This window comes from Kocuria palustris (assembly GCF_007666205.1).
Lineage (GTDB): Bacteria > Actinomycetota > Actinomycetes > Actinomycetales > Micrococcaceae > Kocuria > Kocuria palustris_A.
This window is the reverse complement of record NZ_VDOR01000003.1, coordinates 311,924-369,594: the sequence shown is the minus strand read 5'-3', so window position 1 is coordinate 369,594 and position 57,671 is coordinate 311,924. Positions and strand designations below refer to the sequence as shown.

Here is a 57,671-nt window from a genome sequence, read left to right as displayed (position 1 = left end):
TCGAGCAGGCCTCGGGCACCAGGGCGAGGTCCACGAACGGCGCGGTCAGGGAGGCGTCGTCGGCCATGACGACGAGGTCGCAGTGCAGCAGCATCGTGGTGCCGACACCCACGGCACGGCCCTGCACCGCGGCGATGAGGGGCACGGGGCAGCGGATCAGGGCCCGCAGGAACCGGGTCACCGGCCAGTCGCCGCTCGGGCGGTCGTCGCCGGCCAGCTGCGCGAAGTCGGACAGGTCGTTCCCGGCCGTGAACAGCGCGCCCTCGGCGTGCAGGACGACCACGCGGACCTCGGGGTCGGAGGCCGCGCGCTCGAGGGCCTCGGCCAGACCGGTGTACATGTCGTGGGTGAGCGCATTGCGCTTGTCCGCCCGGTCGAGCACGACGGTGAGCACGCGGTCCTCGAACGAGGCGCGGATGTCCTGGGCCATGGGGCTCCTCCTGCGGATCGGCCGTCGCGCGGGATGCGCACGATGCAGTGATGCACGCCACTATCCCACGCGCCGAGCGCGGAGGCGATCATCGGAGGCCGGAGGTGATCTACAGTCAGCAGATGCAGGACATGACGCACATCACCGAGGAGCGCGATCGCATGGCCCCCGCAGACGACCTCATCATGGGCACGCCGTCCACCATGGGCGACGACGAGCAGCTGACCACCACCCGGCTGCTGCGCGATGCCGCCCGGACCTACGGCGACCAGGAGATCCGGTACCGGACCGACGACGGGGTCTGGCAGACCACGGACTACGCGCGCACCTGGCAGCGGGTGCTGCGCATGGGCTCGGCGCTGAGCGAGCTGGGCATCGGCCCCGGCTCCAAGGTCGGGCTGCTGCTGTGGAACGGCCTGCACCACTTCGAGTCGTACTTCTCCGTGCCGCTGACCGGCGCCACCATGGTCCAGCTCAACCTGCGCCTGGCGCCGAAGGACTTGGCCTACGTGATCGAGCACAGCGGCGTGTCCGTGATCGTCATCGACCACTCGCTGCTCGACCTGGCTCGTTCGCTGCGCCAGCACGTCTCGGAGGAGATCCGCTGGATCGTCGCCTCCCACGACGACGTCGAGCCGGAATGGCGGGAGGTCGCGGAGCCGAGCAGCTACGAGCAGCTCGTGGAGCGCTCCGAGCCGCTGGCGCGGATCCCGAACATGTCGGAGCGCAGCGCATCGGGCGCCTGCTACACCACGGGCACGACGGGCCGGCCCAAGGGCGTCTACTACTCGCACCGCTCCGTGTGGCTGCATGCCGCGGCGGTGGCCTGCAACGGAGGGATCACCATGGACGACGGCGTCCTGATGCTGACCCCGATGTTCCACGTCCAGTGCTGGGGCCTGCCCTATGCCGCGACCATGGTCGGCGCGCGCGTGATCCTGCCCGGGCGCTTCGACCTGGGGGACATGGATGCGCTGATCGACTCGATCATCGAGTGCGGCGTGACGTTCTCCCCGGCCGCCCCGGCGATCCTCATGCCCATGCTGCGCGCGCTCAAGCGCCGGGAGGACCCGCCGCGGCTGGACCGGCTGCGCTTCATCAGCGGCGGCAGCGAGCCGCCGGTCTCGATGGTCCGCCAGTTCCACGAGCTCACGGGCGCCGAGGTCATGCATCTCTACGGCGCCACCGAGACCTCGCCCCTGGTGACCATCAACCGCATGAAGCCCTCGGTGGCCGCCAAGGTCTCCGAGGACGAGGCCTGGGAGATGCGCAAGTACCAGGGCCTCGTGCCGGCCGGCGTCGAGGTGAAGCTCGTGGACCCCACGGGGGAGGAGCTGGCATGGGACGGCGAGACGGTGGGGGAGTTCCGCTACCGCGGCCCGTGGATCACCCGGGCCTACGCCGACAATCCCGAGGCGAACGCATCCGCCTTCGACGAGGAGGGCTTCTGGCGCAGCGGCGACATGGGCTATCTGACGGAGCACGGCTATCTGAAGATCACGGATCGGCTCAAGGATGTGATCAAGTCCGGTGGGGAGTGGATCTCGTCGATCGATATGGAGAACCAGCTGATGGCGATCGACGGCGTGGTGGAGGCCACGGTGATCGGGGTGCCGCATCCGAAGTGGGAGGAGCGGCCGCTGGCGCTGGTGGTGCGCTCGGAGGGCTCGGGGGTGACCGACGAGTCGGTGCGCGAGCATCTGTCCGGGACGTTCGCGTCGTGGCAGCTGCCGGATGAGATCCGCTTCGTGGACGAGATCGCCCGCACCAGCGTCGGGAAGATCAACAAGCGCAAGCTGCGCGACGAGTTCTCCGACGCCTACGCCGAGCAGTCCTGAGCCCGCAACCCATGCGATCCTCCGAATCCGCTGGGCGATGAAGCGGGCTCTCATCTGCCGTCCCTAGGGTCTGGGCCGTCAGGGGGCGCCGCTGCGGCTCCCCGTCGGCAGCCTTCCGAGAGGACCCTCCCGTGCAGAGCCGCCCGCTTCCCACGACCCAGCCCCCGGCCGGGACCGAGAACGATCCGCGATCGGCCCGCAGGCCGCGGCCGGCGCGGCTGAGCATCGGCGTGCTCGCGCTGAGCCTGACGCTGGCGGGCTGCTCGGGCGGGTCGGAGGGAGCCGAGGGACGGCAGGGCGCCGCCGGGCAGGAGCCTGCTGACGCCCGGGAGACAGCCGGCGGCCAGGAGCTGACCGGCGCAGGGGACTACGAGTTCTCGCACGGCGACCAGGAGCTCGACGTGCACTACTCGAACGAGGCCGCCGACCCTGCGACCGCACGGATCGTCGTGGTCATGCACGGCACCGGCCGCACCGCCGACAGCTACCGCGATGCCTTCGCCGCCGAAGCGCAGGGCGAGAACGTCATCATCCTGGCCCCGGAGTTCGACGACAACGCCTACGAGGGGTCCGAGGACTACCAGGGCGGCAACCTGGAGGAGGGCGACGGCGACGTCAACGAGGAGGAGGACCGATCCTTCGAGCTCATCGAGCCGATGGTCGACGACGTCGTGGAGCGCGTCGGCGGCGAGCAGGACAGCTTCTCGATCTTCGGGCACTCCGCCGGCGGGCAGTTCGTCCACCGCTACCTGGCCTACGCGCCGGATGCCCCCGTGGACGCGGCCGTCGCGGCCAACGCCGGGTGGTACATGATGCCCGATGACACCATCGCCTTCCCCTACGGAACGGGCGAGGCCCCGGTGGACGTCGACACCGAGCGGTGGGTCGCCCAGGACATGCTGGTGCTGCTGGGCGAGGACGACGTGGAGCAGGACGAGAACCTGCGCGACACCCCCGAGGCCATGGCGCAGGGGCAGACCCGCCTGGAGCGGGGCAGGTCGTTCCACGAGGCCGGCGAGGAGGCCGCCGCGGGCGGCGACTTCGGCTGGGAGCTGCGCACGGTGCCGGACGCCGGGCACGACAAGGCCGAGATGGCCCCCGAGGCGAAGGACTACATCCTGAGCCACGAGCAGTCCTGAGCCGACGGCGCCCTCGGGCTGCGCTCGGGCGCCGAGCCCGGCCGGGTGGGGCGTCGCAATGCGCAAAGGCTTTGCATGCGCGGACGGCCGCGCGCTTGACTGCCGACACAGTGGGACGTGAAGCAGATCACAGGAGTGCGGCCATGAGCGCAGGGCGAGAGCTGATCCACGGGGCGCCGTCCACGATGGGCGATCACGAGCAGCTGACCACCACCCGGATGCTGCGCGATGCGGCCCGCAGCTTCGGTGACCAGGAGATCTCCTGGCGCGCCGATGCGGGGCAGTGGCAGTCCACGGACTACGCCCGCACCTGGGAGCGGGTCCGGCGCATGGGCTCCGCCCTCGGAGATCTGGGCATCGGCCCCGATGCGCGGGTGGGCCTGCTCCTGTGGAACGGCCTGGAGCACTTCGAGTCGTACTTCTCGGTCCCGCTGGTGGGGGCCACCATGGTGCAGCTCAACATGCGCCTGGCGCCGGCCGATCTGGCGTACGTGATCGGCCACAGCCGCGTGACCGCGCTGATCGTCGACCACACGCTGCTGCGGCTGGCCCAGGGCCTGAGGCAGCACATCCCTCAGGTGAGGCAGTGGATCGTGACCGGCCCGGAGGCAGCGCTGGAGGAATGGGGCGACATCCCGGACGTCCGTTCCTACGAGCAGCTCATCGCCGGGTCGGAGCCGCTGGCCGAGATCCCGAACATCGCCGAGACCACCGCCTCCGGGGCCTGCTACACCACCGGCACCACGGGTCGGCCCAAGGGCGTCTTCATGTCCCACCGCTCGGTGTGGCTGCATGCGATGGCCATCAGCTCGAACGTGGGGCTCACCGGCGCCGACCGGGTCATGATGCTGACGCCGATGTTCCACGCGCAGTGCTGGGGCCTGCCCTATGCGGCCACCGCCGTCGGGGCCCAGCTGGTCCTGCCCGGGCGCTTCACCCTCGACGACATGGACATGCTGACCGATGCCGTCGTGGAGCAGGGCGTGACCGTGGCTCCGGCCGCCCCGGCGATCCTCATGCCCATGCTGCGCGCGCTCAAGCGCCGGGAGGACCCGCCGCGCCTCGACGGCCTGCGGTTCATCTGCGGAGCCAGCGAGCCGCCCGTGTCCATGATGCGCTGCTTCCACGAGCTGACGGGCGCGGAGGTCGTGCATGCCTACGGCGCCACCGAGACCTCGCCCGTCGTGTCGATGAATCGGATGAAGCCCTCGGTGGCCGCCGTGCTCTCCGAGGAGGAGGCCTGGCAGATGCGGAGGTACCAGGGCCTGGTCGTCGTCGGCGTCGACATCAGGATCGTGGATCCGACCGGCGAGGAGGTCCCGGCCGACGGGCGGACGCCCGGCGAGGTGCGCCTGCGGGGGCCATGGATCACGGCCTCCTACGCCGAGAACCCCGAGGCCGATGCCGCAGGGTTCGACGAGGAGGGCTTCTGGCGCAGCGGCGACGTCGGCTATCTGACGGAGCACGGCTATCTGAAGATCACGGATCGGCTCAAGGATGTGATCAAGTCCGGTGGGGAGTGGATCTCGTCGATCGATATGGAGAACCAGCTGATGGCGATCGACGGCGTGGTGGAGGCCACGGTGATCGGGGTGCCGCATCCGAAGTGGGAGGAGCGGCCGCTGGCGCTGGTGGTGCGCTCGGAGGGCCCGGGGGTGACCGACGAGTCGGTGCGCGAGCATCTGTCCGGGACGTTCGCGTCGTGGCAGCTGCCGGATGAGATCCGCTTCGTGGACGAGATCGCCCGCACCAGCGTCGGGAAGATCGACAAGAAGAGGCTTCGCGACGACTACGCCGCGGCCTACACGTTCGGCTCGTGAGCGCCGCCCGCGAACCGCGACCGACCGCACCGCCAGGAAGGCACCCATGACAGCACCGGCAGAAGCCCTCATCTACGACGCGATCCGCACGCCGCGCGGCCTCGGCAAGCCGCGGGGCGCCCTGCACGAGGTCAAGCCCATCGACCTGCTCGGGGGCCTGCTGGACGCCCTGCGCGAGCGCCACCCCGATCTGGACCCTGCGGGCATCGAGGACATCGTGCTCGGCTGCGTGACGCCGGTCGGCGATCAGGGGGCCGACATCGCGCGCATCGCCGCGATCAAGGCGGGGATGCCCGAGAGCGTGGCCGGGGTCCAGCTCAACCGCTTCTGCGGATCGGGACTCGAGGCCGTCAACCAGGCCGCCGCCCGGGTGCGCTCCGGCTGGGAGTCGCTGCTGATCGGCGGAGGGGTCGAGTCGATGTCCCGCGTCCCGATGGCCTCCGACGGCGGCGCATGGGCCATGGACCCGGCCACCGCGATCGCGGCCGACTTCGTCCCGCAGGGGATCTCGGCCGATCTCATCGCCACGCGCGAGGGGTTCACGCGCCAGGAGCTCGACGAGTTCTCGGCCCAGAGCCACCGGCGGGCCGCCCGCGCCTGGGACGAGGGCCGATTCGCCGACTCCGTGATCCCCGTGCGGGATATCAACGGGCTGAGCATCCTGGACCGCGACGAGACCATCCGCCCCGAGTCCACCGCCGCGTCGCTGTCGGAGCTGCCCCCGGCCTTCGCCGAGATCGGCACGGTCGGCGGCTTCGACTTCGTGGCCGCCGAGCGGTACCCCGAGGTCGAGCGGATCGAGCACCTGCACCACGCGGGCAGCTCATCGGGCATCGTCGACGGGGCGTCGCTCGTGCTCGTGGGCAGCCGAGAGGCCGGGCGGCGACATGGCCTGCGGGCCCGGGCACGGATCGTCTCCGCGGCGGTCGTCGGCTCGGAGCCCACGATCATGCTCACCGGCCCCGCGCCCGCTTGCCGCAAGGCCCTCGAGACGGCCGGGCTCACCGCCTCCGACATCGACCTGGTCGAGATCAACGAGGCCTTCGCCGCCGTGCCGCTGAAGCTGCTGCGCGACATGGGCTGGTCGGAGGAGCAGACCAATGTCAACGGCGGGGCCATCGCCATGGGCCACCCGCTGGGCGCGACCGGCGCCATGATCCTGGGAACCCTCGTGGACGAGCTCGAGCGCCGGGACCTGGAGCACGGGATCGCGACCCTGTGCATCGGCGGCGGCATGGGCATCGCCACCGTCGTGCAGCGGGTCTGAGCCCCGTCCGGTCCCGACCACTCCGCCAGGTCCGCACGAGCCCCGAAGGAACCAGCATCATGACACAGACCGACAGCGCAGCGACCGCCGATGACCGGACCATGATCGCGTGGGAGCGCGACGACGACCTCGTCGTCCTGACGATGGACGATCCCGACGCCGGCGTGAACACCATGAACGGCCCCTACCAGGACGCGCTCGAGGGGGCCCTGGCGCGGCTGGAGGCCGAGCGCGACTCGATCGCCGGTGTCGTGCTCACGAGCGGCAAGAAGGACTTCTTCGCAGGGGGAGACCTCAAGGCCCTGCGCGAGGCCGGCCCGGGGGACGCCCAGGAGATCTTCGCGCTGACCCAGCAGATCAAGTCCCCGCTGCGCAGGCTCGAGACGCTGGGGCTGCCGGTCGCGGCCGCGCTGAACGGCTCCGCCCTGGGAGGGGGCCTCGAGATCGCGCTGGCCTGCCATCACCGCATCTGCGCCGGCGACCCCCGCATCCGGCTGGGCCTGCCCGAGGTCACGCTCGGCCTGCTGCCCGGGGCCGGAGGCATCAGCCGGCTGACCCGCATGCTCGGCATCCGGACGGCCCTGATGGACTGGATCCTGCCGGGGACGCCGCGGCGCCCCGAGCAGGCTCTGGAGGCCGGGGTCATCGACGAGATCGTCGAGTCCCCCGAGGACCTGATCCCCGCCGCGAAGCGGTGGCTGCGCGAGCACGCCGGCGACGAGACCGCGACGCTGAAGCCCTGGGACGCCAAGGGCTTCCGGATCCCGGGCGGAGATCCGTCCCAGCCGTCGTTCGCCAGGGATCTGCCGGCCTTCCCCGCCCGACTGCGCCAGCAGCTCAAGGGCGCCGACCCCGAGGCTCCGCTGGCCGCTCTGAGCGCCGCGGTCGAGGGAGCCCAGGTCGACTTCGACACCGCGTGCCGCATCGAGTCCCGGTACTTCACCCGTCTGGTGACCGGGCCGACCTCGACGGCGATGATCCAGGCCTTCCACTTCGACCTGCAGGCGGCTCGCTCCGGACGCTTCCTGGGGCAGCGGTCGTCCGAGCCGCGGACCGTGAGCACGGTGGCCGTGCTGGGCGCGGGGATGATGGGAGCGGGCATCGCCTACGAGTGCGCTCGCGCGGGCATGACCGTGCACCTCAAGGACGCCTCCGCCGAGAAGGCCGAGAAGGGCCGGCAGCACAGCGAGTCCCTGCTCGAGAAGGCGGTGCAGCGCGGACGGATGACGCAGGACCGGGCCCAGGAGATCCTGGGGCGGATCCGCCCGACCGCCGAGGCCTCGGATCTGGCCGGGGCCGATGCCGTGATCGAGGCCGTGTTCGAGGACCATGCCCTGAAGTCCCGGGTGCTCGCCGAGGTCGAGTCGGTCGTGGGCCCCGAGACCCTGCTGTGCTCGAACACGTCGACGCTGCCGATCACCTCGCTGCAGCGGGATCGCGAGAGGCCGGCGGACGTCATCGGCCTGCACTTCTTCTCGCCCGTCGAGAAGATGAAGCTCGTCGAGATCATCAGCGGCGAGCAGACCTCCGCCGAGACGCTGGCGCGCGCCTACGACCTCTCGCAGCAGATCGGCAAGGTCGCGATCAGCGTGAACGACGGGCGGGGCTTCTACACCTCGCGCGTCTTCGGAACGCTGCTGCTGGAGGCCGTGGCCATGCTCGACGAGGGCGTGGACGCACGGACGATCGAGCGGCGGGCCGCCCAGGCGGGCTTCCCCGGCACCCCGCTGGCGATGTTCGACGAGATCTCGATGAACCTCATGCGCCACATCCGCGACAGCGAGCTGGAGGCCGCGAGGGCCGAGGGACGGCAGCGGCCGCAGGCGCCGGGGGAGGCGCTCGTGGATCGCATGGTCGACGAGTTCTCCCGCCCCGGCCGCTCCGCCGGCGCCGGCTTCTACGACTACCCCGAGGAGGGCGGCAAGCGGCTGTGGCCGGGGCTGCGCGAGCACTTCGCGCGCGGCACGCAGCTGCCGGCCCGCGACCTCCAGGACCGGCTGCTCTTCCGCATGGCGCTCGAGACGGCGGCCTGCTTCGAGGAGGGGGTTCTCACGGACACCGCCTCGGCCAACATCGGGGGCCTCCTCGGCATCGGCTTCCCGCCGACCACCGGCGGGCCCGCGACCTTCATGACCCGCTACGAGGGCGGGCTGGAGGGCTTCGTCGCCCGCGCCGACGAGCTGGCGGGAGCCTACGGAGCCCGGTTCGCCCCCTCGGACTGGCTGCGGGAGCGGGCCGGGGCGGGGACCCTGGCATGAGCGGCGCACCCGGTCCCCGCACGGCGACCGAGCACGATGCCGCCGAGCCGAGCAAGGAGCGCGGGGCGCTGGAGGGCATCGTCGTCGTCTCGATCGCGCTCAATCTGCCCGGGCCCGTCGCGGCAGACCGGCTGAGGCGGCTCGGCGCGTCCGTGACCGCCGTCGTGCCCCCGTCGGGGGATCCGGTGCAGCGCCTGCTGCCCGGGCTGTTCGACCACCTCCACCGCCATCAGCAGCTGCTCACCCTGGATCTGAAGTCCCCCGAGGGGCAGCAGGACATGGAGGGGCTGCTGGCGGAAGCCGATGTGCTGCTGACCTCGTCGCGCTCGCAGGCGCTGCGACGGCTGGGCCTGGACGCCGAAGCCGTCCGCCGACGCCATCCGCGGCTGTGCCAGGTCGACATCGTGGGCTTCCCCGGGGCCGACTCGGATCGCCCCGGCCACGACCTGAACTTCCAGGCCGGCTCCGGGCTGCTCGAGCCCGATCGGCTGCCGTCGACGCTCGCGGCCGACATGCACGGGGCCGAGCAGGCCGTCAGCGCCGTGCTGGGCTGCCTGCTCGCCCGGCAGCGTGCCGACGCCGCCGAGACGTCGGGAGCCGCTGCGGACGGGGTCCACGCGGAGGTCGCCCTGAGCGAGGCCGCGCGCGACCTGGCCGTGCCGGTGCGGTGGGGGATGGTCCGCGAGGACTCGCCGCTGGGCGGGGCCAGCCCCTACTACGGGATCTATCCCGCCGCCGAGGGGCATGTGGCCGTGGCGGCCCTCGAGCCCCATTTCGCCGACGCCCTGGACCGGGAGAGCCGGATCGATGCGGACGCGGATGTGCGCCCCCAGCTGAGCCGGTTCTTCGCCCGCCGCAGCGCACGGGAGTGGGAGGAATGGGGCGCCCGCGCAGGAGTCCCGATCACCGCCCTGGCCGACCCGCGGCGGGCCGATCCCGGGGGCGCGCCCCCAGAGGCCGGCGCCAGGAGCACATGCACGGAGTCCTCCTCGACCGGGGAGGAGCCCACCCGAGAAGGAGGCCCGAGATGACGGGACAGCACGGCATCGAGATCGCGGATCTGCCGGAGGCGGACCTGCTGGAGCACAGCAGCACGCTGCCCCGGGAGCAGCAGGCGCGGCTGCGGGAGCTGCGGGAGTTCCTGGACGCGGAGATCCGCCCGCACACCGCGCAGCACTGGACGCGCGACGAGTTCGCGCCCGAGCTGGCCGCCAAGTGCGGGGAGTTCGGGCTGGGCGATCTGCGCGGGCCCGACACGGATGCGGTCTTCCGCGGGTTCGTCTCCGCGGAGCTGGCGCGCGCGGACATCTCCATGAGCGTCTACCTGGCTCTGCACAGCGATCTCGTGATGGCCACGATCGACGAGCTCGGCTCCGAGGAGCAGAAGCAGCAGTGGCTTCCCGGGATGCGGCGCATGGAGTACACGGGCTGCTTCGCCCTGACCGAGCCGGACCACGGCTCGGACGTGGCAGGTGGCATCGCGACCACCGCGCGGCTCGAGGGCGAGGAGTGGGTGCTCAACGGCGCCAAGCGCTGGATCGGCAACGCGACGATCGCGCGCATCGCGATCGTCTGGGCCCGGGACGAGGCCGACGGCCAGGTCAAGGGGTTCATCGTGGAGACCGACACCCCGGGCTTCACCGCGACCAAGATCGAGCACAAGATCGCCGTGAAGATCGTGCAGAACGCCGACATCGCGCTCGAGGAGGTCCGCATTCCCCGGGGGCACCATCTCCCCGGCGCCCGCAGCTTCAAGGACACCAATGTGATCCTGGAGCAGTCCCGGGCGGGGCTGGCGTGGCAGTCGGTCGGTGCGCAGATGGCGATCTTCGAGGTCGCCCGTCGCTACGCCGTCGAGCGGCAGCAGTTCGGCCGCCCGCTCGCGGCCTTCCAGCTGACCCAGGACCACCTGGTGCGGATCGCGGCCAACACGGCCGCGTCGATCGGGCTGGCCCACCGGACCAGCGTCCTGCGGGAGCAGGGCCGGATGTCCATGAGCCAGGCCGCCCTGGCCAAGCTGAAGACCTCCGAGATGGCCCGCGAGTCCGCCGCACTGGGACGCCAGCTCATGGGCGGCAACGGCATCCTCGCGGACCGGGAGATGGGCAAGATCTTCAGCGACGTCGAGGCGATCTTCACGTACGAGGGCGCCCATGAGGTCAACACGCTCATCGTGGGGCGGGCGCTGACCGGGGTGTCGGCCTTCGTGTGACCGCCGCCGACGGCAGAGGGGGGGCAGTGCCTCAGCCGTCGAACCCGTGGATCGCGGCGTCGACCGTCTCGGCCCACACCTCGGCCCCCTGCCGGCCGGGGTGGACGCCGTCGGGCGCCATGTCCGGGACGTCCTCGGCCGCCTCGTCCCATGCCGCCACGCGGACGCTGTCCGGATGCGCGGCCGCGTAGTCGCGCATGACCTGGGCCGCGCCGGGGATCCAGGGCCGATCGCCGTACGGGGTCACGAGGACGAAGCGATGTCCGGGGCCGGCGGCGCGCACCGCGGCATCGAGCTCGTCCTCGGTGAAGGAGCCGTTGGTCCCGAGAGCCAGCACGACGGTGCGCTTCAGCCGATCCTGCGAGGCCAGGGTCCGCACGGTGCCCTCGGCCGTGCTCATCTGCTGCCCGACCTCGGCGTCGATCACCGCGCCCGGATGCGCCTCGAGCACCTCGGGCGAGGCAGCCACCGTCACGGAGTCGCCGATGACCACGACGCCGTCCTGCGCCTCGTCCGCGGGGGCGCCGTGGTCATCGGCCCCCTGGGCCCCGGGGCCCGGGGCAGGCTCGGCGGACTCTCCCGGGACGGGATCCGGCGACCGGTCCCCGTTCTCTGCGGAGCTGTCGGCGGAGGCGTCCTCCAGGTCGTGCTGCAGCGCCTCGAGCCGCTGCTGCTGCTGGGTCTGCGTCGGCGCCGTGGCCACCGCGTACCCGGTCAGCGCCACGAGCAGGGCCGCCGACACGACCCCTGCGATCAGCAGGCCGCGCCCGCGCCGCCGGAGCTCGCCGAGCGCACCCCGGAAGCCGCGCCGCAGCACCGGTGTCTCGACCCAGCGGAAGGACAGCTCGGCGGCCAGGGCGCTGCCGCCGATCACGAGGCCCGCGCGGGCCCAGAACAGACCCGGCTCGATCGCGCCGCCGCTGCGGTCGGGCAGCCAGGCCTGCACGAGCACGATCAGCGGCCAGTGCCACAGGTAGAGCGCGTAGGAGCGCTGAGCGAGCCAGCGCACCGGCGCCATGAGCAGCTCGGGCGGCCGGGCCTCGGCGGCCGCCCCCGTCGTGCCCCAGCGCACCACGACGGCCGCGGCCAGGGTGAAGACGAAGATGCCGCCCAGCTGGGGCAGCGGCGATGTGTCCCGCAGCACGACGAGACCCGCGAGCATGACCGCCAGCGCGATCAGGACGGGGGCCCGCCGGCCGGCCGCGGACACAGCCGGGCCGGAGCGCGGCATCGCGGCCACGAAGGCCCCCAGCAGCAGTCCGCCGGCGTGGGTCAGGGTGTTGAGGTGCGCCTGGTCGTGGTCGCCGGTGAGCAGGAGGACCACGGCCATGGCGACGGCCGAGGACACAGCGCCGGCCAGTGCGAACCGGGCCGCGGCGACGGGCAGCGACAGCCTCGGGCGGCTGCCGCGGCGGAAGGCGCCGGCCAGCAGGAGCAGCACGAGCGGCCAGACGAGGTAGAACTGCTCCTCGACGGCCAGCGACCACATGTGCTTGAGCAGCTGCGGGGCGCCGTCGTCGAAGTACGTGGCGCCCGTGGCCAGCTGGACCCAGTTGGCGGTCGAGGTCAGCGCGCCGGCGACCTGCCGGCCCAGCATGACCCGGGCATCGGGCGGGGCGGCCAGCGCCAGGGAGCACACCGTCACGAGCATGACCGCGAAGGCCGGGAAGAGGCGGCGCAGCCGCTTGAGGTAGAACTCCCGCAGGAAGCCGCCGACGCCGCGCGAGCCGTCCTGCGCTCCCGGCCGCTCCCGGGCGATGCGCCCGAGCAGGCCGCGGGTGATGAGGAATCCCGAGAGCACGAAGAACAGATCGACGCCGAGGAACCCCGACGGCACCGTCGCGGGCGCCAGGTGGTAGGCGACCACCAGGACGATGGCCGCCGCTCGGACCATATCCAGGACGGGGAAGTGCGGTGCCCTCGAGGCCGGCGGCGCCGCGGCCGTCGGCCTCGAGGGCGCGAGGGCTGAGCTCATGGCTGCGCGAGGCTCCGTGCTGCATCGGGGCTGCGCCCGGGAAGGGCGCGATGACGCGAGCACGATACGACGGCCGAGCCCGATGCACTGCTGGATCGGGCGCGGCCGCTGCTAATGAGATCGAATCGATATGAACCTTGCGATCCGGATCACGTCCGGGGCGCGCTCAGGCGTCGAGGTCCACGACCTCGAACTCGAGCAGCTCGGCCTGCGAGCTCACGGGCTGCCGGCCGGTGCTCTCGTGCGACGGCTGCCGCTGGGAGCGCCACGCCTCGAAGGACTCCTCGTCGCGCCAGCGGGTCACCACGAAGTAGCGGGACTCCCCGGCGGTGGGGCGCAGCAGCTCGAAGCCCTCGAAGCCGTCAGCGCCGTCGACCGAGTGCTTCCGCGCGGCGAAGCGCTTCTCGAGCTCGGGGCCGGCGCCCTCCGGGACGCTGAGGACGTTGATCTTCACGACGGACATGCGGCGCTCTCCTTCGATCTCGCGGTGCTGCGACGACCCCAGGATAGGTCCGGCCGGGCGAGGCGGTGCGCCTGCGCCCGGCCGGTCGGCTCAGCCGCCGTAGACATTGCCGGACTCCCCGTAGGCCGGCCCTCCCTTCTCGGCGCCGGCGCCGAGCGCGAGCAGCGACATGAACTCGTAGACCACGTGGGCCGCGGCGAGCCCGGTGAGCTCGGCGTGGTCGTAGGGCGGGGAGACCTCGACGACGTCGGCGCCGATCAGGTTCAGCCCTCGCAGCCCGCGCAGGATCTCGAGCAGCTCGCGCGAGGTCATGCCGCCCGGCTCGGGGGTGCCCGTGCCCGGGGCGTGCGCCGGATCCAGCACGTCGATGTCCAGCGACACGTAGAGCGGGCGATCGCCCACCCTCCGGCGCAGCATGGCCACGACCTCGTCGGGGCCCATGCGCATCACGTCGTTGCTGGTCACGATGCCGAAGCCGAAGCGGGAGTCGTCGTCGAGGTCCTGCGTGCCGTAGAGGGGGCCGCGGGTCCCCACGTGGCACAGCGCGTCGGTGTCCAGCAGGCCCTCCTCGAAGGCCCGGCGGAACGGGGTGCCGTGGGTGTACTCGGCCCCGAAGTACGTGTCCCACGTGTCCAGGTGGGCGTCGAAGTGCAGCAGGGCCACGGGGCCGTGCTTCTTCGCGTGGGCCCGCAGCAGCGGCAGGGCCAGGGTGTGGTCGCCGCCGATCGTGATGATCGAGGTGTCGTCGGCCAGGAATGAGGCCGCGGCCTCCTGTGCGGCGCGCAACCCGTCCTCGATGTCGAAGGCGTTGATGGCCACGTCGCCGGCGTCGGCCACCTGCTTGGCGGCGAAGGGGGACACCGACTGGGCCGGGTTGAACGGCCGCAGCAGCCGCGAGGACTCCCGCACGTGCGTGGCCCCGAAGCGAGCACCGGGGCGGTAGGAGACGCCGGTGTCGAAGGGCATGCCGACCACGGCGACGTCGGCGTGATCGACGTCCTCGATCCGGGGCAGGCGGGCGAAGGTGCCCAGCCCGGCGTAGCGCGGGGTCAGAGCGGCGTTGACGGGGCCGATGCGGCCGTTCTCGTTGACGCGGGGATGATCCATGACAGGTCCTTCCTGTGGTGGGTGCAGGGCGGTTCAGTCCAGGGCAATGGGGCCGTACTCGTCGAGCAGGTCGCCCGGGCCGGGGTTCTCGGTGGCGGAGGAGCCGCCGAGGTGGCGCACGACGCCCCAGGCCGCGTTCAGCGCGGTCTGCACGGCGCCCTCGGCCCAGCCGGCCGTCCACGAGATGTCGTCGCCGGCCAGGAAGATCCCGCGCTGGTGCTCCGGCAGGTCGTCCTGCTTGAAGTGGGTGAACAGGCGCCGCTGGTAGCGGTAGTGCCCCGGCAGATTGGCCTTGAACGCGCCCATGAAGTTGGGATCGGACTCCCACGAGACCGTGATCGGCTGCCCCACGATGTGCCCGGCGATGTCGACGTCCGGGTAGATCTGCTTGAGCGAATGCAGCATCAGCTCCACGCGCTCGTCGGCATCCAGCGAGAGCCACTTCATGGCGTCGTCGTTCCAGGTGTACGACAGCAGGATCACAGCGGGCTTGTCGTCGCCGTCGTCGAGGAGGTAGGTCGCGCGGTTGAGCCGGTCCGTGAGCGTCATGGACAGGGTGTCGCGGCCCGTCTGCGGGTCGACGTCCTTCCAGAAGGGGCGATCGACCATGACGAACGTCTTGGAGGACTGCATGTAGTGCGAGCGCTCCAGGGCGGTCCACATGGGGGCGGGGAACAGCGACTCCTGGGTGTCGATCCGGGTGGAGAGCAGCCACGACTGGCACGAGGTCACGACGGCCGCGAAGCGGCGCGTGCGGCCCCAGCGCTCGGTGACCTCGAGCTCGCCCGTGGTCTCGTCGCGGCGGATCGCGCTGACGGTGCCGGCGGGCGCGCCGCCGTGCAGCGACTGCAGGCTCGTGCCTGCCGGCCAGTGCACGAGCTGCCCCGGGACGTGGCGCCACAGCCGCTCGGGCAGCTGCTGCGCGCCGCCGAGGATGCGGCGGTGGCCGTCGTCGGCATCGGTGTAGACGACGCGGAGGATCTCCAGGATGGAGTTCGGGAAGTCGGTGTCCCAGCCGCCCGTTCCGAAGCCGACCTGCCCGAAGGCCTCGCGGTGGGCGAAGCCGGCCTCCTTGAAGGCCTTCGACCCGGCGATGAAGCCGTAGAAGGTCTGCTCGTCCATGCGGGGGAGCAGCTCGTTCCAGATCTCCTTGATCCGCGCGGTGTCCCGGTCGCGGATCGCGTCCTTCATGCGCTCGGCCGCCGCGTCGTCGTCGATCGCGGACTGCCAGGCGCGGGCCACCTCGTCGAAGAACTCGGGCAGCTCGTCGGGCGTGCGGGCGTAGTGCGCCTGCCCGCCGAGCTCGATCACCGTCGACGGCGTGACGTCGGACAGCGGGTTCGGGAACGCCTCGGTCTCGAGGCCGACCAGGTCGATGTAGTGGTAGAGCGCGCGCCCCGAGACGGGGAAGCGCATGCCGCCCAGATCCGCCACGACCTCGGGGGCGGCGTCGAAGCCGGCGGTCTTGAGGCGCCCGCCGATCTGACCGGCCTCGTAGACGACGGGGCGCAGGCCGAGCTTCATGAGCTCGTAGGCGGTGATCAGCCCGGAGAGCCCGGCGCCGATCACGGCGACCTCGGTGCCGTGCATGTCCTCGGGGACCCGGCCCAGACCCGCGGGATGCTGCAGGTAGTGGTCGTAGCTGAACGGGAAGTCCGGGTTCAGCATGGTCAGGGGGCGCGGATCGCCGCCCTCCATCGGGTGCTCGGTGGCAGTGGTCACGAATCTCGTCCTTCCTGGTCGCGGCGGCGCGGTGCGCCGATCTGGGAGGGGCCGTCGGCGGCGGCGTAGTCGATGGGTCCGGTGGCGGGGTGGGGCTCGGCCATGAGCGCGCGGTACTCGTCCTCGGGCATGCGCCCCACCAGGGAGTGCCGGCGGCTGTAGGCCAGGTAGATCGCGATCCCCACGGCCATCCAGAGCAGGAACACGATCCAGGTCACGCCGCTGAGCTGGGTCATCAGCGCAGCGCAGATGAGGGCGCCCAGGACGGGGGTCAGGGGGAACAGGGGCAGGCGGAAGCTGTCACGGCTCATGGGCTCGCGCCGGCGCAGCAGGATCACGGAGATGTTCACCAGCATGAAGGCGAAGAGGGCGCCGATGCTCGTCGCGTTGGCGAGCTCGCCCAGCGGGATCAGCCCTGCGGTCACGGCCACGGCCCCGCCGACGATCAGCGTGTTGGCCACCGGCGTGGCGGTGCGCGGGGAGACGCGCTGGAAGATCTGCGGGACCATCCCGTCGCGGGACATCGACATCAGGATGCGGGTCTGGCCGTAGAGCACGGTCAGCACCACGGAGACGATCGCGACCACGGAGGAGACGGCGAAGAGGAGGCCGGGCCAGCGGGAGCCGGTGATCTCGTCGAGGATGTGCACCAGCGGGGCCTCGGAGCCCTCGAACCACTGCCAGGGGCGGGCGCCGACGGCCGCGACGGCCACCAGGACGTAGAGGGCCGTGATGACCACCATGGAGATCACGATCGAGCGCGGCAGGTCCCGCTTGGGGTTGCGGGCCTCCTCGCCGGCGGTCGAGGCGGCGTCGAAGCCGATGTAGGAGAAGAAGACGACGGCGGCCGCACCGGTCACGCCGCTGATGCCCATGGGCAGCAGGGGCTCGAAGTTCCCGGAGTCGAAGGCCGTGAAGGCCACGATGATGAAGAAGACCAGGATCGCGATTTTGATCAGGACCATCACGACGTTGGTCAGCGAGGACTCGCGAGCCCCGCGCACCAGCAGGATCGTGGCGAAGACGACCACGAGGACGGCGGGGAGGTTGATGACCCCGCCCTCGGAGGGCGCGCCGGTGAGGGCCTCGGGCAGCGAGGCGCCGAAGTCGGCCAGCGTCTCGTTGACGTACTGGCTCGAGCCGACGGCCACGGCGGCCACGGAGACCGCGTACTCCAGCACCAGGCACCAGCCGCACACCCAGGCCAGTCCCTCGCCCATGGTCGCGAACGAGTACGAGTAGCTCGATCCGGAGACCGGGACGCGGCCGGCGAGCTCGGCATAGGACAGCGCGGACAGCAGCGCGGCGAAGCCGGCGATGACGAAGGAGATCCACACGGCGGGCCCGGCCATCGGCACGGACTCGCCGAGGATCACCAGGATGCCGGTGCCCAGGGTCGCGCCGATGCTGATCATCGTCAGCTGGAGCACGCCGAAGGTGCGCGCGAGCTCATTGCCCTCCTCGTCGGCTCCGCTCTCGCGGCGGAACAGCGGCAGCGGCTTGCGGCGGCGCAGCTGGTCTCCGAGCGGCAGGCGCTCGGCTGGTGCATCGGCCATGGGGATTCCCTTCTCCGGCGGATCGAGTGCCACTCTAGGGACGTGACCCGCATCTCATGGTGGGATGATCTGTCGTGAGATCCGTCGTCCGAGGGCGATCTGCACCATAGCCGGTGGCGTGCGGCCCGGATCTCGGGTGGCCGCGACGCGTCACGGGCCGGTCGCGCAGACCGGCCCGCGGGCCGGCCGCGAGCATGTCAGGGCAGTCCGCATCAGGAGGTCGGTTCCATGGGCTCATCGTTCGAGTCCCCGCTCGTCGCCGTGACGCTGGACGGTCTGCTGCGTGCTCTGCCGGCCTCGGTGCGCGTGCTGCATCCCGGGCGCGGCGGGGCCGTCGTCACGTGGGTCGGGCCGAGCGAGCTCGACGACCCGGTGCCGTTCCTGGTCCCCGGGGAGGTGCTGCTCACCTCGGGCATGCCGTTCCGCTCGCCGGCGCAGGACGGCGGCGAGCCGCAGATCGCGGACGAGACCGCGGCGGATCGCTACGTCGCCTCGCTGGCCCGGGCCGAGGTCCGGGCCCTGGGCATCGGCCTGGCGCCGCATCACGACCGGACTCCCGCCGGCGTGCTGGCGGCCTGCCGGCGCCACGGACTGGGGCTGTTCGAGGTCCCGCCCGAGGTCTCCTTCGCGGCCATCGGCCTGGTCTTCGCCCAGCTCATGGAGTCGGCCCGGGCCCGGGTGCTGCGCGACCTGCACGACAGCACCCGACGGCTGCTCGCGGCCTCCCTGAGCGAGCGCCCGGAGCACGGCGTCGTCGCGGCGCTGGCGCGCGGCGGAGTGGACTGGGCCGTGCTGCTCGGAGCGGACGGGCAGGTGCGTGCCGGGAGCAGCCCGGCCTCCTCCGATCAGCTCGCCCCTCTGGTCGAGCGGGTGCTGGGAGGCACCGGCGCTCGGCTGGAGATCGCGCGCTTCGAGGGGCTCGACGCCCCGGTCGTGGAGGCCCATCCGCTGCGTGCCGCCGGCGGCGACACCGTGGGCGTCCTCGCAGCCGGGTCGGGACAGCCGCTGGCTCCGTCCGCGGCGGGAACGGTGCGCGCGGCCGTCACGGTGCTCGAGGTGCTGCAGCGTCGGCGCCAGGGCCGGGCGGAGGCCGTCGGAGAGCTCGCGGCCCGGATGCTCCTGCGTGCCCCGGAGGCCGACGGCGCCGCGCCGGATCCGCTGATCCTGCGCAGCGCGGGTGCGGCGGACGGGTCACGGCTGCGGGTCGTCATGGGCCTGCCGCGGGAGCGGGCCGGGGGTGCCGTCGCGGCATCGTTCTGGGGCCACCTGCTCGACACGCCTCTGGTGGTCCCCGACGGCGAGGGGTTCACGGCCATCACCCGGGTCGACCCCTCGGCGGGAGCCGTGGCCGAGGCCAGGCGCCGCGACTGGCTGCTGGCCATCGGGGACCCGGTCGATGCGGGCCGTCTGCGGGAGGCCGCTGCACAGGTGCGGGCCGTGCGGGATCAGCTGCGGCGCAGCGATCGCAGCCTCCGGGTGGGGGAGCAGCCGCTGAGCGTCGCCTCCCTCCTCGGGCCCCGGGCGGGTGCGGCCCTGGCCCGCGAGCTGCTCGGCCCGCTGCTCGAGCCGACGCCCGCGGCGGCCGAGCAGCGGCGCGTGCTGTCCGCGTGGCTGGCCCGCGGCGGGGTCTGGGAGGCCGCGGCCCGCGACCTCGACCTGCACCGCAACACGGTCCGGCGCCAGATCGAGGCCATCGAGCACGAGCTCGGCCTGGACCTGACGGACATGTCCGTGCGCACGGACCTGTGGGTCGCGCTGCGCTTCGCCGACGACGCGGCCGGCCCGCCCGGCGGGGCCCGACCTCAGCCGCGCTCCCACCGGGTGTAGAGATCGGGCCGACGCCGGTCGAGATAGGGGATCTGGTCCCGGGCCCGGCGCAGGTCCTCGAGGTCGAGGTCCGCGACGATCAGCTCGGGCTCCTCGCCCGCGCGGGCCAGGTCGCGGCCGTGCGGCCCGGCGATGACGCTGCGCCCGTCGTAGCGGATCCCGTCCTCCGCACCGGCGTGATTCGAGTAGGCGACGATCGCGTGGTTCTCCAGCGCCCGGGCCCGCAGCAGCACCTCGGAGACCTCCGGGTAGCCCTCGGACATGGCCGTGGGCACCAGGACCACCTCGGCGCCGGCCACCGCGGCCGCCCGCACGATCTCGGGGAACTCGACGTCGAAGCAGATCACGATCGCGGTGGGGACCCCCAGCAGGTCCACGACCTGCGGCGCCTGGTCGGCCGGGACGAAGGACGCGGCCTCGTCCCCGCCGAACAGATGCACCTTGTCGTAGTCGAGCAGCACCTCGCCGTCGGCGCCGATCAGCGTGGCGCGGATGCGCCAGTCGTCCCCGTCCGCGGCGTGCGGATGGCTCACGACCACCGCGATCCCGAGGTCGGCGGCCGCGCGGCGGACGCGCTCGCGGGCACGGGCGATCTCCTGGGGATCGGCCGCGGCGCGCACGGCCCGCGGCGCGTAGCCGGTCAGGAAGAGCTCGGGGGTCACCAGCACGTCGGCGCCCTGCGCGGCGGCCCGCTCCATGGCCTCGAGCACCGTGCCGAGATTGGCCGCCACGTCGTTGACGATCGCCCGGTCCTGCAGCACCGCGAGCCGCATGCGCTCCTCCTCTCGCCCCGGCCGCCTCACGCGTTCGCGGCGAACGCCTCGTCGAGCACGTCCAGGGCCTCCTGCAGGAGGTCGTCGCCGATCACCAGCGGCGGGAGGAAGCGCAGGACGTTGCCGTACGTGCCGGCGGTGAGGGTGATGACGCCGGCGGCGTGGCAGGCCGCGTTGACAGCCTTGGTCAGCTCGGCATCCGGGGTCGTCGTGCCGGGCTTCACGATCTCGACGGCCATCATGGCGCCGCGGCCGCGGACCTCGCCGATGCAGTCGTGGGCCTCGGCGAGGCGGCCCAGGCGCTGCGTGAAGATCGCCTCGATCTCGCGGGCGCGGGCGGGCAGGTCCTCCTGCTCCATGGTCTCGATCGAGCCGAGGGCGGCGGCGCAGGCCACCGGGTTGCCGCCGTAGGTGCCGCCCAGTCCGGAGGCGTGCACGGCATCCATGATCTCGGCCCGGCCCGTCACGGCCGACAGCGGCAGGCCGCCGGCGATGCCCTTGGCGGTCGTGATCAGGTCCGGGACCACGCCCTCGTGCTCGCACGCGAACCAGTCGCCCGTGCGGCAGAAGCCGGTCTGGACCTCGTCGGCGATGAACACGATGCCGTTGTCGCGGCACCACGCCGCGATCTTCGCCAGCCAGCCCTCGGGCGGGACGATGAACCCGCCCTCGCCCTGGATGGGCTCGATGATCACGGCGGCGACGTTCTTGGCCCCCACCTGCGCGCTGACCGCGCTCGCGAAGGCCTCGAAGGCGTCCTCGGCCATGGTCTCGGCATCGCCGGTCCAGCGGTACGGGTAGGCCATCGGCATCCGGTGGATGTCCGAGGCGAACGGGCCGAAGCCGTCCTTGTACGGCATGTTCTTGGCGGTCAGGGCCATCGTGAGGTTCGTGCGCCCGTGGTACGCGTGGTCGAACGCGATCACGGCGGTGCGCCCGGTGTGGTGGCGGGCGATCTTGATCGCGTTCTCCACGGCCTCGGCGCCCGAGTTGAACAGCGCGGTGCGCTTCTCGTGATCGCCCGGGGTCACCTCGTTGAGCTTCTCCGCGACCTGCGTGTACTCCTCGTACGGCGTGACCATGAAGCACGTGTGGGTGAAGTCCTCGAGCTGGGCCTGGGCGCGCTCGACGACCCGCTGGGCGGAGGCCCCCACCGAGGTCACGGCGATGCCGGAGCCGAGGTCGATCAGCTGATTGCCGTCGACGTCGACGACGATCCCGCCGCCGGCCTTCTCGACGTAGACCGGGAGCCCGACGCCCACGCCGGCGGAGACCGCCTGCTTGGTGCGCTGATGCAGCTCCTGGCTCCTGGGGCCGGGGATGGCGGTGCGCAGCTCGCGCTTCTGCGGGATGGTCATGACTGCTCCCTGAACGACTCGTCGGTGCTGGTCCCGGCGGCCGCGCTCCGGCAGGGGAGCGCGGCCGTGCGAGGACCGGTGATGGAGACCACCTTCCGGCACCCGGCCTATGCTGTCCAATACCGGTTCTCGATGATCATCATGCTCGAACGGAATAGCGGGGTGGGGACGTGGAGCTGCGTGCGCTGAGGTGCCTGATCGCCGTGGCCGAGACCGGCACGGTGACGGCCGGAGCGGCGAGGCTGGGCATCGGCCAGCCGGCCGCCAGCCGCCAGATCCAGCAGCTCGAGCGGCGGCTGCGGGTGCGGCTCTTCGACCGGGATGGGCCCCGGATGCGCCTGACGGCGGCGGGCCGGCAGCTGCTGCCCCGCATCCGGGAGCTGCTGCAGGATGCGGACGACCTGCTCGCCGGGGCCGCGGATGCCGCGGCCGGGGCCCTGCAGAGCGTGCGGATCGCCGCGGCCGGGACCACCCGCGACGACGTCCTGGCGCCGTGGCTGGCCGCCTGGTCCCCGGAGGCGCCGCTCGCCTCCGTCGTCGAGGGCCCCGTGGACGAGCTGTATCCCGCGCTGCGGCGCGGGGCCGATCTGGCCGTGGCGCCGCTGGCCCCTCCGGCCGGGCTCGCCTCGATCGTCGTGGCCGAGCTGGGTCTGTGGGCCTATGCGCCGCCCGGGCATCCATGGGCGGGCGCCGGAGCGGTGACGGTGCAGGAGCTGGCCCGGGCCGATCTGCTGCTGCTCGAGCGGTCCTTCCACGCCCGGCGACGGCTCGACGCCGCGTTCGAGGCCGACGGCCTGGGGGTCGAGCCGCTGGCGGAGGTCGGCTCGCCCGTGATCGCCCAGGCGCTCGCGGCCTCGGGCCGCGGGATCTGCGTGCTCAGCGACGACCCGCGCTTCGGCCTGGTCCCCCTGGGGATCCGCGACGAGCGCGGGGAGCCCGTCACGATCCGCCTGCACGCGGCCTGGGTCGCGCAGCATCATGCGGCCGCCGCGCTGGAGTCGCTGGCACAGGACCTGCGTCGATTCGCCCGCCGGCGCTACCCGTCGTCGCCCGCGGGGTGACGGGCGGCGCTGTGCTCAGCTCTCGGGCAGCCGCGAGGACTCGGCGCGCAGCGGGTAGCGCTTCCACTGCCCGTCGCGCCAGTACCTGAGCTGCTTGATCTGGCGCAGGCCGGCGTCGGGGCAGGTGTTGATCCGGATCTGGTCCGTGACCAGGCGGTCCAGGGTGGCCAGGGCGATGTCCCGGTCCCGCCAGTCCTCGCCGCGGCGGGGGTCGATGATCTCCAGGACCGCGTCGATCCGGTCGACGATGTAGGTCGGCACGATGTCCACGCGCGCCCACTGGATCTTCTCCCGCGTGACCTGGGACCAGATCTCCCAGGTGTCCGTGCCGGACTCGTAGGCGTCGATCTTCCGCCGCAGGTCGATCATGTCGTCGACCACCTCTCCCTTGCGGCCCAGGTGCTTGCCGTCGGAGTCCAGCAGGTTCTCGACCAGCTTGAACGGGTTGATCGAAAAGGCGGGCATGCGAGCTCCTCGGGTCATGGGGCCGGCGGGGCGGATCCGCCGGGTCCATTGTGGCGCGTCCGGCCCGCGCTGTCTGCGCTCTCGGGGCGGGAAGTCGCCGTCGGCGCCGGCCCGTTCCGCGGGCGTCGGGGCCCGGGGGAGGAGGGCGGAGGGATGCGGGCATGAACTAGGCTGTGTCGTCATGGCCACCACAGACTTTCCCACGGAGATCAGCTCCCTGCGCGCCACCTACTCGTCCATCACCGAGGTCGTCGACATCGACGCCCTGCGCGCTGAGGTGGCGCAGCTCAACGAGCAGGCGGCCGCTCCCGACCTCTGGGACGACGTCGAGGGCGCCCAGAAGCTGACCTCGCGGCTCTCGCACAAGCAGTCGCAGCTCAAGCGGCTGGATGCGCTCGCCGAGCGCATCCAGGACATCGAGGTGATGGTGCAGCTCGCCGCGGAGGAGGACGACGCCGAGACCCTCGAGCTCGCCGACGAGGAGCTCGTGGCGGTCCGCAGGGACCTGCAGCAGCTCGAGATCACCACCCTGCTCTCGGGCGAGTACGACGAGCGCGATGCTGTCGTGACCATCCGCGCGGGCGCCGGCGGCGTCGATGCCGCGGACTTCGCCGAGATCCTCATGCGCATGTACCTGCGCTGGGCCGAGCGCCACGGCTACGCCACGAAGGTCCTGGACACCTCCTATGCCGAGGAGGCCGGGCTCAAGTCGGCGACCTTCGAGGTCAAGACGCCCTACGCGTTCGGCACCATGTCCGTCGAGGCCGGGACGCACCGCCTGGTGCGCATCTCGCCGTTCGACAACCAGGGGCGCCGGCAGACGTCGTTCGCGGCCGTCGAGGTCATCCCGCTGATCGAGTCGGACGACACCGTCGAGATCCCGGAGAACGACCTCAAGGTCGACGTCTTCCGCTCGTCGGGCCCCGGCGGGCAGTCCGTGAACACGACGGACTCGGCGGTGCGCATGACCCACATCCCCACCGGCATCGTGGTGTCCATGCAGAACGAGAAGTCGCAGATCCAGAACCGCGCGGCCGCGCTGCGGGTCCTGCAGTCCCGGCTGCTGCTGCAGCGCAAGCAGGAGGAGGACGCCAAGAAGAAGGAGCTCGCCGGCGACGTTAAGGCGTCGTGGGGCGATCAGATGCGCTCCTACGTCCTGAACCCGTACCAGATGGTCAAGGACCTGCGCACGAACCACGAGGAGGGCAATCCCTCGTCCGTGTTCGACGGCCAGATCGACGATTTCGTGGACGCAGGCATCCGCTGGCGCGCAGGCGCCACGCCGGATCCGTCCGAGGGGTGATACCGCCGCATGGCGACCAAGAAGAAGAAGCAGAACGACGACGGCCGGGAGATCGTCGCCAACAACAAGAAGGCCCGGCACGACTACGAGATCCTCGACACCTACGAGGCCGGTCTGGCCCTCATGGGCACCGAGGTGAAGTCGCTGCGGATGGGCCGGGCGACGCTGTCGGACGGCTACTGCGGCTTCGACCGCCGCGGCGAGCTGTGGCTCGAGAACGTGAACATCCCGGAGTACCTGCAGGGCTCCTGGACCAACCACTCGGCCAAGCGCCGCCGGAAGCTGCTGCTGCATGCCGCCGAGCTGGCCAAGATCGAGCAGAAGACCCGCGAGACCGGGTTCACGATCGTGCCGCTGAGCCTGTACTTCCGCGACGGCAAGCGGGTCAAGGTCGAGATCGGCGTGGCCCGCGGCAAGCGGGAGTTCGACAAGCGCCAGGCTCTGCGCGAGGCCCAGGACAAGCGCGAGGCCGAGCGCGCCATGCGCTACCGCAACATGCGCTGAGCCGTGACGGCGCTCAGCTCGCACCCCGTCTCCGGCGGCCGACGGGGTGCGGGGTGTTGTCGTCCGGGCCGGGGCGGCGTAGACTGTCATGTCCGGCGACGGCGCCTCCGGGTGCCGGGCCGGAGCTGGTTGACAACCGCATACGGGGATGATCGGTTTCGACGGTGTGAGTCGACTCCGGAGAAGCGGGCCGAGAACGCACAGTCATCTCGTTAATGTCCTGTGCAAACCAATAAGTGCCGAATCCAAGCGCACTGACTTCGCTCTCGCTGCCTGATTCAGCGATAGCAGTCTGTCAGCCCGAGGCCGCCTTCGCCCCGGTGTCTGGCATCAGCTAGAAGGCCACTGCTGCAGTCGTTCGTCGCGGACGGCTGGTGAACATTCACGCGACTGAGCCTGTTGGTCATAGGTGTGCTATAGGACCAGGGCTGAGAAAATCCACAGCACACTGCGCCCGGAGAAGTACGGAAGACACTGCACCGGACGGGGGTTCAATTCCCCCCATCTCCACCCTCCGCCGCCCCGGGACGATCTCCCGGAAGCGGCCGCGAGCGCCCTCGGACCTCCGGGTCCGGGGGCGCTTCTCATTGCGGCGGGCGACATCTGTGTGACTTCTCACGTATATGCGTCCCAGATCATGGCCTGGCGACCTGACATTCCGGCTCGGAGGTGTTTCCCTGGTACGGCACCCCAACTGATGATTCTCTGAGACTCGCCTGCCAAACCGCTGTCGCGCCCCCCATGTCGCAGACGGCCCGTGCGGCGGCGGGGAAGGAATGCATGGCTCACTCGACCGAGGAGACACATACCGCTGCCGGGCAGCAGCACGACGCACCGCCGCCCGACCCGCTCGATTCGCACCTGCGTCCGCAGCACCAGATCGCCGACTCGGACAGCGACGACCAGATCGCGGAGAAGCTGAGGAACCAGGGCGTGCGGCTGGGCAAGGGCAGCGTGGCGCCCGCCGTGTTCTGGCCCGCGCTGATCGTCGTCCTGGCCGTGTCCCTGATCGCGATCATCTTCCCGGGCTTCACCGACACGGTCCTGACCGGCACCCAGAACTGGATCGTCACCCACCTCAGCTGGTTCTACATGCTGGTGATGGCGATCTTCGTCGTGTTCGCCCTGTTCATGTGCTTCTCCAAGTACGGGCGGATCAAGCTGGGACGCGATGACGAGGAGCCGGAGTTCTCCTGGCTGTCCTGGTTCTGCATGCTCTTCGCCGCGGGCATGGGCGTCGGCCTGCTCTTCTACGGCGTGGCCGAGCCGCTGACGTACGCGACCTCCGACCCCAAGCCGGGCTGGGAGGGCGACACCGCCGAGCTCGCGCAGCTCGGCATGGCGCAGACCTTCGTGCACTGGGGCCTGCACCCGTGGGCCACCTACGCCGTGATCGGGCTGGCCTTGGCCTACGCGATCCACCGCCGCGGCCGCCCGGTCTCCATCCGCTGGGCCCTCGAGCCGCTGCTCGGCGAGAAGCGCGTGCAGGGCTGGATGGGCGACATCATCGACATCCTCGCCATCTTCGGCACGGTCGCCGGCGTGGCGACGTCGCTGGGCCTGGGCGTCCAGCAGATCGGCGCCGGCCTGGTGGCCATGGGCGTCGTGGACAATGCCGATCTCACGCTGCTGATCATCCTGATCGTCGTGATCACCCTGCTGGCCACGGCATCCGTCGTCAGCGGCCTGGGCAAGGGCATCAAGTGGCTGTCGAACATCAACCTGTCCCTGGCCGCGGTCCTGCTGATCTCGGTGCTGCTGCTGGGCCCGACCCTGTTCATCTTCCAGAACTTCATCCAGTCCATCGGCGTCTACCTGGCGAACGTGCTGAACATGACGTTCGACGTCGGCGCCTACGAGGGCGAGGCAGGGGCCACCTGGGGCTCGACCTGGACCATCTTCTACTGGGGCTGGTGGGTCTCCTGGGCGCCGTTCGTCGGCGTCTTCATCGCCCGCATCTCCCGCGGGCGCACCGTGCGCCAGTTCGTGAGCGGCGTGCTGCTGGTCCCCACGATCGTCGGCTTCTTCTGGTTCTCTGTCATGGGCGGCGCCGGTCTCTACAACGAGATCTTCGGCGACGCGGACCTCGTGGACCCGGAGGAGGGCGTGATCGCCGAGGAGTCGCTGTTCAACCTCCTCTCCGGCCTGCCGCTGGGCGGGATCCTGTCCGTGCTGGCGATCGTCGTCGTCGCGATCTTCTTCATCACGTCCTCGGACTCCGGCTCGCTGGTGGTCGACATGCTGGCCTCCGGCGGCCACCCGAACCCGCCGATCTGGTCGCGCGTCATGTTCTCGGTGCTCGAGGGCCTCATCGCAGCGGGTCTGCTGCTGGCCGGCGGCCTGGCCGCCATCCAGTCGGCGGCTCTGGCGACGGCTCTGCCGTTCAGCATCATCCTGCTGGGCATGGCCTGGGCCACCGTCCGGGCGATGAACGTGGACCTGAAGAAGAAGGAGCAGGAGGAGCTGGACGCTCGCTACACCCGGGTCACCGAGCGGATCTCGAAGGACTTCGACACCGCGTTCGGCGACAAGGTGGACTCGCGCGTCGACAACCGGATCGACTACCGGCTCTCCCGCACGACCGGGCCCGGCTCCGCCGGCGGCTCGTCCTCCGTGCGCAGGTGATGATCCCCTCCGGCCCGCCGGGGCGCTCTGCGCAGCCGAGCGTCCCGCGGCCGGGAGGACCACGGCAGGGCCCGCAGCGCATGCGCTGCGGGCCCTGCCGCATCTGCGTGCAGGGGCCCCCGGCCCGACGGGGCGCCGCAGCGGGTATGGGATGATGGGATCCGGACCGAGGACCCCCATGCTTCCCCAGGAGGAGACCGTGAGCTATCAGCCGCCCCAGAACAGTGACCAGTCGTCGCCGTGGTCCGGCGGCGAGGCCGCCCGCGACGGCGGCCCCCAGGGCCCGTCGCACGACGCGAGCCAGGACGCCCCTCGCTACGGCGTGCGGTCCTCCGACGGCGCGGCCCAGGGCTCCGAGGCGCAGCAGGGCGGGATCCCCCAGTACGGCCGCCGGGACGACGCCCGGGTCGGGGCGGAGTCGGGAGCCGGACGCGACTCCTACGGCCGGCCCGTCGGCTTCGGCTCCCAGCAGGCGCAGAGCGGCTACCAGCAGGCCCAGAGCGGCGGCGGTTATCAGCCGTCGCCGTACGGGGGCGCCGGGATGCAGAACCAGGACCCGTACACCCAGGGCGGCTACCAGCCTCGCGGCAGCGTCAAGGACGGACGCGGCATGGGCATCGCCGGTCTGGTGCTGGGCATCATCAGCCTGCTGCTGTGCTGGCTGCTCGGGCTGTTCATCATCACCGCGATCATCGGCCTCATCCTCTCGATCATCGCTCTGGTGCGGGCCTCCAGGGCCCGGGCCGGCAAGGGCTTCGGCATCGCGGGCGTGATCCTCAACGGCATCGCCCTGCTGCTCAACGCGCTCATGCTGGTCTTCACCCTGATCCTCGGGGCCGGCATGGCCCAGATCTTCAGCGACCCGGACCTGCGCGCCTGCTTCGACACCCTCTCCAACTCGGAGATGACGACCCAGGACCAGGCCGACTTCGAGCAGTGCATCGACGACGGCATGGACCAGCAGCTCGAGCAGACCACGTCCTGAGCGGCGACCACAGGCAGCACGAGGGGCCGAGGCGCGATGCCTCGGCCCCTCGTCGTGCCCGGGCCGATAGGGGCGTCAGCTCCCGATCAGCTCCAGCATCTGGTCGTGGAGCAGCCCGTTGCTGGCAGCGGCATCGCCGCCGAACGGGCCGGGGGCGCCGTCGAGACCGGTGAAGCGCCCGCCCGCCTCCTCGACGATGGGCACCAGGGCCGCCATGTCGTAGAGGTTCAGCTCGGGCTCGGCCGCCAGGTCCACGGTGCCCTCGGCCACGAGGCAGTACGACCAGAAGTCGCCGTAGGCGCGCGTGCGCCAGACCCGGTCGGTGAGCTCCAGGAAGTCCTCGCGGCGGCCGCGCTGCCTCCAGCCGCTGAGCGAGGAGTACGACAGCGATGCGTCCTCGAGCCGGTCCACGCGGGAGACGCCGAGCCGCTCCGCCTTGGCCAGCGAGCGTCCGGCCCACGCCCCGGTCCCGGCTCCGGCCCACCAGCGCCGCTGCAGGGCCGGCGCCGAGACCATGCCGACGACGGGGACGCCGTCGTCGATCAGCGCGATCAGCGTGGCCCACACCGGCACGCCGCGCACGAAGTTCTTGGTGCCGTCGATCGGGTCCACGACCCACTGCCGGGGACCGGAGCCGGTCGTCCCGAACTCCTCGCCGAGCACGGAGTCGCGATTGCGCACCCGGGCCAGCTGCGCGCGGATGAGGCGCTCGGCATCGCGATCGGCGTCCGTCACGGGGGTCAGATCGGGCTTGGTGTCGACCTGCAGGTCCTGGGACCTGAAGCGGCCCATCGTGAGGGCGTCGACCGAGTCGGCGAGCACGTGGGCGAGGCGGAGGTCGTCGGTGTAGGAACCTTGAGGGCGCATGCGCCCCAGGCTAGCCGAGGGTCAGCCGCCCAGGGCCTTGGCGTCCGACTCCGCCTCGTGTCCCGCTCCGAGCAGGCGGCGCAGCGAGTCGAGCCGCTCGGCCCCGGCATCGCCTGCCCGCCCCTCGGCCACCCATGCATCCAGGGCGCAGCCCGGGGCGTCCGCGAGGTGGGTGCATCCCTTGGGGCACTCGGCGATGGCGGGGGCGAGCTCGTCGAAGGCCTCGACGATCCGGTCCGGCTCCACATGGGCGAGTCCGAAGGAGCGCACCCCGGGCGTGTCGATGATCCACGTGCCCGCGGGGGATTCCGGGATGCGCAGCGCCAGGGCCGACGACGACGTGTGCCGCCCCCGCCCGGTCACGGCGTTCACGCCGCCGGTCGCGCGGTCGGCTCCCGTCAGCGCATTGACGAGGGTGGACTTGCCCACGCCGGAGTGCCCGAGCATCACGGAGACCCGGCCGAGCAGCTGCTCGCGCAGGACCTCGACCATCCCGGGGTCCAGGGGAAGGGAGTCGTCGCGCGCCTCGGCGGACCCGGCCGCCCCGGAGGTCAGGACGGCGAGGTCGAGAGCCCCGTAGTGCTCGATGAGGGGCGCGGGGTCCTGCAGATCGGTCTTGGTGACGATCAGCAGCGGCTCGATGCCGGCGTCGTAGGCGGCCACGAGCGAGCGGTCGATGAAGCCCGTGCGCGGCTCGGGGTGGGCCGCGGCCACCACGATCACGAGCCGATCCGCATTGGCCACGACCACACGCTCGACGGGGTCGGTGTCATCGGCGCTGCGGCGCAGCAGGCTCGAGCGCTCCTCGAGCCGCACGAGCCGAGCCAGGGTGTCGGTGCCGCCGGACGTGTCGCCCACCAGGCCGACCAGGTCCCCGGCGACGATCGGCGTGCGGCGCAGCTGCTTGGCGCGCACGGCCGTGACGAGGCGCTCGTCATCGCCCGACTCGTCGACGACGGCCGTGCACCGGCCGCGGTCCACGGACACGATGCGTCCGGTCACGGCGTGGTCGTACGACGGGCGCTCCTTGGTGCGCGGCCGGGAGCCCTTCTTGTTGGCCCGGACCCGGACGTCGGACTCGTCGAGCTCGGTCCAGGACCTGGTGCCCCGATCAGCGCGCGCCACGATCGTCCTGCGGGCTCGTGCGCCCGTCGGCGGGGGCAGAGGACGAGGCGGTCCCGGGCGCGGATGCATCGCGACCTCGAGGGACCGCGGGCTGCGAGCCCGTCCCCAGGAGCGAATCGGTGACCATGTCGGCCCACAGCTGGGGGAACTGCGGCAGCGTCTTGGCGGTCGTGCCGATGTCCTCGACCTGCACGCCGTCCACGACCAGCCCGAGCACCGCGCCCGCGGTGGCCATGCGGTGGTCCTCGTAGGAGCGGAGGACGGCGGCATGCAGCGGGGCGGGCTCGATCCGCAGGCCGTCGTCGGTCTCCTGCGCCCGACCGCCGAGACGGCGGATCTCGGCGACGAGGGCGACCAGCCGGTCCGTCTCATGGCCGCGCAGATGTGCGATCCCGCGCAGGACCGACGGGGAGTCGGCCGTCGCGCAGATCGCCGCGACCGTGGGGGCCAGCTCCCCGGCCTCGGACAGGTCCAGGTCCACGCCGCGCACGGCCCGCGGGCCGGTGACCGTGAACGTGCCCAGCTCGCCGCCCCGATCCTCCGCGAGCTCCGCCGAGGCGCCGAAGGACGGGAGGATCTCGCGCCAGCGGGCCCCGCCCTGAGTGGTGCGCAGCGGCCAGCGGGGGATCGACACCGTGCCGCCGGTGACGACGGCGGCGGCCAGGAACGGCCCGGCATTGGAGAGGTCCTGCTCGACCGCCAGATCGACCGCGCCGATCGGGCCGGGGGGCACGGACCACGACGCGGGCCGGGCGGCTTCTGCCGCCACGCCGGAGCGCCGCAGCGATGCGAGGGTCATCTCCACGTGCGGCATGGACGGGACCCCCTCGCCGCCGGGCGAGTCATGGCGCAGGCGCAGGCCGCGGTCGAAGCGGGCGGCCACCAGCAGCAGGGCCGAGACGAACTGGGAGGACACGGAGGCGTCGATGCTCAGCTCGCCGCCGGGCACCGCCGCCCGTCCGATCACGGCGAACGGCAGCCGGCCCGGCTCGCCGAGCTCCTGGACCTCCGTGCCCAGGCCGCGCAGCGCCTCGATGACGGGGCCCATGGGGCGGCGCAGGGCCGCGGCATCGCCGTCGAACACGGTGCGTCCCGGAACGAGCGCGGCCAGGGCCGGGACGAAGCGCATGACGGTCCCCGCCAGACCGCAGTCGATCCGGCGCTCGGGGAGCTCGCCGCCGCGATCCGCCGCGGTCCTGCGCAGCTGCTCGAAGGGGATCGGCGTGACGACCCAGTCGTCGCCGAAGTCGCCCTGTCCCGGTGCGTCCTCGACCCCTGCGCCCAGCTCGCGCAGGGCCTGGGCCATGAGCTCGGTGTCCCGGGAGCGCAGCGGGGCGCGCAGCCGGGACGGAGCCTGCGCCGCGGCGGCCAGCACGAGCCAGCGGCAGGTCAGGGACTTGGACCCGGGGACCGTGAGGGAGGACCGGACGGGGCGGGAGCCGACGAAAGGAGCCGGCCACAGCGGTTTCGCTGCGCCCGGCTCCTCGCGGTCGTGCTCCTCGGGGAGATCGCGGGTCACGCAGTGCTCCGTTCGAGGATCATCGAGGTGATCGAGGCGGCCCCGATCAGCGGTTCTTCTTGGCCTTCTTCTGGGCCTTCTTGGCGGCCTTCTGGGCCTGCTTGATGCGCTCGGCCGAGCGCTTCTGCGCCTGCTCGGCGGCCTTCTTGGCGGCCTTGCGGGAGCCCTTGGTGGACTTGGCCGCGGTCTTCTGGGCCTGCTCGAGCCGCTTGGAGGCGTCCGAGCCGAAGGAGTTGGCGGACTTGGTCGCCGAGTTCACGAAGTGCCGGGCGCGCCAGGCCAGCGACGGGCGGCCGTTGGTGTCCACCGCGGCCAGCATGGTGGCGCCGATCAGCGAGACGTTCTTGAGGCCCGAGCTGCGGCGGGCGGCCTTCTGCTCCTTGGTGCCGTGCTCGGTGGCCTGGAAGTCCACGTAGGCGTTGAGGCTCGCGGTCACGACCAGCACCGAGGCGGCCGCCCGGGGGAACTTGCCCAGGCCGTAGGCCACGCCCGCGGCGACCTGGGTGGCGGCCAGGCCCTGCGCCACGACAGCGCTGTTGGACACGGCCGACTTGGCCTGCGGGACCGCTCGCTCGACGCCGGTCAGGACCGGGGCCAGGTGCTCGGCGGACGTGGACGAGTTGCGGAACCCGTCGATGCCGTTCACGACGAAGCCGGTGGCCAGCAGCGGGCGGGCGATGATGCGGACGATGCTCATGGGGGTCCTCCTGGATGTACTGGCGGTCCGGGGATGCTCGGACCGGTGGCCCGTTTCACCGGCCTCCACCATCCTAACCAGGCTGTCGGACGCGGCGCCCGTGCGCGTCGAAGTCGGGCGCGTGCCGCCACGGCATCGGCCGCCGGCCGTCCGCGGTCCGGCGGCGTGCGCAGCACCGCGGACGAGCCCGCGGAATAGTCGGATGTCCCCGCCCGTTGTGCTCCAGGACCGCCGGGGATCCGGCGTCCACGACCAGCGAGGGAGAGGGCAGCCGTCATGCCGACAGCCGCGGGCACCCGGGACGGCGCCGCCGTCCGCCTAGACTCGTCCGCGATGAGCGATGCAGACAACTCCGCGGCCCCGTCCCTGCGCACCCTGCGGGCCGAGCCTCCCGAGCACGGCGACGCCGCGCCGGGCGCGGACGAGCAGGTCGAGACGGTGCGCGTCGAGGACGAGACCCCCGAGCAGCGGGCCGAGCGCTTCGAGCGCGAGGCCATGGTCTACGTGGATCAGCTCTACGCGGCCGCGCTGCGCATGGCGCGCAATGCGGCCGACGCCGAGGATCTGGTCCAGGAGGCCTACACCAAGGCGTTCTCGGCGTTCCACCAGTACCGCCCGGGGACGAACCTGAAGGCCTGGCTCTACCGGATCCTGACGAACACGTACATCAACCTGTACCGCAAGCGCCAGCGCGAGCCCAAGCAGGCGGACACGGACACGGTCGAGGACTGGCAGCTGCACCGCGCGGAGCAGCACACGTCCTCGGGACTGCGCTCCGCGGAGGTCGAGGCCCTCGACCATTTGCCGGACACGGACGTCAAGCGCGCCCTGCAGGAGCTGCCCGACGACTTCCGCATGGCGGTGTACCTCTCCGACGTCGAGGGGTTCGCCTACAAGGAGATCGCCGAGATCATGGGCACCCCGATCGGGACCGTGATGTCGCGGCTGCACCGCGGTCGCCGGCTCCTGCGCGAGATGCTCGGCGACTACGCGGCCGAGCGCGGGATCGACACGACCAAGGGCGGGCGCCGCAAGTCGTCGACCACGCAGAGCGCGGGCGAGGACGCCAGGTCCGCCGCCGCCTCCCGGGCCCGCAGCGCGCACAGCACCACCGACGAGAAGCAGAAGGACTGAACATGACCGACCGCCAGCACGACGATGCCGGGGCCGCCTCGAGCTGCGGCTGCTCGGACACCCAGCTCCAGCGGATCCACGAGTACCTGGACGGCGCCCTGACCGTCGAGGACGTCCAGGAGATCGCGGACCACCTCGAGCAGTGCCCCGACTGCACCCACGAGCACGACCTGGAGCAGTTCATCCGCTCGGCCGTCAAGCGCTCGTGCACCGAGACGGCACCGGAGACCCTGCGCTCGTCGATCATCGCGAAGATCCACGAGGCCTGCGGCGAGCCGGGCTCGACCGGCGACAGCCCGGCCGATGCCGGCTCGGCGGCGGACGGCCCGGGCGCGGGGGAGCGGTCCGCGCAGCGCAGCCGCACTGGCTGAGGCACGCCGTTCCCGCACGTGCGGTGCGGGGTGCCCCCCCCCCCCCCGGCACGACGAAGGCCCCGACCGGAGTGCTCGGATGTTCCGAGCCGCCCTGGTCGGGGCCTTCGCCGTCGGCTGCGCCGGTCCTGCCCTGCGGGCTCAGGAGTTGGGGCGCTTGCCGTGGTTCGCGTTGTTCTTCTTGCGGTCCTTGCGCTTGCGTCCACGCTTGCTCATGCGTGCCTCCTCTTCGGGTCGTCGGGAGCCCGCGGGCCGGTCGGCGCTGAGGCCGCCCGTGGCCGGTCGCGGGCATCCGCCCATTGTTCCACATCCGTGCGGACCGGGTGAACGGCGCCGGATGGCCCCTCGCGGATGCGGGGGGGTCACTGGGGCTCGGGCAGATCCAGCCAGGAGTACCAGCCGCGATGCAGGACGAGCCACGCGATGAGGCCGTAGCCGGCCTGCCCGGGTCTGCCGTCGTTGGACGAGAGGTCCTTGCGCCACTGCTCGTGATGCTGCAGCGGATTGAAGGTGTCGACGTAGATGTGGTTGCGGCGCGTCACGACGTCGGCGAAGGCCGCGGACAGGTCGGCGATGCGGCGGTTGCGGTCCGGATCCAGGGTGGGCGGGGGACCGACCACGAGGACCCGGACGTTGGACTGCGCGGCGGTGTCGACCATGTTGGCCATGTGCAGGCGCGAGCGCGCCGTGGTGATGGACAGATCGACGTCGCGGGTGGACGGCGCGATCACCAGGCGGTTGTCGGCCCCGGGGGAGAACCGCAGGGAGGCCTCGCCGAACCAGCGGTCGTTGAGGGCCTCGCTGCCCTCGCCCGGAGCGGCCAGGACGTAGGACGAGATCGGGACGACGTCATGGGGCGTGCGGGCGAGCACGCGGCCGTACCAGCCCAGCGCTCGGGGGTCGCCGTCACCGGCCAGCAGCTCGTCGCCGACCGCGACCATTCTGATCCTGCGTTGCTCCACGGGGTTCCTCTTCTTGGGGTCGTCGCTGTTGATCTGTGCGGCTCCGCCCGCAGACCCGGCGACGGGGTGCTCGCAGGGCGGGGCTGCCGGGTCGAGGGCCGCGCGGGGGCGCCGCCGCTGGGCCCACGGTACATCGTGTCACGCCCGGCTCAGGCAGGGCGGGGACCACGCGCACCGGCGCCCGGCCCCGCCGGAAGCGGCAGGACCGGGCGCCGGTGCCTCTGCTGCGTGTGCGCGCGAGCCGGACGTCGGCTCAGCGCTCGTCGAAGAGCTCCTCGATGAGGGTCTCGAGCTCGAGCGCGTGGCGCTTGGCCGAACCGGCCGCCGGCGAGGCCGAGGCGGGCCGGGAGATCAGCCGGACGCGGCGATCCAGCTCGGGGACCAGGTTGACCGCCATGAAGGGCCACGGCCCCTGGTTGGCCGGCTCGTCCTGTGCCCACACGACGTCGGCCTCCGGGTACTTGGCCAGCTCGGCCCGGATCTCCTCGAGCGGCAGCGGGTACAGCTGCTCGACGCGCACGATCGCCGTCGTGCGGTCGTCGTCCTTCTCCCGGCGGGAGGCCAGGTCGTAGTACAGCCGACCCGAGGTGAGCACGACGTGCGTGACCTTCTCCGCGTCCAGCTCGGCCTGATCCTCGATCACGGGGCGGAACGCGCCGTTCGTGAAGTCCTCGAGCTGCGAGCTGGCCGCCTTGAGGCGCAGCAGCTGCTTGGGCGCGGCCACGACCAGCGGCTTGCGCGGACGGGCGTAGGCCTGCCGGCGCAGCAGGTGGAAGTGGTTGGCCGGCGTCGACGGCTGCGCCACGATCATGTTCTTCTCGGCGCACAGCGTCAGGAACCGCTCGATGCGGGCCGAGGAGTGATCCGGGCCCTGGCCCTCGAAGCCGTGCGGCAGGAGCATGACCAGCGACGAGCGCTGGCCCCACTTCTGCTCGGCCGAGGAGATGAACTCGTCCACGACCGTCTGGGCGCCGTTGATGAAGTCGCCGAACTGCGCCTCCCACACGGTCAGCGCATCCGGGCGCTCGACCGAGTAGCCGTACTCGAAGCCGAGCACGCCGTACTCGGAGAGCAGCGAGTTGTAGATCGCCAGGGACTCCTGGTCGTCGACCAGCCCGTTGATCGGGACCCACGGCTCGCCCGTCTCGTTGTCGAACAGGACCGCGTGGCGCTGGGTGAACGTGCCGCGCTGGACGTCCTGGCCCGACATGCGCACCGGGATGCCCTCCATGAGCAGCGACCCGAAGGCCATGATCTCGCCCATGCCCCAGTCGATGCCGCCGTCGACGGTCATCTTGGCGCGGCGCTCGAGCAGCTTGGTCAGCTTGCGGTGCACCGTGAAGCCCTCGGGGGACTCCAGGTGGGCCTCGCCCAGGCGGCGGGCGGTCTCCTGCGAGATCGCGGTCGAGCTCGGGATCGAGACCCCGGAGTCGGTCTGCTGGGCGGAGGGCCGCTCGATGTTCGAGATCGCGGCGGCGTCGCCGGTGACCAGCGGGGTGTCGGAGGTCTGCGCCTCGTGGGTCTCGGTGAAGACCCGCTCCAGGCGCTCCTGGTAGTCCTTGAGCGCGCGATCGGCCTCGTCCTGGCTGATGTCGCCCCGGCCCACCAGGTTCTCGGTGTAGACGCGGCGGGTCGAGCGCTTCTGGTCGATCGCGTCGTACATCACCGGCTGGGTCATCGAGGGGTCGTCGCCCTCGTTGTGGCCGCGGCGGCGGTAGCAGATCAGGTCGATCACGACGTCCTTGTGGAACCGCTCGCGGTACTCGAAGGCCAGCTGGCCCACGTGCGTGACGGCCTCGGGATCATCGGCGTTGACGTGGAACGTCGGCACCTGCACCGAGCGCGAGACGTCGGTCGAGTAGGTCGACGAGCGCCCGGCCTCCGGCCCCGTGGTGAAGCCGATCTGGTTGTTGACCACGATGTGCACGGTGCCGCCCACGGCGTAGGCGGGCAGCTGGGCCATCTGCATGACCTCGTACACCACGCCCTGGCCGGTCATGGCGGCGTCGCCGTGGACCTGGATCGGCAGCACCGGGAAGGTGCCGTCGCCCTCCGGGCCGGCGCCCAGGACGTCGGTCTTGGCGCGGGCCACGCCCTCGATGACCGGGTCGGCGGCCTCGAGGTGCGACGGGTTGGCGCCCAGGTAGACCTGGGTCTGGTTGCCGGCATCCGAGGTGAAGGTGCCCTCGGTGCCCAGGTGGTACTTGACGTCGCCGGAGCCCTCGGCGCGGGGGTCCTGCCCGCCCTCGAACTCCTGGAAGACCTGCGCGTAGGACTTGCCCGCGATGTTCGTGAGCACGTTGAGGCGCCCGCGGTGGGCCATGGCGATGGCGACGCCCGCCAGGCCCTCGTCGGCGGCGTCCGAGATCACCGCGTCGAGCAGCGGGATCAGGGATTCGCCGCCCTCGAGGGAGAAGCGCTTCTGGCCGACGTACTTGGTCTGGAGGAAGGTCTCGAAGGCCTCTGCCGCGTTGAGGCGGCTCAGGATGCGGAACTGCTCCTCGCGGGAGGGCTTGGTGTAGCCCTTCTCCAGGCGCTCCTGGAAGAACTCGCGCTCCTCCGGGGACTCGAGGTGCATGTACTCGACGCCGATCGTGCGGCAGTAGGCATCGCGCAGCAGGCCGAGGATCGTGCGCAGGCTCAGCAGGCGGGCACCGCCGAAGCCGCCCGTGGGCCACTCGCGGTCCAGGTCCCACAGGGACAGGCCGTACGTGCGGACGTCGAGGTCCGGGTGGCTGCGCTGCTCGTAGCCCAGCGGGTTGATCGCGGCCATGAGGTGCCCGCGCACGCGGTAGGCGTGGATGAGCTGCTGGATCCGGGCGACCTTGTTGACCTCGGTCTCCGGGTTCACCTGGTTGTCCACGACCCAGCGGGCCGGCTCGTAGGGGATCTTCAGCGCGCGGAAGACCTCGTCCCAGAACTCGTCGCCGAGCAGGTAGGACTCGATCAGCTTGAGGAACTCGCCCGAGCCGGCGCCCTGGATGACGCGGTGGTCGTAGGTCGAGGTCAGCGTGATGACCTTGGAGATCGCGTTGTGGGCGAGCGTGCGGGGGGAGGCCCCGCGGAACTCCGCCGGGTAGTCCAGCGCGCCCACGCCCACGATCGTGGCCTGGCCCTTGGACAGGCGGGGCACGGAGTGCACGGTGCCGATGCCGCCCGGGTTGGTCAGCGAGACCGTGGTGCCCGAGTAGTCGTCCATGGTCAGCTCGCCCTTGCGGGCGCGTCCGACCATGTCCTCGTAGGCATCCCAGAACTCGCGGAAGCTCAGGTCCTCGGCGCCCTTGATGTTCGGCACGACGAGGTTGCGCGAGCCGTCCTTGTTGGGCAGGTCGATCGCCAGGCCGAAGTTGACGTGCGCCGGGCGGATCGCGACCGGCTTGCCGTCCTGCTCGTCGTAGGTGACGTTCATGGGCGGCATGTTCTTCAGCGCCTTGACGACGGCGTACCCGATCAGGTGGGTGAAGGACACCTTGCCGCCGCGGTTGCGGGCGAGGTGGGAGTTGATGATGATCCGGTTGTCGATCAGCAGCTTGGCCGGGACGGCGCGCACCGTGGTGGCCGTGGGGACCGACAGGGAGGCCTCCATGTTCGCGGCGACGGCCTTGGCCGGGCCGCGCAGCTTCACCACCTCGTCCTGCGGCTCGTCCTGGGACTGCTCTGCGGATCCTGCCGAGGTGGACTCCACGGGGGTGCTCTCCTGGGTGCTCTTGGGGGTGGTCTTCTGGGATGAGGGCTGCGGGGCCTTCGCCGGCTTCGACGCCTGCTGCGGGGCCTCGGAGGCCGAGCGCTCGCTCTTCTCCGACCCGGCTCCGGCGCTGCCGGACGCGGCGGCGTCGTCCGCACCGGATGCCGCGGCACGGTCCATGGACTCGAACACCGGCCACCAGTCCCGATCGACCGCGTCGCGGTCCTCGCGGTAGCGCTCGTAGAGGTCCTCGACCAGCCACTCGTTGCCCGCGAACTCTTCCGGGATCAGATCTCGTGGTGTGCTTGGCACGTGCCTACGCCTCATTCTGTCGTCAAGTGTCCTGCGACCGCCGTCGGCGGCGCAGGAGAGCGGCACGCGGGGCCCCGCTCCGGCCGGCGGCTCGTCGTCGAGCCGCCCGTCCCGGCTCGCTCCGGGACGGGCCGGAAGCGCTGCGCCCGGGTGCGCTCATATGCATTCGGAGTCTAGTGGGGCGAGTCGGCCAGGGCCAGCAGGTTCGAGCCGTGCGGCCGCCCGCGCACCCGGGCCTAGACTCGGCCCGTGCGATTCCTCAACACCCCCGTCACCGACCTCACCTACGACGACGCGTTCCTGATCCCGTCCTCCTCGCGGATCACCTCGCGCTTCGACGTCGATCTGGGCGTCTCGGATCCCACCGGCTCCACCATCCCCCTCGTGGCGGCCAACATGACCGCCGTGACGGGCAAGCGCATGGTCGAGACCATGGCCCGCAGGGGCGGACTCGGCGTGCTCCCGCAGGACCTGCCGCTCGAGGTCATCGCCCGGGAGACGGCATGGGTCAAGCAGCGTCCGCAGCGCTTCCTCTCCGCGCGGACCATGCGCGCCGAGGACTCGGTGCACGACGCCCGAGCGCGCATGCACGAGTACGCGCACGGCAGCGTCCTGGTCGTCGACGGCCCCGGACAGCTCCTGGGCCTCGTCCAGGAGCCCGACTGCCGCGAGGTGGACCGGTTCACCCCGCTGCGCTCGGTGATGCGCACGGATCTGCCCGCGGTCCCCGCGAGGGATCTCGCGGGGGACGACGAGTCCGCCGCGCCGTCGGCGCTCGTGCCCGTGATGGCCGCGGTCAGCGCCCGGCTGAGCGAGGCCCGCAGCGAGGTCGCCCCGGTCGTCTCCGACGACGGGACCGCGCTGGGCGTCATCACCCGCCAGGCCGCGGTGCGCTCGACCATCTACGAGCCCAACCTCGACGCCGGCGGCAGGCTGAAGGTCGCGGCGGCGATCGGGATCAACGGGGACGTCGAGGCCCGGGCCGGGGCCCTGATCGAGGCGGGGGTCGACGTGCTCGTGGTCGACACCGCCCACGGCCACCAGCGGAAGATGATGCAGGCCCTCGCCGCGGTGCGCGCCGCGGCGCCGTCGCACCCCATCGTGGCCGGCAACGTGGTGACGGCCGACGGCGTCCGGGACCTGCTCGGCGCCGGGGCGGACATCGTCAAGGTCGGCGTGGGCCCCGGGGCCATGTGCACCACCCGGATGATGACCGCCGTGGGCCGCCCGCAGCTGTCCGCCGTGCTCGAATGCGCCGAAGCGGCGGCTGATCTGGGCGGACACGTGTGGGCCGACGGCGGCGTCAAGCACCCGCGCGACGCCGCCCTGGCGCTGGCCGCCGGGGCCGGTCAGGTCATGGTCGGGTCGTGGTTCGCCGGCACGTACGAGGGCCCCGGGGAGCTGAACCGGGCAGCCGACGGGCGCCTCTACAAGGAGAGCTTCGGCATGGCCTCGACGCGCGCCGTGCTGCATCGCACGGAGGGCCTCGAGGCCTTCGAGCGCTCGCGCCGCGCCCTGTTCGAGGAGGGCATCTCCAGCTCCAAGATGTACCTGGATCCGCGCCGCCCCGGCGTCGAGGATCTCGTCGATCACATCACCGCCGGCGTGCGCAGCTCCATGACCTACGCAGGGGCCTCCGACCTGCGGCAGTTCGCCGATCGGGCAGTGCTCGGCATCCAGAGCCGCTCGGGCTACGAGGAGGGGCAGGCGCGCTCCGAGAGCTGGAGCTGACGCGCGGGCCGTCGACGGAGCGCCGGTCTGCTAGGGTCTCCCCTGCTCATGAAAATCATTATCAACAAGACCCCCGCGGTCGGTTGATGAGACCCGCGGCCGCCTCGGCCGCTTAGATCGGATCCCGCCATGCGCTCTGCACAGGACGTCGCCCGCGCCTGCCTCTCCGCCGCGGCCCATGATGGCCGCTGCGTCGGCCCCTCCCGTCGTCGCGGACCGGGCCGTGCGCCACGGCGACTCACGACGGCCGCAGCGGCCGGGGCCGGGCTCCTGGCGCTGGCCGGCTGCTCCGCGCCCGCCGGCGGTTCCGGCGGGGACGACGAGAAGCTGCAGGTCGTGACCTCGACCTCGGTCTACGCCGAGATCGCCCGCGAGGTCGCCGGCCCCGAGGTCGAGGTCACTCCCGTGATCGACTCCGCGGCCCAGGACCCCCATTCCTACGAGGCCACGCCCCAGGACCGCCTGACGGTCGAGGACGCGGATCTCGTGATCGTCAACGGCGGCGGCTACGACGGCTTCATGGACGACCTGCTGGCCGGCTCGGCGGTGCCCGTCGTGGACGCGGTCGAGACCTCCGGTCTCCAGGACGGCGAGGGCGCGGCCGGCGGACACTCGCACGACAGCCCCGAGCACGCGCACGCCCACGAGGGCCACGACGACGGCGCGCAGCACGAGGGCGACGACCACGGAGGCCATGACCACGCCGGCCATGGCCACGGGTCCCACGGGCACGAGGGCCATGACCACGGCGGGTTCAACGAGCACGTCTGGTACGACCTGCCGTCCATGGAGGCGGTGGCCGATGCGGTGGGTCACGAGCTCGCCGAGCAGGACCCGGAGCACTCCGCGGACTACGAGGACCGGGCCCACGAGCTGGCCGGCAAGCTGCACGACCTGCACGAGCGGGCCGGGCGGCTCGAGCTCGAGGGCGACTTCCTGGCCACCGAGCCCGTGGCCGGGTACCTGCTGGAGGAGGCCGGGCTGGAGGATGCGACCCCCGAGGAGTTCACGGCAGCGATCGAGAGCGGCACCGACGTCCCGCCGCAGCTCTACCTGGAGGTCTCGCAGCTCGTCTCCGAGGACCGGATCGATCTCCTGGCCTTCAACGAGCACACCGCCAGCGGCCAGACCGAGCAGCTGCGCTCGACCGCGGAGGAGGAGGGCGTGGACGTCGCGTCCTTCACCGAGACCGTCCCCGAGGGGCAGAGCTACCTGCAGTGGATGGCCTCGAACGTCGAGACCCTGGAGGACCTGCGATGAGCGAGGAGCCCGTCGTCGACTTCCGGGCAGCGGGGCTGACCTTCGGCCGGCGGACCCTGTGGTCCGGACTGGACCTGCAGGTGCGCCCGGGGGAGTACATCGCCGTGCTGGGCGGCAACGGCACCGGCAAGACCTCGATGCTGCGCGTCCTGCTCGGCCTGCTGCCGCTGAGCGAGGGCTCGGTGCATGTGCTCGGGCATGCCCCGCGCCGGGGCTCGACCGAGATCGGCTACGTCCCGCAGCAGCGCGCCTTCCCCGCCGAGGCGCCCATGCGGGCCCGCGACCTGGTGGGCCTGGGCCTGGACGGGCACCGCTGGGGCCTGCGTCTGAGCGGCCGGCGGGAAGCCCGGCGGCGGATCGAGCAGTCCCTGGAGCGCGTGGGCGCCCTGGGCTATGCCGATGCACCGGTCGGCTCGCTGTCCGGCGGCGAGCAGCAGCGGCTGCGCATCGCCCAGGCCCTGATCACCGATCCGCGGCTGCTGCTCTTCGACGAGGCGCTGCTGTCGCTGGACCTGACCCGCCAGTCCGAGGTCGCCTCCCTCGTGGCCGAGCAGTCCCGCCGCACCGGTGCGGCGACGCTGTTCGTGACCCATGACGTCAACCCGATCATCGACGACGTCGACCGGGTCCTCTACCTGGCCAACGGCGCCTTCCGCATCGGCGCGCCGCAGGAGGTCCTGCGCTCCGAGGTGCTCAGCGAGCTCTACGGATCGCCCGTCGAGGTCGTGCGCGCCGGAGGGCGCGTGATCGTCGCCGGCGCCCAGCGCGAGGACGCCCACCACGTCGAGGACGTCGTGGAGCCCGTGATCGGCCACGCCTCCGATCCCTACATGGCACCGGGGGCCGAGGCCCCCGCGGAGAGGAGCCCGCGATGAGGGGGGATCTCACGCTGTCGGGCCTGCTGGAGCAGGTCTTCGTCTTCGACCGCTACGCGGAGGTGCTCGTGCTGCTGCAGAACTCGCTGTGGGCCGGAGCCCTGGTGGGGCTCGTCGGAGGGATCATCGGCACCTTCGTAGTGATGCGCGACATGCCCTTCTCCGTCCACGGCATCGCGGAGCTGTCCTTCGCCGGCGGGGCCATCGCGCTCCTGGCGGGGACCTCGATCGTGACCGGGTCGCTGATCGGCTCGGTGGTCGCCGCCCTGCTGATCGGGGTGCTGGGGGCCCGCTCCCGCGGGGCCAACTCGGTGGTGGGCGTGCTCATGCCCTTCGGGCTGGGCGTGGGGATCCTGGCGCTGTCGCTCTACCAGGGCCGCAGCGCCAATCAGTTCGCGCTGCTGACCGGTCAGATCGTCTCGGTCTCCGAGGTCCAGCTCGCGGCGCTGGCCGTGCTCTCCGTCGTGGTGATCGCCGGGCTGCTGGTGATCTGGCGGCCGCTGAGCTTCGCGAGCCTCGACCCGGCGGTGGCCCAGGCGCGCGGGGTGCCGCTGCGCGGGCTGTCGATCGTGTTCATGCTCCTGCTGGGCGTGGCCGTGGCGCTGTCGGTGCAGATCATCGGCGCGCTGCTCGTGCTGGCCCTGGTGGTCACCCCGGCTGCGGCGGCCATGAGCCTGACGGCCTCGCCGGGGCGGATCGTCGCGCTGTCGGTGCTCTTCGCGGAGCTCTCCATGGTGGGCGGCACGCTGCTCGCCCTGGGCGGATCCCTGCCCATCAGCCCCTACGTCACCACGATCTCGTTCCTGATCTGGGGCATCGCCGCGCTGATCGGCCGCAGGCGCGCGGCCGGCTCCGCGCGCGCCGACGCGCAGGGGAGCGGAACGGGTCAGAGCAGGACCGGCAGCGCCGCGGCGGCGACCGAGATGACCGCCGGGCCCGAGCCCACGCGCTCGCCGTCGGCGTAGACGCGCGTCTCGGCATCGATCTCGGCCGTCAGCGCCGGGATGATCTCGACCTCGCGCAGGTCCGTGTGGGTCCCGCGCATCAGCCGGGGGAAGAGCCGGAGGATGCGCCCGCGGGACAGGGCCCGGACCCGGAAGACCTCGAGGCGGCCGTCGAAGGGATCCGCACCGGGCACGATCCGCAGCCCGCCGCCGATCGACGACGTGCTGGCCACGGTCAGCATGAGGGTCCGCCGCCCGCTCAGGTGCGTGCGCCCGCCGGGCTCGTCGATCGCCAGGCCCATGAACGGCTGCCGGAAGCGCAGGACCTCGAACGGCAGGGCGGCCAGGTACTTGGCGCCCCCGCGGGGCCAGGACCAGGAGTTGGCCAGCTCGTTGACCGCCGCGTCGATCCCGCAGCAGGCGGCGGTCCCGAACCAGCGGCGCGTGCCGTCGGCGAGCTCGATGCGGCCCAGGTCCATCGCCCGCGGCCCCTCATCCAGGCGGCGCAGCACGCGGCCCGCGGCCATCTCCGGGTCGTCCTCCGGCAGGCGCATGTGCCGGGCGAGGTCGTTGCCGGTGCCGGCCGGGACCAGCCCGAACGGGATCGGGGCCCCGCCCAGGGCGCGGCGCTCCATGAGCACGTTGAGGACCGTGTGGGCCATGCCGTCGCCGCCGACGGCGACCACGGCGGCCGGGGGCCGGGCCTCCTCCTCCGCCCGGGCGAGCCTGCGGTGCAGCGAGGCGCCCCACGGAACCCCTGCGGAGGGGCCGCCTGCGTCCCGGCTGGTCTCCACGAGCTCGGTGCCGAAGCCCCCGGCGCGCAGCATCGCGGCGGTCCGCCGCACCGCGTCGGCCGAGGCGGCGCCCCGGCCGCGCGGATGGGCCACGAGGAGGATCAGGGGCTCCTGCTGCAGCGGGCCCGTCGCGGTGGGGCTCATGCGGGATCGGCTCCGTCCTCGGGGGCCCCGGCCGTGCCGTCGTCGTGAGCGCCGGCCGAGCACCGCGCGCACAGCCCGACGATCTCGATCGTGTGATCCACCTGCGTGAACCCGTGGTCCTCGGCGGTCCGGGCGGTCCAGCGCTCGATCTCGGGGGCCTGCAGCTCGACGGTCGCACCGCATCGCCGGCAGACCAGGTGGTGGTGGTGGTGCTCGGCGGCGCACTGCCGGTAGATGGACTCGCCGTCCTCGCTGCGCAGGACGTCGACCTCCCCGGTCTCGGCCATGGACTGCAGGATCCGGTAGGTCGTGGCCAGGGACACCGACTCGCCGCGCTCGCGCAGGGCGGCATGGAGGTCCTGCGTCGAGATGAAGTCGGCCTGCACGGACATGGCCGCCTGCACGGCGCGCCGCTGTCGCGTCACGCGCACGGCGGCCTGCGGCTGCGGGGCGGACTGCGTGCTCACGGGGCCTCCTCGACGATCGCGCCCGGCCTCGGAGGCACGGGCAGGGGCCCTGCCATGCTACCCGGGCCGATGCGCGGACGGGCGAGATCAGTAGGCTGGGAGCCGAGCACCGGCAGCGCCGCGCCGCCGCGCGGCCGGACCGCCGGTGCAGGCACCCGTCAGGAGCGCATCGTGAAGCTGACCAAGTACACCCATTCCTGCGTCCGCCTCGAGATCGACGGCACCGTGCTGGTCATCGATCCGGGGACCTTCTCCGAGGTCGAGGAGGCCATGGCAGGCGCCGATCACCTGCTCATCACCCACACCCATCCGGACCACCTCGATCCGCAGCGGGTCCCCGCGCAGCTGCGCGATCGCCGCGACCTCCAGGTCTGGGCGCCGGGATCGGTGGCCGCCGACCTGCGCGGCCAGCTCGGCGAGGAGGCCGCGGACTCGCGGGGGCAGGCCCGCATCCACGACGTCGACGCCGAGACCGAGCTCGATCTCTCCGGCGTGCGCGTGCGGACCTTCGGCGGGCAGCACGCGCTGATCCACCCCCTGATCCGGACGGTCGACAACGTGGGCTACCTCATCGAGGAGACGGTCTACCACCCCGGCGACTCGCTCGTGATCCCGCACGGCATCACCCCGTCCACGGTGCTCGTGCCCCTGCACGCCCCGTGGTCCAAGATGGCGGAGGTCATCGACTTCCTCGTCGCCCTGCGGGCCGAGAAGGCCTACCCCATCCACGACGCGCTGCTCTCGGACAACGGATTCGGCATCGTGGAGAAGCAGGTCACCGCCTTCGCGGCCAAGTACGGCACCGAGTACATCCACCTGGACCCGGGCACCCGGGTCGAGGCCTGAGCCGACCGGCCCGGCTCGTTCCGCCCCGCACACCATCACCTAGGAGGACCCAGTGGCGACCATCTTCACCAGGATCATCGACGGAGAGATCCCCGGGCGCTTCGTGTGGAAGGACGACCAGTGCGTCGCCTTCCTCTCGGCCGACCCCCTGTCCGTCGGGCACACGCTCGTCGTGCCCCGCCAGGAGGTCGATCACTGGCTCGATCTCGACCCCGAGCTGGCCTCGCATCTCATGCTGGTCTCGCAGCGCGTCGGCCAGGCCCAGCGCGAGGTCTTCCGCCCCCGGCGCGTGGGCCAGATGATCCAGGGCTTCGAGGTCCCGCACTGCCACGTCCACGTGTGGCCCGTCTCCTCGATCGAGGACTTCGACTTCGCCAATGCCGATCACGATCCGGATCAGGCGGCCATGGACCAGGCGGCAGAGCGGATCCGCGAGGGCCTGCGCTCGGCCGGGCACGATCAGCACGTGCCGCAGGGCTGAGTCCGCCGCCCGGCACGAGGGGCCCCGACGATCTGCGGATCGTCGGGGCCCCTCGGTGCTCATGGCGGGCTCGGCCGTGCGCCCGCGGCGGCGGAGGGCGTCCCGGTGCAGGACATGCCGGCGGCCGACGGGGCGAGGGCGATCAGCGCGCCGCCGCTTCCTTGAGCGCGCGGCGCACCCGCTTGGCCGAGACCGTGTGGGAGGTGCCGAGCTCCTGAGCGAAGAGCGAGACCCTCAGCTCCTCGAGCTCCCACTCGATCTGCGCGAGCGACTCGGGGATCGGAAGGCCCTTCGGAACGGCGGCCGCAGCCTTGTCGAGGTCGTCCTCGATGGCCTGGACCTCGGTCATGTGCACGGCGTCGCGCTGGATGTTCGCGGTGCCCACGAGCTTGTCGATGCGCAGCTCCATGGCCTTCAGATAGCGCGGCAGATGCTGCAGATGAGCCCATCCCGTGCTGGTCACGAAGCCCGGCTCCACGAGCCGGTCGAGCTGCTCGCGGATGTCGGCGAAGGCGCTGACCGCCGCCATGGACGACGGCCGCTTGATCCGCTTGCGCACCGCGTTCGCCAGCGTGAGGACCTCCGCCACGAGCGCCGTGACGGAGAAGACCGTCTCGATCTGCTCGGCGCGCACCTCGTCGAAGAGCCGGTCGAACTCGGCCCTGGTCCACGGCGGCTCGGCCGGCACGAGCTTGTCCACCGCCGCGCGGGTGCAGTCCTGGATGAGCGCCTCGACGGAGCCGTGCGGGTTCTGGGTGAAGACGATCTTCTCCCGGTTGTCCAGATGGTCCGAGACGAAGCGCTGCGTGTTCGGCAGGCGGCGCTGCAGCAGCGAGATCGTGCCGGAGCGCTGAGCCGCGCGCTGGTCCTCCTGGGAGGAGAACACCCGGACATCGGCGGTCGGCTCGGCCGCGTCCGCCCCCGGGGAGGCCACGAGCGCCGGCCAGCCGGTGATGCGCTGGCCGGAGACGACCGTGTCGGCCTTCCGCGGCAGGTCCGCGGCCGGCCACTCGGTCAGGCCGTCGCGCTCCAGGGCCGGGCCCGACGGCTCGGGCCGCTTCCTCCGGCTTCGGCTCTTCCTCCCGTTCTCGGAGCCCCCGGCCGGCGGCTTCGGGACGGCGCCCGGGCCGGGGACGGGCAGGGCCCCGGCCGAGGTGCCCAGCGACTCCGCCAGCGCGGCGCGCACCTGATCCCGCAGGGCGACCTGCAGGTGCTCGAGGTCCTCCCCCTCGCCCAGGATGCGATTGCGGGCGTCGCGCACCTGGAAGTGCATCCTGAGGTGCTCGGGCACCGCGGACCAGTCCCATGAGCCCGGGGGGATCACGACGCCCTTGAGCTGACGCAGCGCCCGCTCGAGCGACTGCTCGAGGTCGTCCTCCTCGGGATCGGCCTCCGCGTCGAGCCATTCCACGGCGCGGCGGGCCACGTCGGGCGCCGGGACCACGCGCTTGCGCACCTGCTTGGGCAGCGAGCGGATCAGCGCGGTCACGAGCTCGGTGCGCAGGCCGGGGATCAGCCAGCGGAAGGGGCCGGGGCGCAGCTGATGCAGGAACAGCACCGGGACGCGCGCCGTCACGCCGTCGGCCTTGCGCCCGCGCGACGCGCCCCTGCCGCCGGGGTCCGGGGCGCCCGAGCCGGGGGCGAACGTGTAGTCGAGATCCAGGCTCAGCTCGCCGCCGTCGGTGCGCGCGGTCCACTGCCGCGGGAAGGCGGCGTCGTCCCAGGATCCCGCCTCCTCGTCGATGAGCTGCTCGGGATCGAAGTCGAGCAGATGCTCGTCCTCCCGGGAGGCCTTCTTCCACCACGTGTCGAAGTGGGTCTGGGACACCACCTCGGCGGGGACGCGGGCGTCGAAGAACTCGTAGAGGGCCTGGTCGTCGACGCGCAGGTCCTTGCGGCGCAGCCGGGACTCGAGCTGCTCGACCTCGGCGAGCCGCTTCCGGTTGCGCTGCACGAAGCGGTGGCGGGTCTGCCAGTCGCCCTCCACGAGGGCCTTCTGGAGGAAGATCTCGCGGGAGGCGACCGGGTCGATCCTCCAATAGCCCACCGGGCGGTCGGCGGCCAGCGGGACGCCGTAGAGGGTCGCGCGCTCCTTGGCCATGACCGCGCCCTGGCTGCGGGACCAGTGCGGCTCGGCGTACGTCCGCTTGACCAGGTCGCCGGCGACCTCCTCGATCCACTGCGGCTCCACCGCGGCGTTGACGCGGGCCCACAGCCGGGAGGTCTCCACGAGCTCGGCGGAGACGACGAAGTCGGGCTTCTTCCTGAACAGCGCCGAGCCCGGGAAGATCGCGAAGCGCGTGCCGCGGGCGCCCTGGTAGTCGCGCGTGCGCTCGTCGCGCAGGCCGATGTGGCTGAGCAGGCCGGCCAGCATGGACTTGTGCACGTCGTCGGCCTTGGCGGCGGGATCGATGTCGCGATCGCGCCCGACCTCGATCCCGACCGAGCGGCCCATCTGGCGCAGCTGCGCGTAGAGGTCCTGCCATTCGCGGATGCGCAGGAAGTTCAGGAACTCGCGCTGGACCGTCTTGCGGAACTGCGAGCTCGACAGCTGCTCCTGCTGCTCCTGGAGGTGCTGCCACAGCAGCAGGTAGCCCAGGAAGTCGGAGGTGGGGTCCTTGAAGCGGGCATGCAGCTCATCGGCCTGTGCCCGCTTCTCGAGCGGGCGCTCGCGGGGATCCTGGATGGTCAGCGCGGCGGCCAGGATCATGACCTCGCGGGCGCAGCCGCGGCGCTGCCCCTCCACGATCATCCGGCCCAGCCGGGGATCGACGGGCAGCGCGGCCAGCGTGCGCCCGGTGCGGGTCAGCGGGGAGCGGTCGCGGTCCTTCCCCCGCCCGCGACGCCCGCGCGAACCGCCGCGCCCGCGCGAGCCCCTGCCCGGGCGCTCATCGTCCCGGTGCTCGTCCCGGCTCCGGTCCTGTTCCCGGTCTGCGCGTCGGCCCGCGCGGGGCTCGGCGGAGCGCAGCGCCCCGAGCTCGCGCAGCAGCGCCACCCCGTCCTTGACGGCCCGCGACTCGGGGGGCTCCACGAACGGGAAGCGGCCGATGTCCTCGGGGGAGTGGACCACCCCGGCCGATGTCATCTGCAGGATGACCGAGGCCAGGTTGGTGCGCAGGATCTCCGGGTCGGTGAACTCCGGGCGGGACGAGTAGTCGTCCTCGGAGTACAGGCGGATGCAGATGCCGTCGGAGACGCGACCGCAGCGCCCGGCGCGCTGATTCGCCGACGCCTGCGAGATCCGCTCGATCGGCAGCCGCTGCACCTTGGTGCGCGTGGAGTAGCGGGAGATGCGCGCTGTCCCGGTGTCGATCACGTACTTGATGCCGGGCACGGTCAGGGATGTCTCGGCGACGTTCGTGGCCAGCACGATCCGCCGCGACGAGCCGCGGGAGAAGACCCGGTGCTGCTCGGCCATCGACAGCCGCCCGAACAGCGGCAGGACCTCCGTCCCGCGCAGCCGCGGCCGGTCCGCGACCAGGGACTCGAGGGCATCCTGCGCATCGCGGATCTCGCGCTCGCCGGAGAAGAAGATCAGGATGTCGCCGCGGTCCTCGCGGGACAGCTCGTCGACGGCATCGCACACGGCGTCCAAGGGGTCGCGGTCCTCGTCCTCGAGGCCGTCGTCGGTGTCCTCGTCGACCTCCTGCTCGGACTGCAGGGGGCGGTAGCGGATCTCGACCGGATAGGTGCGACCGGAGACCTCGATGATCGGCGCCGGCTCCGGGTCCGCGTCCTGGGGCGCGCCCGCGGGCAGCGGCTCGTGGAAATGGGCGGCGAAGCGCTCGGGGTCGATCGTGGCCGAGGTGATGATCAGCTTCAGATCCGGACGCCGCGGCAGGATCGTCTTGAGGTAGCCGAGCAGGAAGTCGATGTTCAGCGAGCGCTCGTGGGCCTCGTCCACGATGATCGCGGAGTACCGGGACAGCAATCGGTCGTGCTGGATCTCGGCCAGCAGGATGCCGTCGGTCATGAGCTTGATCCGCGAGTCCCGGCCCACCTCAGAGGTGAAGCGGACCTGGTAGCCGACCGTCTGGCCGATCTTCTCGCCCATCTCCTCGGCGATGCGCTCGGCGACCGAGCGCGCGGCGATGCGGCGGGGCTGGGTGTGCCCGATCATGCCGTCCTCGGCCAGGCCGAGCTCGAGGCACATCTTGGGGATCTGCGTGGTCTTGCCGGAGCCGGTCTCGCCCGCGATGACGACGACCTGGTGGTCGCGGATCGCGGCCTGGATGTCATCGCGTCGGCCCGAGACCGGGAGCTGCTCGGGGTAGACGATCCGGGGGCCGGTGCCCTCGCGCGCGGTGGTGGTCATATCCGGACCATTCTACGGGGAGGCGACGACGGCGCCGGAGACGCCGCCGCTGCCCCGTGCTGCACCGCCGGGGTCGCCGCCGACCGACAGCGCCCCGCCCCGGTCAGAGCAGCTCGAGCGCGGAGCGCGCGGCGCGGTCCGCGGCGCCCAGATAGGTCCCGCCGCGGGGCGGGTCGAAGAGCACGGCGTGGGCGATCAGCACGAAGAGCTGGTGCAGGCCCGTGCGCTCCCGCCAGCCGTCGCGCAGCGGGTGGGCCTCCTCGTAGCCGGCGATGATCTCCTCCAGATGCGGTGCGCCGAAGACCGAGAGGAAGGCGAGGTCCTGCTCGCGGTGGTCTCCGTGGGCGGCCGGGTCGATGAGCACCGCGCCTTCGCTGCTCCACAGGAGGTTGCCCGCCCACAGGTCCCCGTGGATGCGCGCCGGGCTGTCGCCGTCGTCGAACTGCCCGGCCTCGAGCGCCTCCACTGCGCCCTGGACGGCCTCCAGCTCCGCTGCGGCGACGCCGCGATCGCGCAGCATCTCGAGCATGGGCCGCACGCGCTGGCCGCCGTAGAAGGCCCCCCACGACTCGGTCGGCTCCAGAGTCACCTCGAGAGGCTGCTCGAGCGGGCCGAACCAGCCGCTGCGCCAGCCGTCGGAGGGCGCCGGCCGGGTCCAGCCGGAGCTCGCGGCCGGGACCGGGGGCGCGGCGCCGAAGCCGTCGGCGCCGAGGTCGTGGGTCCGGGCAAGTGCCCGGCCGAACTCCCGAGCGGCCTCGGGCGCGGGGCGCGCGGTGTCGACGCGGGTCAGCTCCAGGAAATCCGCGCCCACGTCGTGGACGCCGGCGCAGCGGACCGGGCCCTCGTCGAGCCACAGCAGCCCGGCGGCCTCGAGGGCGAAGACCCCGGGGCTCGAGCCGTCCGACGACTTGCGGTGGATGTGCTGCTCAGGGTGCCGGTGCTCTCGGGTCATGACACGAGTGTGGCGGCATTAGGCTGGCATCGCACGCGGCGAGGCCCGCGCGCACCCGTCGTCGATCGCCATCATCAGGGGCCGCCTCCATGTCCAGCACGCCGCAGCAGCGAGCCCGCCGGCGCCGCCTCGCGAGCCTCCTGGCCGTCATCGGCATCATGGGCCTGTTCCTGGCCACCTGGGCCGTGCCCGAGGGCATCATCCACTGGGCGCGGGCCACCGCCGATGAGGCACCGGTCCCGCTGTCCCCCCGCGGCTGGTTCGCGATCATCTCCGGGCCGATCGCGCTCGTGGTCGGCGGAGTCCTGAGCATCGCGGCGTTCCAGCTGGCGCGCAGCAGTCGCGAGCCGCGGACCGACGAGGATCGGGAGCTCGACGAGCAGTGGGGCGACGAGGCCATGCTCGACTTCGACCCGGCCGAGTTCAACCGCGGCCACCGCTCGGCGCGGCTGCAGGAGCGGGATCGCTGGAGCTGAGCCGTTCCTGACCGCTGTGCGGTCCTGGGCTGCCGGTTCGCCGTGCGGGGACGCAGGACGAGGTCCGCTGCCAGGGGCGCGCTCCGCGAAGCGCGCCCCTCGGCTCAGGAGTCCCGCCGACGCAGCTTCGCCGCGCCCACCAGGCCCGCACCGGCCAGCAGGAGGGCGCCGCCGGCGATCACCAGGGTCCCGTTCGAGAACCCTGTGTGCGGCAGCTGCTCGCCCCACCACTGCTCGGCGGGGGACTGCTCGCCCTCCGCGGCCGCGGTGCCGCCGGACGCACCCTGCTGCTCAGGATCCGCCGGCTCGGCCGGTCCTGCCGCATCGTCGCCGGATCCGCCGCCGTCGCCCGAGCCGCCCCCCGCGCCGCTGACGGGGGCTTCGGTCTCCGGATCGCGCGCGGCCGAGGGACCGGTCGCAGGAGGCTGCTCCTCCGTCGGGCGGTCGGACGTCCCGTCTCCCGGGTCCTGGTCGCGGTCGGGTGCGCCGGCGGGGTCAGGGGCGGGCTGACGGGGATCCGTCCCCGGGCCGGCGGGCAGGGCGACCGGCGGAGCGTCCGTCGGCTGCTCGGTCGGATCCGTCGTCGGCTGATCCGTGGGCCCGTCCGTCGGCTCCCCGGTGGGTTCCTCCGTGGGGTCGCTGGTGGGCTCGGCGCTCGGCTCGTCCGTGGGCTCCTCGGTCGGCTCCGGAGTGGGCTCCTCCGTGGGGCCCCCGGTCGGCTCGTCGGTGGGCGTCGCGGTGGGCTCCTCGGTCGGGGTCGGCTCCGCGGTGGGCTCATCCGTGGGGGTGGGCACCGGAGTCGGCTCTGCCGTGGGCTCGTCCGTGGGTGTCGGCTCTGGGGTGGGCTCATCCGTGGGCGTCGGCTCCGCGGTGGGTTCACCCGTGGGCGTGGGCTCCGGTGTGGGCTCGTCCGTGGGAGTGGGCTCCGGAGTCGGCTCGTCCGTCGGCGTCGGCGTGGGCTCTTCGGTCGGCGTCGGCTCCGCGGTGGGCTCATCCGTGGGCGTGGGCTCCGGTGTGGGCTCGTCGGTCGGAGTCGGTGTCGGCTCCGGTGTGGGATCGTCCGTGGGAGTGGGCTCCGGAGTCGGCTCGTCCGTCGGCGTCGGCGTGGGCTCCTCGGTCGGGGTCGGCTCCGCGGTGGGCTCATCCGTGGGCGTGGGCTCCGGAGTCGGCTCGTCCGTCGGCGTCGGCTCCGCGGTGGGGTCGTCCGTGGGAGTGGGCTCCGGAGTCGGCTCGTCCGTCGGGGTCGGCTCCGCGGTGGGCTCATCCGTGGGCGTGGGCTCCGGTGTGGGGTCGTCCGTGGGAGTGGGGTCCGGGGTCGGGTCGTCCGTGGGGGTGGGTGTCGGGGTGGGCTCCGGGGTCGGCTCGACGGGCACATCGGCAGCCGTGACGATGGTCTGGTCGACGCCCGGGACGTTCTGCCCGTCGGGGCCGGCGATCGTCGCGGTGAGGGTGGACCCGCCCGGCACGGCGTCGTCGGGCCAGGTCAGGTCCACGATGGCGCTGCCGGTGTGGTCGGTGGTGACGGTGACCTGGGTGAGCTGTCCGTCGGGGCCCGTCACGGTCACGGTGTACTCGGTGTCGGGGATCAACCCCGTGTACTCGATGGTCCAGGGGTTCGATGCGCTGCCCTGGTCGTCGCCGATCGAGATCGTGCGCGAGTGCGGATCGGCCGCTGCGACGGCGTCGGTGATGAGGGCCTGGTACAGGCTCCCCAGGGGCGTGCCGTCGCGGCTGACCTCGGCCGACAGCCCGGTTCCGGGCGGGACGGCGCCGGCAGGCCAGCTGAGCCGAGCGGTGCCGCTGCCCGCGGCATCGGTCGTGAAGGTCGTCTCGGTCACCTGGCCGCCCGGGCCGCGGACGGCCACGGTGTACTCCGTGTTCGGCATCAGGTCGGTGTACTCGATCGTCCACGGATTGGCCTCGCTGCCCTGCCCGGCGCCCTGCGACGAGGTCCGCGCGGTCGGGGTGGTCTGCGTCTGATCCAGCTCCGGGACGTCCTGGCCGTCGGGGCCGACGAGGACGGCGCTGAGCTCGGTGCCGCCCGGCACGTCCCCGGGCCACTCGAGGCTCACGCTGCTGCTGCCGGTGCCGTCCGTCGTGAAGGACGTGGTGCTCAGGGCGCCGTCCGGGCCGCGGACCTCCACCGTGTACTGCGTGTCGGGATCGAGTCCGGTGTAGTCGATGGTCCAGGGGCTCTGGGCCGTGCCCTGCCCGTCGCCGGTCGAGGTGGTGACGGCGGCGGGGTCGGCCGGCAGATGCAGGTCCTGCGTGAGCGTCTCGAGGGCCGTGGCGTCGCGGCTGATCACGGCGCGGACATCGGAGCCGGGGGCGACGGCGCCGCGCGGCCAGCTCAGCCGCGCGGTGCCGCTGCCGGCGGCGTCGGTCGTGAAGCTCACCCGGGTGGCCTCGCCGTCGGGCCCCTCGACGGCCACGGTGTACTCCGTGTCCGGGGCCAGGCCCGTGTAGTCGATGGTCCACGGGTTCGACGCGCGGCCCTGGTCCCTTCCTTGGGAGGTGGTCCGGGCGGAGGGGGTCGTCTGCGTCTCGTCGAGCGCGGGCAGGGCGGCGCCGTCGGGGCCGGTGATCGCGGCCGTGAGCTGGGTGCCGTGGGGGACCCCGGAGGGCCACGTCAGGTCCACGCTGCCGTCGCCGGCCCCGTCCGTGGTGAACGTCCGGGAGCCGAGCTGGCCGTCGGGGCCGCGGACGGCCACGGTGTACTCGGTGTTCGGCGCCAGCCCCGTGTAGTCGATGCTCCAGGGACTCTCGGGGGTGCCCTGCCCGTCGCCGGTGGCCGTGGTGGTCGAGGTCGCATCGGGCGCCGGCGGGTCCGTCGTGAGCTGCTGGTCGATGCCGATCAGCGGCGCGCCGTCGGGCCCGGCCACGACCGCCGTGAGCTGGGTGCTTCCCGGAACGGCTCCCTCCGGCCAGGTGATGCGCGCCGTGCCGTTGCCGGAGCCGTCGGTCGTGAAGGTGACCCGGGTGAGCTCGCCGTCGGGACCGGTGACGGTCACGGTGTACTCGGTGTTCGGGTCCAGCCGGGAGTAGTCGATCGTCCAGGGGTTGGCCTCGCTGCCCTGGTCCTCCCCGGTCGACGTCGTCCGCGACGACGGGGCGGTGGTCGTGGTGGACAGGGACGGGGCGTCCTGGCCGTTCACGGTGACGGTGATGGGCAGCTCCGCGCCGTTGGAGGCGTGGTCCCAGGTCAGGGGGACGGTCACGGTGCCGTCCTCGCCCACGGTCGCGGTGACCGGATAGGTGTGCTCTGCGCCGTCGTCGGAGCGATCGGCGGGGACGGTCACGGTCACGGTCACCTCCGCGCCGGGCTCGAGGTTCGAGATCTGCTGGACGAACGGATCGCGCGCGGTCCCGGTGCCGGGCGTGACGATCCGGGTGATCGGGGTCGTGAGGCTCTGCTCCACTCCGGGCACCTGGACGCCGTCCTGGGTCAGCTCGGCGCGCAGCTGCGTCCCGGGTGCGACCGATCCCTCGGGCCACGTCACGTCGACGTCGGCGGTGCCGTCGTCGCCGGCCGTGAAGGTCAGGGGGTCCAGCCGCGTGCCGTCGGGCAGCACGGGCGTCACGGCGTACTCGGCGCCGGGGATCAGGCCGGTGTAGCTGATCTCCCACGGGCTCTGTGCAGTGCCCAGCCCGGACCCGGTGGACGTCGTCCTCGAGGACGCAGTGGTGACCTCGCCGTCGAAGGCGCTCACCCGGGTGGGGTCCGTGCGTCCCGGCGTCTCGGGCGTGCCGTCGCCGTCGACGTCCGCGCCGGCCGCGTCGTGGGCCACGCTCACCCGCACGGGCAGGGTCGAGCCCCCGGTCGCCCCGCTCCAGGTCAGCGGCACCGTGGCCACGCCGTTCCCGTCGGCCACGGCGGTGGTCGTGTACGTGTGCTCCTGGCCGTCCTCGGACTGCGAGGCCGGCACGGTGACGGTGGCCTCGATCCGGTCGCCGGGGACCAGGCCCCGGTACGTGTTGACCCACGGGCTGGCCTCGGTGCCGGCGCCGGATCGGGTGTGCTCCCAGGACGGGGTCTCGATCCGCAGCCCCGACAGCTCCCGGTCGAGGAAGGACGAGGTGGTCAGCTGGCCGGAGGCGTCGGTCGTCAGCTTGAGGAAGCTGACCTCGGGCTGCAGGACGACGCCGGGCCGGGCCGCGGTCCAGCGCAGGGGGATCTCGGCCGTGCCGTCCGCGCCCACCCTGACGTTCGTGGTGTAGCTCGAATCCGTGCCGGAGACGGCCTGATCGGCGGGGATCGGGACCCGCACCGACACGGTCTCGCCGGGGACCAGGTCGCGCAGGCGATAGACGTACGGGTCCTCGTCGGTCCCGAGCCCGGGGGAGTAGTCGATCTTGGGGTTGACGCGCGTGCCGTAGAGCAGGGCGGAGGCGTAGGCCTGCGTGCCGTTCACGTACCCGTGCCCCTGGAAGGTGAGCATCATGCGCGACTCCGCCGGGATGACCGGGAAGTCGTAGGTGTAGGTCACGGTGCCGTCGGCGTTCTGCGCCCGCCGGGGCGTGGGGACCGCCGGTGTCGAGGTCGAGGTGAGCTGGGTCCCGTAATGGGCTGCCACGACGGCCGCCTCGTTGGCGATGAACAGGCGCGGAGCCGACGAGGTCGAGGGGCTGTCCGAGCCTGCGGGCAGGGTCACGGTCAGGGTGGCGTCGCGGACCTCGCGGTAGACGGCCACCGGGATCCGATACGTGGTGTTCGCTCCGCCGCCGAAGTGCTGGACCTGGAGCATGTTCTCGGAGTCGTTCGGGGTGACGCCGTAGGTGAAGCCGTTCGAGGTCCAGTTCGGCTGCGACTTGTCCACGACCGCTGACGCGAAGGTGCACGTGGTGTCGCCGTTCGTGAACGCACCGCTGGCGAACGTCGAGTACTGCTTGGGGTCCGGGCTGTTCGCGGGGACGTTGCAGTCCGCCGGCAGCGAGGCGATCGACGTGTACGGGCCGTCGGCGAATCCGGGCGCCACCGCTGCCGGGAGCAGGCAGGCCAGGGCCAGGGACCCCGCCGCGATCTTCC

Annotated in this window: 43 protein-coding genes and 1 other RNA gene (2 of these 44 running past the window's edge); 23 read left to right on the top strand and 21 right to left on the bottom strand. The window is 72.3% G+C overall.

Annotated features, from left to right (window positions below):
* Positions 1-430 carry the 5' portion of an enoyl-CoA hydratase gene (locus tag FSY66_RS05840; protein ID WP_144792125.1) on the bottom strand. The gene continues 344 nt to the left of window position 1, outside the view, so 430 of the gene's 774 nt are visible here — the first part of the coding sequence; the start codon lies at positions 428-430; the stop codon falls past the left edge of the window.
* A gap of 122 nt (positions 431-552) precedes the next feature.
* On the opposite strand from FSY66_RS05840, the gene FSY66_RS05835 reads away from it, so the two are divergent.
* The 7 genes from FSY66_RS05835 to FSY66_RS05805 all read left to right on the top strand — a co-directional run bounded on the left by FSY66_RS05835 (position 553) and on the right by FSY66_RS05805 (position 10,964).
* Complete coding sequence (locus FSY66_RS05835; RefSeq protein ID WP_260853498.1) at positions 553-2,268, top strand: long-chain-fatty-acid--CoA ligase; 1,716 nt, start codon at positions 553-555, stop codon at positions 2,266-2,268.
* A gap of 131 nt (positions 2,269-2,399) precedes the next feature.
* Complete coding sequence (locus FSY66_RS05830) at positions 2,400-3,407, top strand: alpha/beta hydrolase family protein (RefSeq protein WP_144792123.1); 1,008 nt, start codon at positions 2,400-2,402, stop codon at positions 3,405-3,407.
* Between the two features lie 143 nt (positions 3,408-3,550).
* Positions 3,551-5,227: a long-chain-fatty-acid--CoA ligase gene (locus FSY66_RS05825; protein ID WP_144792121.1), complete on the top strand. Its 1,677-nt coding sequence runs from the start codon at positions 3,551-3,553 to the stop codon at positions 5,225-5,227.
* A gap of 46 nt (positions 5,228-5,273) precedes the next feature.
* Complete coding sequence (locus FSY66_RS05820; protein ID WP_144792119.1) at positions 5,274-6,494, top strand: acetyl-CoA C-acetyltransferase; 1,221 nt, start codon at positions 5,274-5,276, stop codon at positions 6,492-6,494.
* Positions 6,495-6,553: 59 nt separating this feature from the next.
* Positions 6,554-8,752, top strand: a complete 2,199-nt coding sequence (locus FSY66_RS05815; protein WP_144792117.1) for a 3-hydroxyacyl-CoA dehydrogenase NAD-binding domain-containing protein — start codon at positions 6,554-6,556, stop codon at positions 8,750-8,752.
* Positions 8,749-9,783 (top strand): CoA transferase, encoded by a 1,035-nt coding sequence (locus FSY66_RS05810; protein WP_144792115.1) that lies wholly within the window; start codon positions 8,749-8,751, stop codon positions 9,781-9,783. Before FSY66_RS05815 ends, FSY66_RS05810 begins: the two co-directional genes overlap by 4 nt.
* A complete protein-coding gene (locus FSY66_RS05805) occupies positions 9,780-10,964 on the top strand; it encodes an acyl-CoA dehydrogenase family protein (RefSeq protein WP_144792113.1) in 1,185 nt (394 codons plus the stop codon). Before FSY66_RS05810 ends, FSY66_RS05805 begins: the two co-directional genes overlap by 4 nt.
* Before the next feature lie 31 nt (positions 10,965-10,995).
* Here the strand turns inward: FSY66_RS05805 and FSY66_RS05800 are convergent, their stop codons facing one another.
* From FSY66_RS05800 to FSY66_RS05780, 5 genes are all read right to left on the bottom strand, one after another.
* Positions 10,996-12,939: an acyltransferase family protein gene (locus FSY66_RS05800; RefSeq protein WP_144792111.1), complete on the bottom strand. Its 1,944-nt coding sequence runs from the start codon at positions 12,937-12,939 to the stop codon at positions 10,996-10,998.
* A gap of 166 nt (positions 12,940-13,105) precedes the next feature.
* Positions 13,106-13,402: an antibiotic biosynthesis monooxygenase family protein gene (locus tag FSY66_RS05795; protein ID WP_144792109.1), complete on the bottom strand. Its 297-nt coding sequence runs from the start codon at positions 13,400-13,402 to the stop codon at positions 13,106-13,108.
* 90 nt (positions 13,403-13,492) lie between these two features.
* Positions 13,493-14,509 carry an agmatinase gene (gene speB / locus FSY66_RS05790; protein WP_144792107.1) on the bottom strand — a complete coding sequence of 339 codons (1,017 nt, stop codon included), beginning with the start codon at positions 14,507-14,509 and terminating at the stop codon, positions 13,493-13,495.
* 33 nt (positions 14,510-14,542) lie between these two features.
* Positions 14,543-16,231: a flavin monoamine oxidase family protein gene (locus FSY66_RS05785; protein ID WP_396350880.1), complete on the bottom strand. Its 1,689-nt coding sequence runs from the start codon at positions 16,229-16,231 to the stop codon at positions 14,543-14,545.
* Positions 16,228-17,787: an APC family permease gene (locus FSY66_RS05780; RefSeq protein ID WP_144792105.1), complete on the bottom strand. Its 1,560-nt coding sequence runs from the start codon at positions 17,785-17,787 to the stop codon at positions 16,228-16,230. The genes FSY66_RS05785 and FSY66_RS05780 overlap by 4 nt, the downstream gene beginning before the upstream one ends.
* A gap of 228 nt (positions 17,788-18,015) precedes the next feature.
* Here FSY66_RS05780 and FSY66_RS05775 point away from each other — a divergent pair, with 228 nt between their 5' ends.
* Positions 18,016-19,614, top strand: coding sequence for a PucR family transcriptional regulator (locus tag FSY66_RS05775; protein ID WP_144792103.1), 1,599 nt, complete (start codon positions 18,016-18,018; stop codon positions 19,612-19,614).
* Here the strand turns inward: FSY66_RS05775 and FSY66_RS05770 are convergent.
* Together FSY66_RS05770 and gabT are read right to left on the bottom strand one after the other, a co-directional pair.
* A complete protein-coding gene (locus FSY66_RS05770; protein ID WP_144792101.1) occupies positions 19,590-20,387 on the bottom strand; it encodes a nitrilase-related carbon-nitrogen hydrolase in 798 nt (265 codons plus the stop codon). The genes FSY66_RS05775 and FSY66_RS05770 overlap by 25 nt on opposite strands.
* Positions 20,388-20,413: 26 nt before the next feature.
* Positions 20,414-21,745: a 4-aminobutyrate--2-oxoglutarate transaminase gene (gabT, locus tag FSY66_RS05765; RefSeq protein WP_144792099.1), complete on the bottom strand. Its 1,332-nt coding sequence runs from the start codon at positions 21,743-21,745 to the stop codon at positions 20,414-20,416.
* Between the two features lie 203 nt (positions 21,746-21,948).
* On the opposite strand from gabT, the gene FSY66_RS05760 reads away from it, so the two are divergent.
* Positions 21,949-22,806 carry a LysR family transcriptional regulator gene (locus FSY66_RS05760; RefSeq protein ID WP_260853495.1) on the top strand — a complete coding sequence of 286 codons (858 nt, stop codon included), beginning with the start codon at positions 21,949-21,951 and terminating at the stop codon, positions 22,804-22,806.
* 15 nt (positions 22,807-22,821) lie between these two features.
* Here the strand turns inward: FSY66_RS05760 and FSY66_RS12540 are convergent, their stop codons facing one another.
* Entirely contained in the window at positions 22,822-23,271 is a 450-nt protein-coding gene (locus FSY66_RS12540) for a hypothetical protein (RefSeq protein WP_186304437.1), read from the bottom strand.
* Between the two features lie 181 nt (positions 23,272-23,452).
* Here FSY66_RS12540 and prfB point away from each other — a divergent pair, with 181 nt between their 5' ends.
* From prfB to FSY66_RS05735, 5 genes are all read left to right on the top strand, one after another.
* Positions 23,453-24,574, top strand: a complete 1,122-nt coding sequence (gene prfB / locus FSY66_RS05755; RefSeq protein ID WP_144792090.1) for a peptide chain release factor 2 — start codon at positions 23,453-23,455, stop codon at positions 24,572-24,574.
* A gap of 9 nt (positions 24,575-24,583) precedes the next feature.
* Positions 24,584-25,078 (top strand): SsrA-binding protein SmpB, encoded by a 495-nt coding sequence (gene smpB, locus FSY66_RS05750; RefSeq protein ID WP_144792088.1) that lies wholly within the window; start codon positions 24,584-24,586, stop codon positions 25,076-25,078.
* A 144-nt stretch (positions 25,079-25,222) separates the two neighbouring features.
* Positions 25,223-25,591: a transfer-messenger RNA gene (ssrA, locus tag FSY66_RS05745) on the top strand.
* A 267-nt stretch (positions 25,592-25,858) separates the two neighbouring features.
* The gene (locus FSY66_RS05740) at positions 25,859-27,703 is read left to right on the top strand and encodes a BCCT family transporter (RefSeq protein ID WP_144792086.1); all 1,845 of its coding nucleotides are present in this window, start codon (positions 25,859-25,861) and stop codon (positions 27,701-27,703) included.
* A gap of 178 nt (positions 27,704-27,881) precedes the next feature.
* Positions 27,882-28,688, top strand: a complete 807-nt coding sequence (locus FSY66_RS05735; RefSeq protein WP_186304435.1) for a DUF4190 domain-containing protein — start codon at positions 27,882-27,884, stop codon at positions 28,686-28,688.
* 75 nt (positions 28,689-28,763) lie between these two features.
* Here the strand turns inward: FSY66_RS05735 and hisN are convergent, their stop codons facing one another.
* From hisN to FSY66_RS05715, 4 genes are read right to left on the bottom strand one after another with little or no spacing between them, the layout of a single operon-like run.
* Positions 28,764-29,555 carry a histidinol-phosphatase gene (hisN, locus tag FSY66_RS05730; protein WP_144792081.1) on the bottom strand — a complete coding sequence of 264 codons (792 nt, stop codon included), beginning with the start codon at positions 29,553-29,555 and terminating at the stop codon, positions 28,764-28,766.
* A gap of 21 nt (positions 29,556-29,576) precedes the next feature.
* The gene (gene rsgA, locus FSY66_RS05725; RefSeq protein ID WP_260853494.1) at positions 29,577-30,680 is read right to left on the bottom strand and encodes a ribosome small subunit-dependent GTPase A; all 1,104 of its coding nucleotides are present in this window, start codon (positions 30,678-30,680) and stop codon (positions 29,577-29,579) included.
* On the bottom strand, positions 30,667-32,199 hold the full coding sequence (gene aroA, locus FSY66_RS05720; protein WP_144792077.1) for a 3-phosphoshikimate 1-carboxyvinyltransferase: 1,533 nt from the start codon (positions 32,197-32,199) through the stop codon (positions 30,667-30,669). Before aroA ends, rsgA begins: the two co-directional genes overlap by 14 nt.
* Before the next feature lie 46 nt (positions 32,200-32,245).
* Entirely contained in the window at positions 32,246-32,896 is a 651-nt protein-coding gene (locus tag FSY66_RS05715; protein WP_144792075.1) for a DoxX family membrane protein, read from the bottom strand.
* Between the two features lie 333 nt (positions 32,897-33,229).
* On the opposite strand from FSY66_RS05715, the gene FSY66_RS05710 reads away from it, so the two are divergent.
* Both FSY66_RS05710 and rsrA read left to right on the top strand, forming a co-directional pair.
* Positions 33,230-34,030, top strand: a complete 801-nt coding sequence (locus tag FSY66_RS05710) for a sigma-70 family RNA polymerase sigma factor (RefSeq protein ID WP_313955536.1) — start codon at positions 33,230-33,232, stop codon at positions 34,028-34,030.
* Between the two features lie 2 nt (positions 34,031-34,032).
* Entirely contained in the window at positions 34,033-34,401 is a 369-nt protein-coding gene (rsrA, locus tag FSY66_RS05705; RefSeq protein WP_144792072.1) for a mycothiol system anti-sigma-R factor, read from the top strand.
* A gap of 141 nt (positions 34,402-34,542) precedes the next feature.
* On the opposite strand, the gene FSY66_RS13100 is transcribed toward rsrA, so the two are convergent.
* From FSY66_RS13100 to FSY66_RS05695, 3 genes are all read right to left on the bottom strand, one after another.
* Complete coding sequence (locus tag FSY66_RS13100) at positions 34,543-34,617, bottom strand: 50S ribosomal protein bL37 (RefSeq protein WP_396350882.1); 75 nt, start codon at positions 34,615-34,617, stop codon at positions 34,543-34,545.
* 146 nt (positions 34,618-34,763) lie between these two features.
* On the bottom strand, positions 34,764-35,363 hold the full coding sequence (locus FSY66_RS05700) for a DUF459 domain-containing protein (RefSeq protein WP_144792070.1): 600 nt from the start codon (positions 35,361-35,363) through the stop codon (positions 34,764-34,766).
* Between the two features lie 253 nt (positions 35,364-35,616).
* Complete coding sequence (locus FSY66_RS05695; protein ID WP_396350878.1) at positions 35,617-39,360, bottom strand: multifunctional oxoglutarate decarboxylase/oxoglutarate dehydrogenase thiamine pyrophosphate-binding subunit/dihydrolipoyllysine-residue succinyltransferase subunit; 3,744 nt, start codon at positions 39,358-39,360, stop codon at positions 35,617-35,619.
* Between the two features lie 249 nt (positions 39,361-39,609).
* Between FSY66_RS05695 and guaB1 the strand changes: the two genes are divergently transcribed.
* The 4 genes from guaB1 (at position 39,610) to FSY66_RS05675 (ending at position 44,191) form a co-directional block, all read left to right on the top strand.
* Positions 39,610-41,091 carry a GMP reductase gene (guaB1, locus tag FSY66_RS05690; protein ID WP_144792066.1) on the top strand — a complete coding sequence of 494 codons (1,482 nt, stop codon included), beginning with the start codon at positions 39,610-39,612 and terminating at the stop codon, positions 41,089-41,091.
* Between the two features lie 129 nt (positions 41,092-41,220).
* Positions 41,221-42,351, top strand: a complete 1,131-nt coding sequence (locus FSY66_RS05685; protein ID WP_144792063.1) for a metal ABC transporter solute-binding protein, Zn/Mn family — start codon at positions 41,221-41,223, stop codon at positions 42,349-42,351.
* On the top strand, positions 42,348-43,226 hold the full coding sequence (locus FSY66_RS05680) for a metal ABC transporter ATP-binding protein (protein ID WP_144792061.1): 879 nt from the start codon (positions 42,348-42,350) through the stop codon (positions 43,224-43,226). Before FSY66_RS05685 ends, FSY66_RS05680 begins: the two co-directional genes overlap by 4 nt.
* On the top strand, positions 43,223-44,191 hold the full coding sequence (locus FSY66_RS05675) for a metal ABC transporter permease (RefSeq protein ID WP_144792059.1): 969 nt from the start codon (positions 43,223-43,225) through the stop codon (positions 44,189-44,191). The genes FSY66_RS05680 and FSY66_RS05675 overlap by 4 nt, the downstream gene beginning before the upstream one ends.
* Here the strand turns inward: FSY66_RS05675 and FSY66_RS05670 are convergent.
* Both FSY66_RS05670 and FSY66_RS05665 read right to left on the bottom strand, forming a co-directional pair.
* A complete protein-coding gene (locus FSY66_RS05670) occupies positions 44,113-45,108 on the bottom strand; it encodes a diacylglycerol/lipid kinase family protein (RefSeq protein WP_144792057.1) in 996 nt (331 codons plus the stop codon). The two genes, FSY66_RS05675 and FSY66_RS05670, sit on opposite strands and share 79 nt — an antisense overlap.
* Positions 45,105-45,575: a Fur family transcriptional regulator gene (locus tag FSY66_RS05665; RefSeq protein ID WP_144792055.1), complete on the bottom strand. Its 471-nt coding sequence runs from the start codon at positions 45,573-45,575 to the stop codon at positions 45,105-45,107. The genes FSY66_RS05670 and FSY66_RS05665 overlap by 4 nt, the downstream gene beginning before the upstream one ends.
* 171 nt (positions 45,576-45,746) lie before the next feature.
* Between FSY66_RS05665 and FSY66_RS05660 the strand changes: the two genes are divergently transcribed.
* Positions 45,747-46,421, top strand: coding sequence for an MBL fold metallo-hydrolase (locus FSY66_RS05660; RefSeq protein WP_144792053.1), 675 nt, complete (start codon positions 45,747-45,749; stop codon positions 46,419-46,421).
* A 52-nt stretch (positions 46,422-46,473) separates the two neighbouring features.
* Entirely contained in the window at positions 46,474-46,902 is a 429-nt protein-coding gene (locus FSY66_RS05655; RefSeq protein ID WP_144792051.1) for an HIT family protein, read from the top strand.
* A 142-nt stretch (positions 46,903-47,044) separates the two neighbouring features.
* Here the strand turns inward: FSY66_RS05655 and hrpA are convergent, their stop codons facing one another.
* Together hrpA and FSY66_RS05645 are read right to left on the bottom strand one after the other, a co-directional pair.
* Positions 47,045-51,217 carry an ATP-dependent RNA helicase HrpA gene (gene hrpA, locus FSY66_RS05650; RefSeq protein WP_144792049.1) on the bottom strand — a complete coding sequence of 1,391 codons (4,173 nt, stop codon included), beginning with the start codon at positions 51,215-51,217 and terminating at the stop codon, positions 47,045-47,047.
* A 103-nt stretch (positions 51,218-51,320) separates the two neighbouring features.
* Positions 51,321-52,169, bottom strand: a complete 849-nt coding sequence (locus tag FSY66_RS05645) for a fructosamine kinase family protein (RefSeq protein ID WP_144792046.1) — start codon at positions 52,167-52,169, stop codon at positions 51,321-51,323.
* Between the two features lie 89 nt (positions 52,170-52,258).
* On the opposite strand from FSY66_RS05645, the gene FSY66_RS05640 reads away from it, so the two are divergent.
* The gene (locus tag FSY66_RS05640; protein ID WP_144792044.1) at positions 52,259-52,645 is read left to right on the top strand and encodes a hypothetical protein; all 387 of its coding nucleotides are present in this window, start codon (positions 52,259-52,261) and stop codon (positions 52,643-52,645) included.
* 104 nt (positions 52,646-52,749) lie between these two features.
* Here the strand turns inward: FSY66_RS05640 and FSY66_RS05635 are convergent, their stop codons facing one another.
* A protein-coding gene (locus FSY66_RS05635; protein ID WP_144792042.1) for an LPXTG cell wall anchor domain-containing protein crosses the window boundary here: on the bottom strand, positions 52,750-57,671 show its 3' portion. Its footprint extends 97 nt past the window's final position; 4,922 of the gene's 5,019 nt are visible here — the last part of the coding sequence; its start codon lies beyond the right edge, outside the window; the stop codon is at positions 52,750-52,752.

Bases quoted from the DNA above. Each gene is read 5' to 3' on its own strand.
- FSY66_RS05835 (WP_260853498.1), top strand. From the start codon at position 553: ATGCAGGACATGACGCACATCACCGAGGAGCGCGATCGCATGGCCCCC.
- FSY66_RS05825 (WP_144792121.1), top strand. From the start codon at position 3,551: ATGAGCGCAGGGCGAGAGCTGATCCACGGGGCGCCGTCCACGATGGGC.
- FSY66_RS05820 (WP_144792119.1), top strand. From the start codon at position 5,274: ATGACAGCACCGGCAGAAGCCCTCATCTACGACGCGATCCGCACGCCG.
- FSY66_RS05815 (WP_144792117.1), top strand. From the start codon at position 6,554: ATGACACAGACCGACAGCGCAGCGACCGCCGATGACCGGACCATGATC.
- FSY66_RS05810 (WP_144792115.1), top strand. From the start codon at position 8,749: ATGAGCGGCGCACCCGGTCCCCGCACGGCGACCGAGCACGATGCCGCC.
- FSY66_RS05805 (WP_144792113.1), top strand. From the start codon at position 9,780: ATGACGGGACAGCACGGCATCGAGATCGCGGATCTGCCGGAGGCGGAC.
- FSY66_RS05800 (WP_144792111.1), bottom strand. From the start codon at position 12,939: ATGAGCTCAGCCCTCGCGCCCTCGAGGCCGACGGCCGCGGCGCCGCCG.
- FSY66_RS05795 (WP_144792109.1), bottom strand. From the start codon at position 13,402: ATGTCCGTCGTGAAGATCAACGTCCTCAGCGTCCCGGAGGGCGCCGGC.
- speB (WP_144792107.1), bottom strand. From the start codon at position 14,509: ATGGATCATCCCCGCGTCAACGAGAACGGCCGCATCGGCCCCGTCAAC.
- FSY66_RS05780 (WP_144792105.1), bottom strand. From the start codon at position 17,787: ATGGCCGATGCACCAGCCGAGCGCCTGCCGCTCGGAGACCAGCTGCGC.
- FSY66_RS05775 (WP_144792103.1), top strand. From the start codon at position 18,016: ATGGGCTCATCGTTCGAGTCCCCGCTCGTCGCCGTGACGCTGGACGGT.
- FSY66_RS05770 (WP_144792101.1), bottom strand. From the start codon at position 20,387: ATGCGGCTCGCGGTGCTGCAGGACCGGGCGATCGTCAACGACGTGGCG.
- gabT (WP_144792099.1), bottom strand. From the start codon at position 21,745: ATGACCATCCCGCAGAAGCGCGAGCTGCGCACCGCCATCCCCGGCCCC.
- FSY66_RS12540 (WP_186304437.1), bottom strand. From the start codon at position 23,271: ATGCCCGCCTTTTCGATCAACCCGTTCAAGCTGGTCGAGAACCTGCTG.
- prfB (WP_144792090.1), top strand. From the start codon at position 23,453: ATGGCCACCACAGACTTTCCCACGGAGATCAGCTCCCTGCGCGCCACC.
- smpB (WP_144792088.1), top strand. From the start codon at position 24,584: ATGGCGACCAAGAAGAAGAAGCAGAACGACGACGGCCGGGAGATCGTC.
- FSY66_RS05740 (WP_144792086.1), top strand. From the start codon at position 25,859: ATGGCTCACTCGACCGAGGAGACACATACCGCTGCCGGGCAGCAGCAC.
- FSY66_RS05735 (WP_186304435.1), top strand. From the start codon at position 27,882: ATGCTTCCCCAGGAGGAGACCGTGAGCTATCAGCCGCCCCAGAACAGT.
- hisN (WP_144792081.1), bottom strand. From the start codon at position 29,555: ATGCGCCCTCAAGGTTCCTACACCGACGACCTCCGCCTCGCCCACGTG.
- FSY66_RS05715 (WP_144792075.1), bottom strand. From the start codon at position 32,896: ATGAGCATCGTCCGCATCATCGCCCGCCCGCTGCTGGCCACCGGCTTC.
- FSY66_RS05710 (WP_313955536.1), top strand. From the start codon at position 33,230: ATGAGCGATGCAGACAACTCCGCGGCCCCGTCCCTGCGCACCCTGCGG.
- rsrA (WP_144792072.1), top strand. From the start codon at position 34,033: ATGACCGACCGCCAGCACGACGATGCCGGGGCCGCCTCGAGCTGCGGC.
- FSY66_RS05685 (WP_144792063.1), top strand. From the start codon at position 41,221: ATGCGCTCTGCACAGGACGTCGCCCGCGCCTGCCTCTCCGCCGCGGCC.
- FSY66_RS05680 (WP_144792061.1), top strand. From the start codon at position 42,348: ATGAGCGAGGAGCCCGTCGTCGACTTCCGGGCAGCGGGGCTGACCTTC.
- FSY66_RS05675 (WP_144792059.1), top strand. From the start codon at position 43,223: ATGAGGGGGGATCTCACGCTGTCGGGCCTGCTGGAGCAGGTCTTCGTC.
- FSY66_RS05670 (WP_144792057.1), bottom strand. From the start codon at position 45,108: ATGAGCCCCACCGCGACGGGCCCGCTGCAGCAGGAGCCCCTGATCCTC.
- hrpA (WP_144792049.1), bottom strand. From the start codon at position 51,217: ATGACCACCACCGCGCGCGAGGGCACCGGCCCCCGGATCGTCTACCCC.
- FSY66_RS05645 (WP_144792046.1), bottom strand. From the start codon at position 52,169: ATGACCCGAGAGCACCGGCACCCTGAGCAGCACATCCACCGCAAGTCG.
- FSY66_RS05640 (WP_144792044.1), top strand. From the start codon at position 52,259: ATGTCCAGCACGCCGCAGCAGCGAGCCCGCCGGCGCCGCCTCGCGAGC.